Origin of the sequence: Candidatus Chloroploca mongolica (assembly GCF_004762035.2) — a bacterium.
In the GTDB taxonomy this organism is placed as follows: domain Bacteria; phylum Chloroflexota; class Chloroflexia; order Chloroflexales; family Chloroflexaceae; genus Chloroploca; species Chloroploca mongolica.
Genome location: NZ_SIJK02000033.1, coordinates 1 through 56477, shown reverse-complemented (window position 1 = coordinate 56477; position 56477 = coordinate 1). Strand labels below are relative to the sequence as shown.

Annotated in this window: 59 protein-coding genes (1 of these 59 running past the window's edge); 26 read left to right on the top strand and 33 right to left on the bottom strand. The window is 56.5% G+C overall.

The annotated features are described in order from the left end of the window. The 3 genes from pyrH to rpsB form a co-directional block, all read right to left on the bottom strand. Nucleotides 1-228, bottom strand: partial view of a UMP kinase gene (gene pyrH, locus EYB53_RS17090; RefSeq protein WP_135479625.1) — the beginning only. 504 nt of this gene lie to the left of the window's left edge; the window shows 228 of its 732 coding nt (coding positions 1-228); its start codon is at nt 226-228; the stop codon falls past the left edge of the window. Nucleotides 229-309: 81 nt separating this feature from the next. After that, the gene (gene tsf / locus EYB53_RS17085) at nt 310-837 is read right to left on the bottom strand and encodes a translation elongation factor Ts (RefSeq protein ID WP_371879126.1); all 528 of its coding nucleotides are present in this window, start codon (nt 835-837) and stop codon (nt 310-312) included. An 82-nt stretch (nt 838-919) separates the two neighbouring features. Further along, nucleotides 920-1639, bottom strand: coding sequence for a 30S ribosomal protein S2 (gene rpsB / locus EYB53_RS17080; protein WP_135479623.1), 720 nt, complete (start codon nt 1637-1639; stop codon nt 920-922). A gap of 366 nt (nt 1640-2005) precedes the next feature. Here rpsB and EYB53_RS17075 point away from each other — a divergent pair, with 366 nt between their 5' ends. The 7 genes from EYB53_RS17075 to EYB53_RS17045 all read left to right on the top strand — a co-directional run bounded on the left by EYB53_RS17075 (nt 2006) and on the right by EYB53_RS17045 (nt 9973). After that, nucleotides 2006-4429 (top strand): RelA/SpoT family protein, encoded by a 2424-nt coding sequence (locus tag EYB53_RS17075; protein WP_135479622.1) that lies wholly within the window; start codon nt 2006-2008, stop codon nt 4427-4429. Between the two features lie 9 nt (nt 4430-4438). Next, complete coding sequence (locus EYB53_RS17070; RefSeq protein WP_135479621.1) at nt 4439-5383, top strand: HhH-GPD family protein; 945 nt, start codon at nt 4439-4441, stop codon at nt 5381-5383. A 113-nt stretch (nt 5384-5496) separates the two neighbouring features. Beyond that, nucleotides 5497-6702: a class I SAM-dependent rRNA methyltransferase gene (locus EYB53_RS17065; protein WP_135479620.1), complete on the top strand. Its 1206-nt coding sequence runs from the start codon at nt 5497-5499 to the stop codon at nt 6700-6702. 14 nt (nt 6703-6716) lie between these two features. Next, nucleotides 6717-7913, top strand: coding sequence for a bifunctional ornithine acetyltransferase/N-acetylglutamate synthase (argJ, locus tag EYB53_RS17060; protein ID WP_135479619.1), 1197 nt, complete (start codon nt 6717-6719; stop codon nt 7911-7913). Nucleotides 7914-7979: 66 nt separating this feature from the next. Continuing rightward, the gene (locus tag EYB53_RS17055) at nt 7980-8642 is read left to right on the top strand and encodes an LON peptidase substrate-binding domain-containing protein (protein ID WP_135479618.1); all 663 of its coding nucleotides are present in this window, start codon (nt 7980-7982) and stop codon (nt 8640-8642) included. A 3-nt stretch (nt 8643-8645) separates the two neighbouring features. Next, the gene (locus EYB53_RS17050) at nt 8646-8930 is read left to right on the top strand and encodes a DUF503 domain-containing protein (protein ID WP_135479617.1); all 285 of its coding nucleotides are present in this window, start codon (nt 8646-8648) and stop codon (nt 8928-8930) included. After that, nucleotides 8930-9973 carry a magnesium chelatase ATPase subunit I gene (locus tag EYB53_RS17045; protein WP_135479616.1) on the top strand — a complete coding sequence of 348 codons (1044 nt, stop codon included), beginning with the start codon at nt 8930-8932 and terminating at the stop codon, nt 9971-9973. The genes EYB53_RS17050 and EYB53_RS17045 overlap by 1 nt, the downstream gene beginning before the upstream one ends. Here EYB53_RS17045 and EYB53_RS17040 read toward each other — a convergent pair. Next, entirely contained in the window at nt 9970-10920 is a 951-nt protein-coding gene (locus tag EYB53_RS17040) for a threonine ammonia-lyase (RefSeq protein WP_135479615.1), read from the bottom strand. The two genes, EYB53_RS17045 and EYB53_RS17040, sit on opposite strands and share 4 nt — an antisense overlap. Nucleotides 10921-11171: 251 nt before the next feature. On the opposite strand from EYB53_RS17040, the gene EYB53_RS17035 reads away from it, so the two are divergent. Next, nucleotides 11172-11921, top strand: a complete 750-nt coding sequence (locus EYB53_RS17035; protein ID WP_135479614.1) for a hypothetical protein — start codon at nt 11172-11174, stop codon at nt 11919-11921. A 44-nt stretch (nt 11922-11965) separates the two neighbouring features. On the opposite strand, the gene EYB53_RS17030 is transcribed toward EYB53_RS17035, so the two are convergent. The 5 genes from EYB53_RS17030 to EYB53_RS17010 form a co-directional block, all read right to left on the bottom strand. Next, entirely contained in the window at nt 11966-12880 is a 915-nt protein-coding gene (locus EYB53_RS17030; RefSeq protein ID WP_135479613.1) for a PH domain-containing protein, read from the bottom strand. After that, nucleotides 12880-14415 carry a peptidylprolyl isomerase gene (locus EYB53_RS17025; RefSeq protein WP_167857453.1) on the bottom strand — a complete coding sequence of 512 codons (1536 nt, stop codon included), beginning with the start codon at nt 14413-14415 and terminating at the stop codon, nt 12880-12882. The genes EYB53_RS17030 and EYB53_RS17025 overlap by 1 nt, the downstream gene beginning before the upstream one ends. Before the next feature lie 106 nt (nt 14416-14521). Next, nucleotides 14522-14983, bottom strand: coding sequence for a single-stranded DNA-binding protein (locus EYB53_RS17020; RefSeq protein WP_135479611.1), 462 nt, complete (start codon nt 14981-14983; stop codon nt 14522-14524). Between the two features lie 42 nt (nt 14984-15025). Then, on the bottom strand, nt 15026-15445 hold the full coding sequence (gene rpsF / locus EYB53_RS17015) for a 30S ribosomal protein S6 (protein WP_167857452.1): 420 nt from the start codon (nt 15443-15445) through the stop codon (nt 15026-15028). 252 nt (nt 15446-15697) lie between these two features. After that, nucleotides 15698-17848, bottom strand: coding sequence for a hypothetical protein (locus EYB53_RS17010; protein ID WP_135479609.1), 2151 nt, complete (start codon nt 17846-17848; stop codon nt 15698-15700). 330 nt (nt 17849-18178) lie between these two features. Between EYB53_RS17010 and hrcA the strand changes: the two genes are divergently transcribed. The 10 genes from hrcA (at nt 18179) to EYB53_RS16960 (ending at nt 27456) form a co-directional block, all read left to right on the top strand. Beyond that, nucleotides 18179-19288, top strand: coding sequence for a heat-inducible transcriptional repressor HrcA (gene hrcA / locus EYB53_RS17005; RefSeq protein WP_135479608.1), 1110 nt, complete (start codon nt 18179-18181; stop codon nt 19286-19288). 281 nt (nt 19289-19569) lie between these two features. Continuing rightward, a complete protein-coding gene (gene grpE / locus EYB53_RS17000; protein ID WP_254151109.1) occupies nt 19570-20097 on the top strand; it encodes a nucleotide exchange factor GrpE in 528 nt (175 codons plus the stop codon). 45 nt (nt 20098-20142) lie between these two features. Beyond that, nucleotides 20143-22014 (top strand): molecular chaperone DnaK, encoded by a 1872-nt coding sequence (gene dnaK / locus EYB53_RS16995; protein ID WP_135479606.1) that lies wholly within the window; start codon nt 20143-20145, stop codon nt 22012-22014. A gap of 113 nt (nt 22015-22127) precedes the next feature. After that, on the top strand, nt 22128-23255 hold the full coding sequence (dnaJ, locus tag EYB53_RS16990; protein WP_135479605.1) for a molecular chaperone DnaJ: 1128 nt from the start codon (nt 22128-22130) through the stop codon (nt 23253-23255). Nucleotides 23256-23261: 6 nt separating this feature from the next. Next, entirely contained in the window at nt 23262-24008 is a 747-nt protein-coding gene (gene rlmB / locus EYB53_RS16985; RefSeq protein ID WP_135479604.1) for a 23S rRNA (guanosine(2251)-2'-O)-methyltransferase RlmB, read from the top strand. Between the two features lie 138 nt (nt 24009-24146). Next, entirely contained in the window at nt 24147-24308 is a 162-nt protein-coding gene (locus EYB53_RS16980) for a hypothetical protein (RefSeq protein ID WP_167857451.1), read from the top strand. Further along, entirely contained in the window at nt 24305-24985 is a 681-nt protein-coding gene (locus EYB53_RS16975) for a GNAT family N-acetyltransferase (protein WP_254151108.1), read from the top strand. The genes EYB53_RS16980 and EYB53_RS16975 overlap by 4 nt, the downstream gene beginning before the upstream one ends. 33 nt (nt 24986-25018) lie before the next feature. Further along, the gene (locus tag EYB53_RS16970; RefSeq protein WP_135479603.1) at nt 25019-26281 is read left to right on the top strand and encodes a Glu/Leu/Phe/Val family dehydrogenase; all 1263 of its coding nucleotides are present in this window, start codon (nt 25019-25021) and stop codon (nt 26279-26281) included. Nucleotides 26282-26364: 83 nt separating this feature from the next. After that, complete coding sequence (locus EYB53_RS16965; RefSeq protein ID WP_135479602.1) at nt 26365-26763, top strand: response regulator; 399 nt, start codon at nt 26365-26367, stop codon at nt 26761-26763. Between the two features lie 6 nt (nt 26764-26769). Next, a complete protein-coding gene (locus tag EYB53_RS16960; protein WP_135479601.1) occupies nt 26770-27456 on the top strand; it encodes an HAD family hydrolase in 687 nt (228 codons plus the stop codon). Between the two features lie 86 nt (nt 27457-27542). Here the strand turns inward: EYB53_RS16960 and EYB53_RS16955 are convergent, their stop codons facing one another. From EYB53_RS16955 to EYB53_RS16935, 5 genes are all read right to left on the bottom strand, one after another. Then, a complete protein-coding gene (locus EYB53_RS16955; RefSeq protein WP_135479600.1) occupies nt 27543-28418 on the bottom strand; it encodes a sulfurtransferase in 876 nt (291 codons plus the stop codon). Nucleotides 28419-28442: 24 nt separating this feature from the next. Next, nucleotides 28443-30680, bottom strand: a complete 2238-nt coding sequence (locus tag EYB53_RS16950) for a 6-phosphofructokinase (RefSeq protein WP_135479599.1) — start codon at nt 30678-30680, stop codon at nt 28443-28445. A 167-nt stretch (nt 30681-30847) separates the two neighbouring features. Further along, nucleotides 30848-31297 carry an RpiB/LacA/LacB family sugar-phosphate isomerase gene (locus EYB53_RS16945; RefSeq protein ID WP_135479598.1) on the bottom strand — a complete coding sequence of 150 codons (450 nt, stop codon included), beginning with the start codon at nt 31295-31297 and terminating at the stop codon, nt 30848-30850. 11 nt (nt 31298-31308) lie between these two features. Next, on the bottom strand, nt 31309-32538 hold the full coding sequence (locus tag EYB53_RS16940; protein ID WP_135479597.1) for an MGDG synthase family glycosyltransferase: 1230 nt from the start codon (nt 32536-32538) through the stop codon (nt 31309-31311). Between the two features lie 12 nt (nt 32539-32550). After that, nucleotides 32551-33690 (bottom strand): MGDG synthase family glycosyltransferase, encoded by a 1140-nt coding sequence (locus tag EYB53_RS16935; protein ID WP_135479596.1) that lies wholly within the window; start codon nt 33688-33690, stop codon nt 32551-32553. Nucleotides 33691-34082: 392 nt separating this feature from the next. Here EYB53_RS16935 and EYB53_RS16930 point away from each other — a divergent pair, with 392 nt between their 5' ends. The 8 genes from EYB53_RS16930 (at nt 34083) to EYB53_RS16895 (ending at nt 43672) form a co-directional block, all read left to right on the top strand. Beyond that, a complete protein-coding gene (locus EYB53_RS16930) occupies nt 34083-35324 on the top strand; it encodes a glycosyltransferase (RefSeq protein WP_135479595.1) in 1242 nt (413 codons plus the stop codon). 422 nt (nt 35325-35746) lie between these two features. Beyond that, on the top strand, nt 35747-36283 hold the full coding sequence (pyrR, locus tag EYB53_RS16925) for a bifunctional pyr operon transcriptional regulator/uracil phosphoribosyltransferase PyrR (protein ID WP_135479642.1): 537 nt from the start codon (nt 35747-35749) through the stop codon (nt 36281-36283). A gap of 62 nt (nt 36284-36345) precedes the next feature. Next, nucleotides 36346-37272, top strand: coding sequence for an aspartate carbamoyltransferase catalytic subunit (locus EYB53_RS16920; protein WP_135479641.1), 927 nt, complete (start codon nt 36346-36348; stop codon nt 37270-37272). A gap of 12 nt (nt 37273-37284) precedes the next feature. Continuing rightward, nucleotides 37285-38778, top strand: coding sequence for a dihydroorotase (locus EYB53_RS16915; protein WP_135479594.1), 1494 nt, complete (start codon nt 37285-37287; stop codon nt 38776-38778). 571 nt (nt 38779-39349) lie between these two features. Next, complete coding sequence (locus EYB53_RS16910; protein WP_371879125.1) at nt 39350-41212, top strand: peptide ABC transporter substrate-binding protein; 1863 nt, start codon at nt 39350-39352, stop codon at nt 41210-41212. A gap of 66 nt (nt 41213-41278) precedes the next feature. Beyond that, nucleotides 41279-42238 (top strand): ABC transporter permease, encoded by a 960-nt coding sequence (locus EYB53_RS16905; protein ID WP_135479593.1) that lies wholly within the window; start codon nt 41279-41281, stop codon nt 42236-42238. Nucleotides 42239-42248: 10 nt separating this feature from the next. Then, nucleotides 42249-43214, top strand: a complete 966-nt coding sequence (locus EYB53_RS16900; RefSeq protein ID WP_135479592.1) for an ABC transporter permease — start codon at nt 42249-42251, stop codon at nt 43212-43214. Nucleotides 43215-43318: 104 nt separating this feature from the next. Further along, nucleotides 43319-43672 (top strand): hypothetical protein, encoded by a 354-nt coding sequence (locus tag EYB53_RS16895; RefSeq protein ID WP_135479591.1) that lies wholly within the window; start codon nt 43319-43321, stop codon nt 43670-43672. Nucleotides 43673-43817: 145 nt separating this feature from the next. Here the strand turns inward: EYB53_RS16895 and EYB53_RS16890 are convergent, their stop codons facing one another. The 19 genes from EYB53_RS16890 to EYB53_RS16800 all read right to left on the bottom strand — a co-directional run bounded on the left by EYB53_RS16890 (nt 43818) and on the right by EYB53_RS16800 (nt 56400). Beyond that, on the bottom strand, nt 43818-45725 hold the full coding sequence (locus EYB53_RS16890; RefSeq protein WP_135479590.1) for an alkyl/aryl-sulfatase: 1908 nt from the start codon (nt 45723-45725) through the stop codon (nt 43818-43820). 173 nt (nt 45726-45898) lie between these two features. Then, on the bottom strand, nt 45899-46168 hold the full coding sequence (locus EYB53_RS16885) for a ParE family toxin-like protein (RefSeq protein WP_135479589.1): 270 nt from the start codon (nt 46166-46168) through the stop codon (nt 45899-45901). Then, nucleotides 46165-46404, bottom strand: coding sequence for a hypothetical protein (locus EYB53_RS16880; protein ID WP_135479588.1), 240 nt, complete (start codon nt 46402-46404; stop codon nt 46165-46167). Before EYB53_RS16880 ends, EYB53_RS16885 begins: the two co-directional genes overlap by 4 nt. Nucleotides 46405-46920: 516 nt before the next feature. Next, nucleotides 46921-47274 carry a type II toxin-antitoxin system RelE/ParE family toxin gene (locus EYB53_RS16875; RefSeq protein ID WP_135479587.1) on the bottom strand — a complete coding sequence of 118 codons (354 nt, stop codon included), beginning with the start codon at nt 47272-47274 and terminating at the stop codon, nt 46921-46923. Beyond that, entirely contained in the window at nt 47267-47488 is a 222-nt protein-coding gene (locus tag EYB53_RS16870) for a hypothetical protein (protein WP_135479586.1), read from the bottom strand. Before EYB53_RS16870 ends, EYB53_RS16875 begins: the two co-directional genes overlap by 8 nt. 381 nt (nt 47489-47869) lie before the next feature. After that, nucleotides 47870-48223: a DUF5615 family PIN-like protein gene (locus EYB53_RS16865; RefSeq protein ID WP_135479585.1), complete on the bottom strand. Its 354-nt coding sequence runs from the start codon at nt 48221-48223 to the stop codon at nt 47870-47872. Beyond that, nucleotides 48220-48456 carry a DUF433 domain-containing protein gene (locus EYB53_RS16860; RefSeq protein ID WP_135479584.1) on the bottom strand — a complete coding sequence of 79 codons (237 nt, stop codon included), beginning with the start codon at nt 48454-48456 and terminating at the stop codon, nt 48220-48222. The genes EYB53_RS16865 and EYB53_RS16860 overlap by 4 nt, the downstream gene beginning before the upstream one ends. A 52-nt stretch (nt 48457-48508) precedes the next feature. Beyond that, entirely contained in the window at nt 48509-48691 is a 183-nt protein-coding gene (locus EYB53_RS16855; protein ID WP_135479583.1) for a hypothetical protein, read from the bottom strand. A gap of 360 nt (nt 48692-49051) precedes the next feature. Continuing rightward, nucleotides 49052-49405, bottom strand: a complete 354-nt coding sequence (locus EYB53_RS16850) for a DUF5615 family PIN-like protein (RefSeq protein ID WP_135479582.1) — start codon at nt 49403-49405, stop codon at nt 49052-49054. After that, nucleotides 49402-49638, bottom strand: coding sequence for a DUF433 domain-containing protein (locus EYB53_RS16845; RefSeq protein WP_135479581.1), 237 nt, complete (start codon nt 49636-49638; stop codon nt 49402-49404). The genes EYB53_RS16850 and EYB53_RS16845 overlap by 4 nt, the downstream gene beginning before the upstream one ends. A gap of 194 nt (nt 49639-49832) precedes the next feature. After that, a complete protein-coding gene (locus EYB53_RS16840) occupies nt 49833-50315 on the bottom strand; it encodes an ASCH domain-containing protein (RefSeq protein WP_135479580.1) in 483 nt (160 codons plus the stop codon). Between the two features lie 555 nt (nt 50316-50870). After that, nucleotides 50871-51215: a type II toxin-antitoxin system PemK/MazF family toxin gene (locus EYB53_RS16835; RefSeq protein WP_097650956.1), complete on the bottom strand. Its 345-nt coding sequence runs from the start codon at nt 51213-51215 to the stop codon at nt 50871-50873. Continuing rightward, nucleotides 51208-51438 carry a hypothetical protein gene (locus tag EYB53_RS16830; protein ID WP_135479579.1) on the bottom strand — a complete coding sequence of 77 codons (231 nt, stop codon included), beginning with the start codon at nt 51436-51438 and terminating at the stop codon, nt 51208-51210. The genes EYB53_RS16835 and EYB53_RS16830 overlap by 8 nt, the downstream gene beginning before the upstream one ends. Nucleotides 51439-51984: 546 nt before the next feature. Beyond that, complete coding sequence (locus EYB53_RS16825) at nt 51985-52257, bottom strand: hypothetical protein (RefSeq protein WP_097650952.1); 273 nt, start codon at nt 52255-52257, stop codon at nt 51985-51987. Further along, nucleotides 52254-52550: a type II toxin-antitoxin system RelE family toxin gene (locus EYB53_RS16820; RefSeq protein WP_135479578.1), complete on the bottom strand. Its 297-nt coding sequence runs from the start codon at nt 52548-52550 to the stop codon at nt 52254-52256. The genes EYB53_RS16825 and EYB53_RS16820 overlap by 4 nt, the downstream gene beginning before the upstream one ends. A gap of 187 nt (nt 52551-52737) precedes the next feature. After that, the gene (locus EYB53_RS16815) at nt 52738-53751 is read right to left on the bottom strand and encodes an alpha/beta hydrolase (RefSeq protein ID WP_135479577.1); all 1014 of its coding nucleotides are present in this window, start codon (nt 53749-53751) and stop codon (nt 52738-52740) included. 341 nt (nt 53752-54092) lie between these two features. Beyond that, on the bottom strand, nt 54093-54353 hold the full coding sequence (locus EYB53_RS16810; protein WP_135479576.1) for a ParE family toxin-like protein: 261 nt from the start codon (nt 54351-54353) through the stop codon (nt 54093-54095). Beyond that, nucleotides 54350-54568: a hypothetical protein gene (locus tag EYB53_RS16805; RefSeq protein ID WP_135479575.1), complete on the bottom strand. Its 219-nt coding sequence runs from the start codon at nt 54566-54568 to the stop codon at nt 54350-54352. Before EYB53_RS16805 ends, EYB53_RS16810 begins: the two co-directional genes overlap by 4 nt. Before the next feature lie 299 nt (nt 54569-54867). Beyond that, nucleotides 54868-56400, bottom strand: coding sequence for a tetratricopeptide repeat protein (locus tag EYB53_RS16800; RefSeq protein WP_135479574.1), 1533 nt, complete (start codon nt 56398-56400; stop codon nt 54868-54870). Nucleotides 56401-56477 lie beyond the last annotated feature (77 nt).

Genomic DNA, 56477 nt, shown 5'->3' with positions numbered 1-56477 from the left:
ACCCATATAATGCGACTGTGCAGCGTCCATCCCACGGGCAATGGACTGATTACCTCGCCAGATATTGCCCCCACCAATAACAACGGCTACATCGACCTTGTACTGATGCAGCACGCCGATTTCACGGGCCAGGTAGTCAAGCATATCATAGCTTACTACCTCATCTGTCCCTTTGATCTGCTCACCGCTGAGCTTGATCAAGACCCGGCGATACTTTGGCTGTTGCATAGAGCCTCTATCCCAACGGGATATGAAACCCAGGTGTGTGACTGGCGGTACCTGTCGCCCACCCGGGTTTCACGGCCCTGACTAGGCACCAATCTCATAACGGACAAACCGGCGCACGACAATATTTTCACCAAGCTTAGCGATTGCTTCGGTCAGCATCTCCTGGATCGTCCGCGACGGATCTTTGACGAAGGGCTGAGCCAGCAGCACCTGCTCTTCAATCAGTTTCTCGCGGGGCAAACCACTCTCATGGACAATCGCATCGGTGATTTCGGCTTCACTCAGATAGAGCGGATTGAGCGCGACGACGTGCTGGGCAAGGCTATTGGCGAGGGTCACAAACGCCTCGGTACGCGCAACAAAATCGGTCTCACAATTCAACTCAATCATTGCGGCAACCCGCGAGCCATAGTGGACATAGACCCCCACAAGACCTTCGAGGGCCTCGCGGCTCGTCTTCTTGGCGGCGGCCTCGATACCACGCTCGCGCAGAATATCGATAGCCTTGTTTATATCGCCGTTGACCTGCTCCAGAATATCTTTGCACTCTTTGATGCCGGCACCGGTGCGCTCACGGAGCTCTTTCACCAGTTCAATCGAAACAGCCACAGATTCGCTCCTTGTATCGCTACGCCTGCGCGGAGCACACCCCTGCGCAGGATACTTGCTGATCAATCGCAACCACCCCAACCTAGCCCTGGTGAGCGGACTCACGCCGATGGATGCCCTCAAGGGCCGCATCAGCGATTTTGCTCGTCAACAAACGAATGCTACGAATGGCATCGTCGTTGCACGGAATCACATACTCAATCGGATCGGGATTGCAGTTCGTATCAACCATTGCTACAACTGGTACGCCTACAACGGCAGCCTCTTTGATCGCCAGATCTTCCTTATGGGGATCGACCACAAAGATCGCAGCTGGCAGACGTTCCATTGTCTTAATGCCACCAAAGACGCGGTTGAGTTTTCCAATCTCTTCTTCGAGTTTCAGCCCTTCGGCTTTGGTCAACTTATTGAAATCACCGCGATCGCGTTGGGCTTCAAGATCGGCGAGCCGTTTGAGGCGACCTTTGATCGTCGCAAAGTTCGTCAGCGTACCACCGAGCCAGCGCTGCGTAATATAGTACTGACCAGAGCGGGTTGCTTCTTCGGCAATTGCTTCCTGGGCCTGCTTTTTGGTGCCAACAAACAGGATCTTTTCGCCCCTGGCTGTCATATCAGCTACAAAACGATACGCCATCGTCAGGCTATGAACCGTCTTTTGCAGGTCAATGATATGAATCCCATTGCGCGCCGTAAAGATATACGGACGCATCTTCGGGTTCCAACGGTTGGTCTGGTGACCAAAGTGTGCACCAGCCTCTAACAAGGCCTTGATCGAGACAACACGTGGGGTTGTCTGGGTCATTTCTCCATCCTCCTTGAACATCCTGGAATTTCCAGCCGCCACCCCAGGCCTCTTGCGATCTGAACCAGCCTGAGCTGGCAGGAGATGATCGCAACGCTGGGATGTGTGTATTGGCGCTTGCACGCGCCGCCGATCAGTATAGCATAAGCATTACAGTGGGGCAAATTTTTCTTGACAACGCTATAAGCCGGTGTTATCCTAGTGGATACTACTACAAAAGCATAGTTTTGATCGCAGACGATCGAAGGAGATAGAGGCGCGGTCAGGCGAAAGTCGCCGACCGCGTTTGTGTTCTACGACACCTGGTCTGCGATCACCTGGCAGTTGCCTATAGTGCCACGCAGCCGTGAGAGGATACGGTGACCAATGGATACTCCTGTTGCTGTTGGTGATCATACGGCTAGTGAGGCCCGTGTAAAACCCGCGCTGCCGGGCAAGGCTGTGGCTCTGAGTCGTAGCCAGCAACCTCCTGCGCTGTACCTCCAACCAGATCACCTCTCTCCCCATCCTATCCTCCAGTTGCCTATGATTCAATCTATCGCTGAACAACTCACGAAAAAAGAGCAGGCCGAGATTACAGCGGAGATGATTCGGGCTCGTTATCTCGATGCCTACCGTAGCCCTACGGTTGAGGCGTTGATTGCCCGCCTGGGGGAGTATCTGCCCGATGCCGACACCGAATTGCTCCGGCGGGCTTATGCGCTGGCCTTAATTGCCCACGCTGGTCAGTATCGCCAGAGCGGTGAGCCATATATTGATCATCCTGTTGCGGTGGCCTCTATCTTGCTCGAATTGCGGCTTGATGCCGAGTCGGTCGCCGCCGCGCTCTTGCACGATGTGGTCGAAGATACCGGGGTTGATCTCGAGGTCATTAAAACCTATTTTAGCTCGACCCTTGCGCATCTTGTTGATGGGGTGACCAAGCTTTCAGGCCTTGAACATAAGACGAAAGAAGAGATGCAGGCTGGCTCGTATCGCAAGATGTTCATTGCGACGGCTGATGATCCACGCGTGATCTTGATCAAGCTCGCTGACCGCCTGCACAATATGCGTACCCTTGGCTCAACCTCGCCTGAAAAACAACGTCGCGTTGCGCGTGAAACTCTCGATATCTATGCCCCGCTCGCCCATCGCCTCGGGATGTGGCAGGTCAAGTCTGAACTCGAGGATCTGGCGTTTAAGGCGATCCACCCCGAACATTATCACGAGATTGAAAATGGCTTGAGTCTCCGTGAAGATGCTCGTCAGCGCATTATTCAGCGCGTGATTAAAAAGATGCGCGAAGCTCTCGATAAAGAGGGGATTCGTGCCCAGGTGAATGGGCGCCCGAAGCATATCTATTCGATCTGGCGCAAGATGGAGCGCAAGGGTGTCCCGCTTGAGCAGATCTACGACCAGCTCGCGATCCGGATTATTGTCCAAGAGAGTGACATGAATCAGTCCAAGGGCCTCTGTTATCGGGTGCTTGGTCTTGTGCATAGTATGTGGACACCGGTGCTCAGCGAGTTTGATGATTATATCGCGGTTCCCAAAGAGAGTAGCTATCAGTCGCTCCATACGACGGTAATTATCGGCGGTGGGCATCCCTGCGAGATCCAGATTCGCACTGAGGGTATGCATACGGTGGCTGAACACGGTATTGCCGCACACTGGCGCTATAAAGAGGGCTTTGCTAATCGGAGCGATCAGAATTACGAGGCGAAGATCAAGTGGCTGCGCGAATTGATTTCGTGGCGGATCGAGTTGACTGATGCTCGTGAATTTGTCGAGAGCCTCAAGCCCGAACTGGAAGAGATGGTCTATGTCTTTACCCCGCGTGGCAAGATCATCGATCTCCCCGAAGGTAGTACGCCGATTGATTTCGCCTATCATATTCACTCAGAGGTTGGCAATCGGTGCATTGGTGCCCGGGTTAATGGGCGCATGGTGCCGCTTGACTATCATCTGCAGAATGGCGAGATTGTTGATATTATGACCGCCAAGGCGAATCGTGGTCCGAGCCGCGATTGGCTTAATTTTGTGAAGACGCCGAGTGCCCGCAACCATATTCGACGTTACTTCCGCCGTGCTGAACGCGAAGAAAATATTTCAGCAGGCCGTGATCTCCTGGAGAAGGAGCTCAAGCGGCTGGGTTTGACCATCAGTTTTGATTCTCTGGTCGATCTGGTTGGCGCTCGGTCAAACGATGATCTTTTCAATCAGGTTGGTTCAGGTGAATTGACGGCCCGTACCGTTGCCCAGAAGGCCCTGGCTCAGCAGGTTGAGCAACAGCAACCGTCTGAAACCCTCCCCATGGTGTTACCCAAAGGCACACCAGCCAATCTGAATCAGTCGGTTGGCGTACAGGTCATTGGTGTTGGTGCCATCCATAATCGCCTGGCTCGTTGTTGCAATCCGGTTGTCGGTGAGCCAGTCGTTGGTTTTGTGACCCGTGGGCGTGGGGTAACGGTTCATCGGGCTGATTGTCGTACGATTCTGAATGAATCCGACCGTGCTCGCTTGATCGAGCTAAGTTGGGTCGGCCAATCTCCTAAGGGCTATTCGGTGCCGATCCGGATCGAGTCGTGGGATCGGGTTGGTCTCTGGCGTGATATTTCGATTGTGGTTGCTGATGCGGGGATCAATATCGAGAAGGTTGAACAAGGGCATACGCGTCATGCCGGGCGTGCCGTGTTGCATCTGCTCGTGACGGTGCAGACAATTACCCAGCTTTCCAGTTTGCTTGATAAGTTGAACCGTATCGCCGATGTGATCGAGGCCCGTCGCGAAAGCGGCACAGGTAAAGGGTGACCACCAGCAATGCAGACGGCTCTGCTTGATTGGTTTGCCCAGCATGCTCGTGATTTGCCCTGGCGGCATACTCGCGATCCGTATCGCATTCTCGTGGCCGAGTTGATGCTCCAGCAGACTCAGGTGGTACGGGTGTTGCCAAAGTACGAGGCGTTTCTGGCGGCCTTCCCCGATCTTGCCACGCTGGCTGCGGCCCCCACTGCCGAGGTGATTCGTCGCTGGGCAGGCCTTGGTTATAATCGTCGTGCGGTGAATCTGCAGCGTGCAGTCCAGATGGTTTTGCAAGAGCACGGCGGGGTCTTTCCCCGTGATGTGGTGCTGCTGCGCCAGTTGCCCGGTGTTGGTCCGTATACGGCGGGGGCTGTGGCCTGTTTTGCCTTTGAGCAGGATGTTGCCTTTATGGATACGAACATCCGCCGGGTGTTGCTGCGAACACACTATGGGGCCGCGCAAGTTGATGTGCCCGGCGAGCGTGCGTTGCTAGCGGTGGCCGAGCGGTTGGTGCCTGCTGGTCAAGGATGGACATGGAACCAGGCCCTGATGGAGCTTGGGGCGCTCATCTGTACTGCTGCGACTCCGGCGTGCCAGCGTTGCCCTGTGCGGCCTATGTGCCGGGCCTATGGTGAGTGGCAGGTGACTGATGCCGCGACCATCTTGGCGATGGGCGCGCCCCTGCGTACGCAGGCTGCACAACCCCGACAGCGGGCCGCCGAGCGGCGAGCGGATTACCGGTCTGAAACATCCTTTGTCGGTTCACGGCGCTGGTATCGTGGACGAATTGTTGACCTCCTGCGCCCCCTGCCCCCCGAGCGCTCGCTTCCGCTTGCCGAACTTGGCTCGCAACTCAAACCAGATTTCACGCCTGATGAGATGGCATGGCTTGATGAACTGGTGCAAGGTCTCATTCGTGATGGGTTGGTGGTGATGGAGGATGGGGCCGTTCGGCTGCCGTGAGCAGCCGAACGGCCCCATCCTCTAGCCTAAAACTTCGTCCGTAGGCAGGAGGCTTGACCTCTCTCTATCGCTCTGCTACACTATGCATCCACAGAGATACGATCAGGACGCTGATGCCAAGCATACTTTTACGTTCAGGGCGCGAGCGCTCGTTACAACAGCGGCACCCATGGGTCTTCTCAGGGGCAATTGCGGCTGTGCGTGGCAACGCGAACAATGGGCAACCCATTGATGTGTATGCCGCCAACGGTGAATGGCTGGCACGCGGGTTCTACAGTGCCAACTCACAGATCCAGGTACGTCTTGCAACCTGGGAGGCCGAGCAACCCCTTGATGAAGCCTGGCTGCGGTCACGCCTAACCAGGGCTCTTGCCGGTCGTGCCCACCTTGCCTCACAGCCCAACCATGCGTGTCGCCTCGTGTTTAGCGAAGCCGACGGATTGCCAGGGCTTATTGTTGATCGTTATGGTCAATATCTGAGCATCCAGTGCTTGATTCCGGCGATGGTCGAGCGCCGTGATGCGCTCATCGCGTTGCTGGTCGAGATGCTGGCACCCGAGGGTATCTATGAGCATAGTGATGCGGATATATGCGCCAGAGAGGGCCTGACACCGCACGAGGGCTTGCTGTGGGGGCGAAGGCCAGAGGGACATGTGCTGGTCGAGCCACTTACTCGGGCGCCAGAGCAGGGTTCGCCCACGGTGCTGCGGGTTGATCTGGCGGGTGGACAGAAGACCGGGCACTATCTCGATCAGGCGTATAACCATGAACGGGTTGCCGTATATTGCCAACAAGCTGAGGTGCTCGACGGTTTCTGTTATAGTGGGGGCTTCAGTGTCGCTGCGGCGCGAGCGGGGGCCAGCCGGATGACCTTGATTGACAGTTCAGCGGCAGCGCTGGAACTGGCGCGTACGAATGTGTGGGCCAATGCTCCCGGAGTTGACGTAGAGCTGGTTGACGGTGATATGTTTCATGTTTTGCGCCAGTATCGCGAGCAGGCGCACCGCTTTGATGTCGTGATCCTTGATCCACCAAAATTCGCCCATAGTCAGCGTCACCTTGAACGGGCAGCCCGTGGCTACAAGGATATTAACTTGCTGGCGATGCAGTTGCTGCGGCCAGGCGGCATCCTGGCAACCTTCAGTTGCTCGGGGCTGGTTGCGCCGGATCTCTTCCAGAAAATAGTTGCCGGAGCGGCGCGTGATGCCCGGCGCGAGGTGCAACTGATCGAACGTCTCACGCAGAGTCCTGATCATCCGGTGTTGCTGACTTTTCCCGAGAGCGAATACCTCAAAGGGTTGATCTGTCGCGTCTGGTAACCTGCGGTCTGCTTATGAGTTACACCATTTTTGAAGATGGACATATTGCCAGTCCACTCGGTTTTCGTGCAACGGGCGTCTCGTGTGGCCTAAAAGAGGGGAGCAAAGCGCGGGATCTGGCGCTTGTCGCTTCGAACCGACCGGCGCGGGTGGCAGCGATGTTCACCACTAGCCTTACCAAAGCGGCCCCGATCTTTTTGAGTCAGGCGATCTTTGCGCGGAATCGCGAAGCGATTCAGGCAATCTTGATCAATTCGGGTCAGGCGAATGCAGGCACAGGGCAACCTGGCTTGAATGATGCCGTCGAGTGCGCCAAAATCCTGGCTGATGAACTGGAAGTTTCGCGGGATGCGGTTTTGCTGCTCTCAACCGGGCTGATCGGGATACCGTTGCCGATGCCGCGCATGCGTGAGGGGATCAAGCGGGCGGTGAGCGAACTGGATAGCGGCGGTGGGCGACGGGCAGCGGTGGCGATGTTGACGACTGATACGCGGCCCAAAGAACGCGTCTATCGGTTGCAGATCCGTGAAGGGCAACGCGGCATTCTGGCTGGGATGGCCAAAGGTACGCGGCAGATCAATCCACGCCTGGCCACGATGCTTGTCGTCATTACGACCGATTTGCCGATAGAGCAGCGTCTGATGCAACAGGCACTGCAACAGAGCGTACGGCACAACTTCCATCGGCTGAATCTTGATGGCGAGATGAGCCCTAACGATGCGGTGATCATGATAGCCAATGGTGCTGCCGAGGGGCCGCCAATTACCAATAGCAACTCGCGAGAATTTGCCACGTTCCAGACGGCCCTCGATGCACTTTGTGGGGATCTGGCCCAGCAGATCGTGCGCGATGCAGCAGGTAGTGGTAAGATCATGCATATACGTGTGCGCGGGGCGTCGAGTGAAGAGACGGCCCGGTCAGTTGCCGAGCGTATCGCGGCTTCCCGTTCGCTCCGTGACGCACTGAGGCGCGGCCTGCCCAACTGGGGGCCAGTCCTTGCCGCTGTTGGCTCCAGTCCTAGCCGACTGCGGCCCGAGTTGCTTGATCTGCGTATTGGCGGCGTGCTCGTTCTGCATGCTGGCATGGTGGCAAGGTATGATCCAGCCGCGTTGATCCAGGCTTTCTCTAGCCCTGAACTTGAGTTGATTATTGATCTCCATATGGGATCGGTTGACGTAACCATGACGTCGTGTACGTGGCATGAAGACTAGACCTCGCGCTCTGCACCTGAAGGCGGGTATCCGCCGCCAGAGACGCACCAGCATGGCAAGGAACTTATGAGTCGTCAGTTACCTCTCTTTCCTCTTGGAACAATACTCTTTCCGGGGATGACAATCAACCTTCATATCTTTGAAGAACGCTATCGTTCGATGATCGGTAAATGCATCGAACAACGAACGCCCTTTGGGATTGTGCTCATTCGTGAGGGTAATGAAGTCGAAGAAGGGCGTCTGGGTGCTGCTCCGGCGGAACCACATCTGGTCGGAACAACGGCCGAGATCAGTGCAAACGTACGGCTTGAGGATGGGCGCTTTCTGTTGACGGCGGTCGGGCGCGAGCGTTTTGCTATCCGTCAGATCACGCAACGGCATCCTTATCTTGTTGCGTCGGTGCAAGTGCTCGAAGAGGATGTTGCCCCCGGAGTGACGAAGGCTGCCGAAGAGCTACGGGCCATGTATCTGCGCTACTGGAAGGCTGTCGAGGTTGCGACGGGTGTACCGGTCGAACCTGACGAATTGCCGAGCGATCCTGCAACGATGGCCTATCAGCTTGCGGATCGTTTGCAGGTTCCCCTCGCTCGCAAACAGCACTGGCTTGAAGCGCCGCTCCTGGCGCGACTGTACGAAATGGCGTCTGATCTTCGTGCTGAGCTTGCTCTGATGCCGGGGAGCCAGGATGGCTCAGGACAAGGGTTTGCTGGTTTTGGTAGCCTGAATTAAGCTATGATTATTGGTGTCTGTACCCTGCAAATTTCAATTCCGATGGCCTTGTCGCTCAAAGAGAAGCGCCAGGTGGTCAAATCGCTCTTGACTCGTGTGCGCAACGAGTTCAATGTCTCGATTGCTGAGGTTGATGATCAGGATATCTGGCAGAGTGCGGTCTTTGGCATTGCGTGTGTGTCGACGTCACAGACGTATGCGCATGGTCAACTCGAAGCGGTGATCCGTTTTCTTGATCGCCAGCGCCCCGATTGTCCGATCGGGGCATACGAGATTGAGATGCTTTGATGGAAGCAATCCTGCCCTTCCCCTTCATTGCGCTGGTTGGTCAGGTCGAATTAAAGACGGCGTTGGTGCTTGGCCTGATCAACCCTGGCATTGGGGGTGTCTTGCTCAGCGGTCCGTATGGTGTGGGCAAAACAACGGCGGTGCGCGGTTTGCTTGATGTGATGCCGATCGTTGCGCACACCTCAGCAGCGGGCGAAGAGCAACCGAGCCCTGAGCGGATGCGACTGGTTGAATTACCGCTCAATGCGCGGATCGAAGATGTCGTCGGGGGCATCAACGAGCGGGTGGCGTTGGAACAGGGCCAGGTTTTGCTTGAGCCGGGCGTGCTTGCGCGAGCGCATGGCAACCTGCTCTATGTTGATGAAATCAACCTACTCGATGCACATGTGGTTGATGCCATCCTTGATGCGGCAGCGCAGGGGCGCACCCTGGTGCGGCGCGGGCCAATGACGCGCCTCTTTCCAACGCGCTTTGTCATGGTTGGTTCGATGAATCCGGAAGAGGGGAGCCTCCGCCCACAGATCCTGGATCGGTTTGGCTTGCGGGTCTGGGTGGGGCCACTCGATGATCGGCAGCAGCGCCTAGAGGTTTACCGACGGGCTCAGGCGTTTCGGCTTGATCCCGAAGCTTTTCGGGTTGCCTATGCCACGCAGACGACGGCGCTTGCTGCGGAGATCGAGGCAGCGAGGGCAATTCTGCCGCATGTGGTGGTGCCACCTCAACTCGAAGAGCAAGCGCTCGCGCTGGTGCAGGCGCTGAAGGTTCCATCGCATCGGGCCGAGATCGCCCTGCTTGAAGGTGCACGGGCACGGGCGGCCGCTGATTTTCGTAGCCTTGTCACAACCGAAGACCTGCGTCGGGTTGCCCCACTTGCCCTGCATCAACGCCAGAGTCTGCAACTCGAAGCGCATGCGCGTTGGCAGCATGCCGAGCGCACCCTGATCGAACAAGCGCTCGACGTAATCATGCCATCGGATGAAGCGCTACCACGTGAGGCAGAAAAGCAGACGACGCTGAGCCAGTTTGAACAAGAGAGCAGCTAACTATGCATCACGGCACACACGGTCTCGGTGGTCACATTGCGCCCGCAGAGCAGCGCGACCACGCGCTGACGCGCTAGTCCGGGAATCATGCCTTCGAGCAGGGCGGCGATGGTCACAGCGGCACTTCCTTCGACGAGCAGGTGATGTTCATCGAGCAGCCAGCGCATCGCAGCAGCGATTTGCGGCTCGCTCACCAACACAATGCGTTCGACCAGTTGCTGGACGAGGGGAAACGTCATCGCGCCAGCTTCGAGATTGCCCGCGAGGCTATCGGCAAGCGTGGGACGATGCTGGATCTGCACAAGTTGTCCCGCTTGCAACGACGCATGCATCGCTGCGGAATGTTCAGCCTGCACCCCGATAATACGTAGCTTGGGATTGATGGCCTTGGCCCAGATCCCGATGCCACTGATCAAGCCACCGCCGCCAACACTGACGACCAGCACCTCGGCATTGGGCAACTGGTCCAGGATCTCGCGACCAAGGGTTCCCTGGCCGGCAATCACATCGGGGTGATTATAGGGTGAAATGAACCGCTGGCCTTCTTCGTGGGCGAGGCGCATCGCTGCGGCCTCGGCCTCATCATAATCTTTGCCAAGGAAGAGCAGGTTTACGGGATATCGTTGCAAGGCCTGGATTTTGGCGGGCGACGCATTTTCAGGCAAGACGAGGGTCGCGTCAATCCCGGCGTGGGCGGCAGCATAGGCGATCCCAAGGGCGTGGTTGCCGGCGGAGCAGGCGACGACGGGCCAGCGGCCTTCCCCTGAAAGGAGGGCGCTAGCGGCCCCCCGGATTTTGAAGCTACCGGTGACCTGCGCACACTCGAGTTTGAGAAAGACCTCGGCCCCGGCCACATTCGCCAACGGTCGACTAAATTCGAGGGGGGTTGGATAGACGATCCCAGCCATCCGGCGGTGCGCCATGAGGATATCAGCAGGCCTAAGCATACGGTTAATCTTTCTGGAAGGGTATCAAAGCGAATACGATGATGACACCCCGTGTCCACTTCTATAATACACGGTGCTGGATACACTTACCAACCTTGCGGTTGGTGGATCTGACTGGTTTGCAACCTGCGAAGGCTTGACACAGGTGACAACCGTCTCATCATAATGTTCAGGTTTTCGTTATGTACGATTGCTGCACATCAGTGTATAATGGAAAATCAAAGATCTTTACGAGCGAGCGAGGCTGAAGAATGAAAGTGTGCCCATATCCCTGCCCCAACATTGCGCGTGATCGCAATGACATTACTGCATTACGGCAACATTTGCTTGAAGGCCATCAATGCCTGGATACCTGGTTGTCGTTGAGTCGCCTCGTGGGTGATCCGCGTCAGCGACGTGACTGCCTGGAACGAGCGGCAGTTCTTGCGCCGGAAGATCAGACGATCCGTGAAGAATGGTTGAAAGCAGTGCTGGTGGTCGAACCAGACAATGCGAGTGCTCAGGCGCTTCTCCGTGAGATCGAAACACTCCGCTTGCTTTCTGATGTAAAAACGAACTACTTTCACGAACAACCCCGTGCCCGACTGCTTGGCGACATTCTGCTTGATATGCAAGCAATCACACCTTCAGAACTGCAAGAAGTGCTGAAGATGCAGAGTGATGGCATGGCTATTATCACGGATCGTCGTCTGGGACAGATCTTGCTGCGGCAGAAACTCATCACGCCGAGCAAACTAGCCCGTGCGCTGATTATTCAGCAGCAAGAGCGCAGTAGTCTGCGGATTGCACCTCAGGTGCTCGGCGAATATTTAGTTGAACAACAACTGATTACCCCTGAACAACTCGAAAAAGCCCTGATCGAGCAGATCCGGCTTGATCAAAAGGGCCAGCGCCTCAGCCTTGGTCAGATCCTTATTCGTCTGCGTATTTTGCCGCCAAAAGTAATCGAGAAGGCTGTAACGGATCATCAACGCGCCTTCTGGGCCAAGCTTGACAAGTGAGAGCAAATAGGCTGGGCGCAGTGACGCAGCGCGGGTGCAGAGTTCTATAGAAGAATGGTTGCAGCCGCGATCAGAAAAAGGATCTGCAAACCTACCGTTGTAAGCTGGAGCAACCTTGCGCCGACGGATGTGCGTCGGTAGAGGGCAAGCCCGAGTCCAAGGTTGAGCAAGCCAAGCAACGCGCCGGCGAGCGGCAAAAAGAGGATCTGGTAACGAGGGGCACTGCCGAGGGCCTGGCCACTGGGATCGGCTTGCATGTCGATCAGAGCGGGTAAGGATGGATAGAGCGCCATCAGCGTCCCGAGCAGCACGAGATGAAGCATCACGGCAAGCATCAGCGCGCGTTGCACCACCGTATCAGCCCAGAAGGCATAGAAAAAGATTGGGCCAGCCTCGATGCCAGGCGTGAGTTGCTGGATCGGGCCAATCCGCCGCCGCTGTTCCAACTCCTGGATAAAGGCAGCACTCTCGCGGGGCGAAATAATATAGATCTCGGTAGCTGTTTGAATGCCAAGGGCGCGCCGTGGGTTCACCGTGCTGAAACGTTGCACAGCCTGACCATTGGCGAGACGTCCACGGCCATAGAAATAGCCAATTTGCTGCAACAGATGGCCATGTGCGCCGCGCTCGGTTACGCCACTATCAACACGTTCAATCATTTGCATTGGCACGACCATACGATGGCCGAGCCAGTAAATATAGAGGCCATCGCGATCGAGGCCATACCAGAGTGTCGTCGTGGCAACGATCTGATAGCCAAAAGATCCAGCCAGGCCCAGCAGCGACAGGCCCAGCAACCCCTGTGCAAAAAGTTCAGCAGTGATCGGCCACGCTTCCGGTGGCAGAGCGAGGGCTCTGCCAACCGGAATGAGCGTATAGATTGCTGCTGCTGCGATGAGCATAAAGAGCGCACTTGCGGCCCAGAGACGCCATGAAGGCTGTGGTTTCCAGCGTCGCATTAGGGTGCTACAGGCGTAAGCGTGGGAAGTGCCCCAGGCGCTTCGCCCGCATCCTCATCTAGCTCTTCGGGTTCCAATGGCACCTCGGTGGGAAGCGCCGTTGGCGGGCCAGGCTGGAAATCGGGCACAACCGTTGGAACCGGGAGTGCTGGTTCAGCGGTCGGCGTTGGCGTTTGAGGTGGCACGCGGGTGGAGCCAAGGGCCTCACGTTGCTCAATCACCCAGGCATCAAGTGCCGCAGTGCGTGCCTCACGCAACTGAGTTTCGGGATCAGGGATCTCGAGGAACGTCACCTCAAGCACATGCCAGCCGAACTCCGTTCGAATCGGATCGCTAATCACCCCAACATCGAGGGCAAAGGCCTGGGCGACCAATTCTGGGGGATAGGTGACCCCAGTATCAGCCAGACCATTGCGATCGAAGCGACCGAGGCTTCCTTCACGCTCACGTGAACCAAGGTCAGTGGAGTATGCAGCGACGAGGGAGGTAAAATCGGCCCCGGCCTGCAACTCGGCAAGCAGCGCATCAACTTCTGGGCGTTTCTCGGCAAAAGCTGCTTCAACCTCAGTTGGCGAAGCCCCATCGGGGACGGTAACGCCGATCAAAATCTGGCGAGCCTCGACGCGGTCAGGTTCTTCCCGAAAAGCAAACGTAGCTTCGGGGACGAGATAGGCCTGCAGTTGCTGATTGAGCACCCGCTCGGTGTACTGTTGATCAAGGGCGGCGCGGAAATCAGCAGGCGACAACTCGGGCGAACGTCCTACGGCTGACAACTCGAGCTCATAGCGACGAAAAATCTCGGCGACAATCTGGTCTTGCTGCTCAGCGGCGACTGCTGGAGGCAACGGAGTAGGACTGAGCGCCGGGTCATCAGTTGGTTGAGGGGCAGGGGCAGACTCATCAGCAGGTTCTTCTTCAGCCGGATCGAGAGGAGGCGAAGCGGGAGGCAAGAAGGCAAAGCCCAGTTCTTGCACCATCGTTTGCTGCACCTCATCAGGATCAACGACGATCCCGAGGGGCGTGGAACCCTGGAGTTTGACCTGACGATCCTGCCATCCAGCCACGACGGCATCATCCACAGGCGCATTCGGAATCGCCGCAATCTGCTGGTCGATCTGCGGGCTCTGACCTTCAAACTGCTGGGTAAACTGAGGATTACCAGCAAAGAGGGCGAGCAACTGAAAATTCTGGATAACCTGCTGCGTATAGCCAAGCCTGAGCTCTTGCCAGTAGTCGCTTCGCGAGAGGGTCACATCACCGACGCGGGCGACGGGGCGACTCGGCAACCAGAGGCGATCATAGAGCAGGCCACCGAGCACCGCCACAAGGGCGAGGCCAAGGGCAATGCTGGTCACAAGAATCACCATGCGTTGCTGGCGTTGCTCACGCAACTTATGTGCGGCAACGCGGCGTGATGGTGGGCGTTCTGGCGATGGTTGGGCGGTTTGTTGGTCAGGCGGTTGCTGCCTGGATACAGGTTTGCCCTGTGCTTGCGGTTTTTTTGGTGTCTCTGCCATGGTAGAGGTGGGGGGCATCTGGCTCATGTGGTTGCTACGCAAGACTACAAGAGCAAGGAACTCGTTTGAGCGAGCAGCCTTCTACGTGCATCTGCCATACGTAGCAACCGGAGTGGACCAGTGCTTAGAAGGGAATATCCTCGTCACCGATATCAGGCGATGGCGGCGGCGGCGGCGGGCCCGAGCGACCGCTTCGCGGGAGATCACGGGGAGGGTGATACTCATCACTTTCGCGATGGGTGCGACCCTCACGGCTATCGAGCATGATCATATCATTGGCAATCAACTCGGTCTTATAACGAGTCTGACCGCTCTGCTGATCTTCCCATGAACGCGTCTGAAGGCGTCCTTCCAGATAGACACGGGCACCTTTATTGAGATACTGGTTACAGGTCTCAGCCAGTTTATTCCAGGCAACAACGCTAAACCACTCAGTCTCTTCGTGGGTCTCGCCATTGCTATCGCGCCACTGACGCCCGACGGCAACCCGAAAGGTTGTCACAGGGCTACCTGACGGAGTAAAACGCATTTCTGGATCGCCGCCCAGCCGACCAATAATCATCACTTTATTGAGGTCACGTGCCATTACTGCTACTCCGCTCGCACGCCATCAAGGTTTATCCAGGGCTCAGGCTTCTGTCTCTTCAACAACCTCATCGCTACCCTCATCGCTCGCATCAGGACTATCAGGCACGGGTTTGACACCCTTCGGCTCAATGACGGTCATGAGATGGCGCAGGATCGCATCGGTGAGCTTGATTGTACGCTCGAGTTCAATCACTTTGGAAGCACTGAGCGTCAGATTGATCAAGACGTAGTAGCCCTCACTAAAATTGCGTCGGCTCGCTTCACCGCTGACATACTCACGAATCGTATAGGCGAGCTTGCGACGGCCCCAGGGGGGCGACTGATTAATGCCAGTGATTTCACCACCGGCGGTTTGAATGGTGTCGCGCAAGCGATCAAGGGTTGCATTCACCCCTTCTTCGTTTGCACTCAGCGGACTAATCACAATCATAAGTTCATATTCACGACGACGTTCGCGCACACCTTCCTCCTCTGGTGATGTCCCACTCGTCTGTTCTCTGGGGTTGCGCGACCCGGAGGTGCGGTGGAACCGAAAGATAGTGAGCAGTAGTAATGCACCATACATTCCAGAAAACTGCTCATACCAACGGTGGATTATAGCATGGCTACCACGACAACGCAATGTGCGTTGTCGTGGTAGCCATGGCTGATGCAAAGTCGGCCTCCGGCGGTGGGGTTTGGGGCGCAACCCCCACGATTCCAATTGGTATTACTAGGGCGACAGGCCTACCTCAATCCTGGTGAGCACGATGCTGAGGGGGCCATTGTAACGGGGATCATCGTCAGCCGGGGCACGCAGATAAAGGTTATGTTCACCTGGGGGGACGACAAGCCTCAATGTAGTCGCAGCATGAGCTGGTTGCGCGGGAACCTGCCATGTGCCAAGAGCTTGTGCATTGAGCAAGAGTTGGACCTGGCGTGCAACCTGATAACTTTCGGCCTGCATCTGCACCTGGATCATGGCAGGTTCGCTGGAGGGATTCACGAGCGCAAGCACCCCTTCCTCGCTCATCCAGCGCCAACTTCGCTCGCCGACCTGTTCTTCGGGGTACCATCCTTCGGCGAAATAACCAAAGGGTTGCTGTTGGGTCACAGGAATATGGTAGAGGCTATACGTGGTTGTGGTTAGCGCGGGTTCCAGGCCAGGCAGGGCTTGGTTCAGGGCGGCTGCAACGGTCGTATGCGCTTGTGGGGGCACTTGATCCCAGTGGACGAGCACCTGACGAATGCCATAGATATCCAGGATCATAGGGCCTTGATCGCCGGACGCAAGCAAGCGATCTGGTTCTGGTTCCATCCGCCAGAGTTGACGGATCGCGGGGCGGCGTTCGGCCCAGCGATTCGGAGGATTGCGTGCGAGATACCCACCGAGAATCGGACGTTGATGGACGAGTTGGGCGCGGAGCGAAAAACTATCCTGGCGGACAGGCAGGACCAACAAGGCTCCTGGTTGCGTGGCGAGATCCTGATAGACAGGCGGCACATCAGAGCGTTGCAGTGGCAGAGGTGGCGTGACATACTCAACGGCCACCAAGGCGGTCACCAGGAAGAGCGACGCATAGGCAGCGCGGGGGCCATGGCGCACCGTCAGCAACGTTGTGAGCCAGGTAAGCCCGTAGGCGGTCAAGGGAATCAGGGCCAGACTAGTGATGATCACAAAATGGCCGGGGCGCTGGGCAATGCCAAGACCAGGGATATTGAGCAAGAGCAGATAGGGCATCGGGAGACCCGTAGCGAACTCGCCCACGGTCAAGACCGGGCCAAAAGCAAACAGGAGGCCCAGCACGGCAAGGCAGAACCAGCGCCAGGCTGTGCGCCAGGCAACGAACGTACCAAGGCTTGCCAGGGCAAGGGTGGTATACCCAAGCGCAACATTCCAGGCGGCAATATCGGGATGCCAGCGTTGCCCGAGTGCCTGTACGGTTGGCCCCCAGATTGGATGGAGATTGCTAGGCAGGAACGGATCAAGCAAGTTTGCCGAGCGGCTCACGAGAAACGCATCACGCTGAATTTGTCCGGCGCTCTCGCGGGGGCCATCGAGCATTGGCGCAAGGACAGGCCAGAGCAGCGGGAAGAGCAAGGCGAGCGCGAGAGCACCAACGAGCAGCATACGACCGGTTAGGATTGCACGCCCGAAAAGTTGGGGATGTTGTACCGGCATCGTTGGCCCACGGCCAGCCCGTGCCGCCGCGAGCTGTGCCCCGTCAAGCATCAAACCACCCGGAGCCACCAATGCAAGCAGGGCAAAAGCAAGGCTATAGATCGCGATAAAAAGCAGATAATAGAGACTCGTATAGCCAATGAGCGCAAGAAAAAGCGCGGCGAGCAGCGGATCGCGATACCCAGGGCGGGTCACGGTGCGCAAGAGAAAGAGGGCATAGAGAGGGAGCCATTGAACAGCGATCAATTCTAGCTGCCCGTCCCAGACCTTGGTCATATGGTATGGTGACCAGGTAAAAATCAGGCCTGCCACAAAAGCCACCCCTGGTTGGGCACCGAGTTGACGGGCAAACCAGAACGCAGCGAGGCCAGCAAGCGTGAGCGCCAGCAGAACGGCCGCATTGAAGCCAGCCAGTGGACCGGCAAGCGCCGTCACAGGCCAGACGAGCAACCCATTGCTCAGGTTCAACGGATGCAGGGCAAGGTCAACCCCCTCAGGATAGTAGAGGAGGGGCGTAAAAAGAGGATGCATGCCCTGGGCGAAGGCATAGTGAACCCACCACACGTGCCAGACATGCTGCCACCCATCGATCGCGGCCACAGCACCGCCTGGGATAGCCTGATCGACATAGGGCAACACAGGAGCCATGAGGATCAAGCCAAAGAGCGAATAGGCAAGAATTACGAGGATATGTTTACGCAAGGCCATGCTTCTTAACCGCGAGCGTTTTATGGTTGTGGAACCCATACGCTGCGCTCGACTACGTCGAACGGATTCATCAGATCCAAGTATACCATTTTGATGATCCTGCGGTTTCTGGTGAAAACGGCCAGCACATAGAGAGGATTAGCGTGACTTTTTTGCCACAGCAGCGAAGATCGTGGTAAAATATGCCATGGCGTGCATTCCATGCACGCCAATCCTTTAACTTCTGACTTTAGCACTCTTGAAAAGAGAGTGCCAGACCTGGGATCAAACAGAGGGTCAGCAGGCGCGGCGGATCTCCACGCGACCCTGATAGGGTAGATGGCTATGTCGTCGGGGCTTACTGAACGTAGACAGACGATCTTAAAGCTCGTCATCCAAGAATTTGTTGAAACGGCGCAGCCAGTTGCCTCAGAGACATTGGTACGCAAATACCGATTAAACGTCTCACCTGCGACCGTGCGGAACGAACTCGCTGCGCTTGAGGAGTTGGGGTATCTGACGCATCTCCACACATCGGCGGGGCGGGTTCCAACCGATATAGGGTACCGGTTTTTTGTCGAGAATCTCATGGATCGCACGAGCCTTTCGCTACCTGAGCAGCGGATGATCCGGCATCAGTTTTACCAGGTACGCGGCGAGCTGGATCAATGGATTCAGCTTGCTGGTTCAGTGCTGGCGCGCACTGCCCAGAATGCCTCGGTGGTAACGCCCCCGCGTTCGGCGGATCGGCTGCGCTTTCGCCAGGTTGAACTCGTAGCAATTCATGATACGATGGCACTTGCGGTGCTCGTCTTTCATGGCGGCGTCGTTAAGCAGCAGACCCTGGCGCTTGATGCGGTGCGTTCACCAGACGATCTGCGGCGTTGTGCGGCGCGGATCAGCAGTGTGCTTGCCGATCTTGAATTGGGTGATGTTGAAGATCTGTTGACACGGGATCAGCAGCAAGAAGGGTCGGCGGAATTTGGTGACTTCGAACGTCAGGTGCTTGATCTGGTTGCCAGGGCGATGGATGCATTTGAAGCGCAGGCTCAGGAGCAGATCTATAGCGACGGCTTGATCGAAATGCTCAGCCAACCCGAATTCATCCCTGCGCTGGCGCGGGAGGATGCCGAACGAGCGGTTGAGCGGATGCGTCGAGCACTTGACATTTTGAAGAGCGGTCGTGGCCTCGGGTTATTGATACCGCAGGCACTTGCCTCTGATGGAGTGCAAGTGATTATTGGTGGCGAAAACAGCGCCGACGAGATGCGAGAGTACAGTGTTATTTTAGCACGGTATGGAGTTGAACGGGCCGTGACAGGCGTGCTGGGGGTCATCGGGCCTACCCGGATGGCCTATCCACGTTCAATTTCGAGCGTGCGGTATATTTCATCACTGATGAGTGATCTCCTGGCCGAACTCTATCAGGCCGATCAACGTTTACCTGAAAGCTAATGGTTTTTACGCATGGTTTCAGAAGGGCCAGATCAGCGTTACACTCGACGGTAGTGCCGACTTCAGTCGGCTTCCGGCTCAGCCGACTGAAGTCGGCACTACGATGAGCGTACACTGGAAAGCTCCCTGAAACCTTGTCTTAGGGATGAAACCAGGTGGCACCGACTTTTGTCGGTTGAGGAAGAAGCCGACGGAAGTCGGCAGGAGCATATGTCCGCGGTCATACTAGATGTTCATCAGCTTGCATACAAGTAGTGGAGATGCAAGAAGTGAGGAGGATCATGAGCGAGAATCAACATATTGTGGAACCAGCGGCTGAAGCGAGTGAAGAGCAGGCGCAGAAATCGCAGGAGGATCTGGAAGCTCGTCTGGCTGATATGCAAGAACAGGCTACCGAATTTCGTGATCAGTGGTTGCGAGCGGCAGCTGATTATAAAAATTTCAAGCGACGAACTGAAATTGAGCGTTCCGAATTGATCCGGAGCGCCAGTTCGGCGTTGTTGCTCAAATTGTTGCCGATAATGGACGACTTTGAGCGAGCGATTGAGAATATTCCGCCTGAGATTGCCGAGACGCCCTGGTGGAGTGGGACTCAGTTGATTGCCCAAAAACTGCGTACGGTACTCGAGAGTGAAGGGGTCAAAGTGATTGACGCCGTTGGTCAGGATTTTGACCCTAATCTGCACGAAGCTGTCATTTATGAGGATGCCGAAGGGCAAGATGGCAAAGTGACTAGTGAGTTGCAAAAAGGGTATAAATTAGGTGACCGTGTCCTTCGTGCTAGTATGGTCAAAGTAGGCCGTGGCTAGGCGAAGTACGAGCTACGATCTTTGTAAGGAGCAACAGACAAGCATATGCCCAAAGTCATCGGCATTGATCTTGGAACAACCAACTCGGTGATCGCCGTCGTGGAAGCAGGCGAAGCCGTCGTGATCCCGAACGCTGAAGGTGCCCGTTTGACCCCTTCAGTTGTTTCAATGAATAAAGTTGGCGAGCGTCTCGTCGGCCAGGTAGCGCGACGCCAGGCGGTCACGAATCCTGAGAATACGATCTTCTCGGTCAAGCGGTTCATCGGGCGTAAATTCAGCGAGCCCGTCGTCCAGAAGGATACGGTGCTCGTGCCCTATAAATTGAGTGCCGCATCCAATGGTGATGTACGGGTGACGATGAATGGCAAAGAGTACGCGCCACCCGAAGTCTCGGCCATGGTTTTACAGAAACTGAAGGCTGATGCTGAAGCGTACCTTGGCGAGTCGGTGACCCAGGCGGTGATTACCGTGCCAGCCTACTTCAACGATAGTCAACGCCAGGCGACGAAAGATGCCGGCAAGATTGCCGGGTTGGAAGTGCTGCGTATCGTCAATGAGCCGACGGCCTCGGCGTTGGCCTATGGCCTCGATAAAAAAGGCCACGACGAGGTCGTGGTGGTCTATGATATGGGTGGTGGAACCTTCGACGTCTCGATCCTTGAATTGAGCGATGGGGTAGTTGAGGTCAAAGCGACCAGTGGTGATACGCACCTGGGGGGCGACGACTTTGACCAGCGCATTATTGACTGGCTTGCCAGCGAGTTCCAGAAAGATCAGGGTGTTGATCTCCGTCAGGATCGAATGGCGTTGCAACGGCTCAAAGAGGCCGCCGAGAAGGCCAAGATGGAACTGTCGAGCGTAGGGCAGTCCGAGATCAATCTGCCGTTCATTACGGCTGATGCGAATGGACCCAAGCATCTGAGTCAGACCATGACGCGGGCGCGCCTCGAGCAATTGACGAGCGATCTCATCGAACGCAGCATGGCCCCGGTACGGCAGTCCCTGAATGATGCCGGATTGAAGCCGGCGCAGATCGACGAGGTCATTCTGGTTGGTGGGCAGACGCGGATGCCTGCGATTCAAGAAGCCGTGCGCAAGTTTTTTGGCAAAGAACCGAACAAGACGGTCAACCCTGATGAGGTCGTTGCCATCGGCGCTGCCATTCAGGCGGGTGTGCTTGGCGGTGAAGTCAAAGATGTCTTGCTGCTTGACGTTACGCCATTGACGCTGGGGATCGAGACGGTAGGGAAGGTCATGACGCCGCTGATCGCGCGCAATACCACCATCCCGACCCGCAAGAGTCAGATCTTCTCAACGGCCAGTGACCATCAAAATAGCGTCGAAATTCATGTTTTGCAGGGCGAGCGAGCCGAGGCGCGGTACAACAAGAGTCTCGGCAAATTTGAACTAGCTGGCATCCCACCGGCACCGCGTGGGGTACCGCAGATCGAAGTCACGTTTGATATTGATGCCAACGGCATTGTCAATGTGACTGCCCGTGATAAAATGACAGGCACCGAACAACGCATCACCATTACGGCGTCGTCGGGGTTGAGCGACAGCGAGATTGATCAGATGGTGCAAGAAGCTGAATTGCACGCTGAAGAAGATCGTCTGCGCCTTTTGTTAATTGAGGCACGCAATGCGGGTGATAGCATGATCTACACCGCCGAGCGTACGCTCCGCGAGGCGGGTGACAAGGTCGATGGCCCGACTCGTACCGAGGTCGAGGACAAGATCCGTGTGTTGCGTGAGACGCTGGCGATGGAAGACGAACAGGCTATTCGCAACCGAACCGCTGAACTTAGCGTCATTATCCAGCGCGTTGGCCAGGCGATGTATGCTGGTGATGCGACAGGCGCAGAGGGCAAACCTGAACGTGACGACGTTGTTGATGGCGAATATAAAGTAGATTGAGCGTACGGATGCGAGGAAGAGAGCGGTTTACTGGTACACTTTTGTTGACAAAGGCGCACCAGTGAACCGCGCTGCCAGGGCAAGCAAAGCATACGCATCAAGTGAGGAAGAGTATGACTACGGGTGCAAAGCGTGACTATTACGAAGTTCTTGGGGTCAGCCGCACCGCTGAACCAGACGAAATAAAAAAAGCCTTTCGTCGCCTGGCACGCCAGTATCACCCTGATGTCAGCAAAGAACCAGATGCCGAGGCTAAATTCAAAGAGATCAACGAAGCCTATGAAGTGCTCTCGGATGAGCAGAAACGGGCCATGTATGATCGCTTTGGGCATAATGTTCAGGGCGGGCCTGGTGGTGGTTATGGTGACCCCTTTGGGAATGGCGACCCATTCAGTACTATTTTTGACGCCTTTTTTGGTGGTGCAGCCGCAGGGCAACGCACGCAGCGAGGGCCACAACGCGGGGCCGATCTACGTTACAGCTTGCGGTTAACTTTTGAAGAAGCCATCTTTGGGGTTGAGAGAGAGATCGAATATCGTCGTCTCGAGACGTGCCCGAGTTGCAAAGGCAATGGCGCGGAACCAGGAACTGATCCTGTGCGTTGTCCGAAATGCAATGGCACCGGTGAGATGCGTCAGCGTGCCCCCTTCATCAACATGGTCACAGTGAGTACATGTGACAACTGCAATGGCACGGGCACAGTGATCCCGATTCCCTGTCGTGAGTGTCGTGGCGAAGGCCGGATGCGTCAGAATCGGCGCCTCACCGTCAAAGTGCCTGCCGGGGTTGATGGTAACCAGCAAATCCGCATCAGCGGCGAAGGTGAAGCAGGGCCGCGGGGCGGTTCATTTGGCAACCTCTATGTCGCCCTGGATGTGCAACCGCACCCCCTCTTTTTGCGCGAAGGCAACGATATCATCCTGGAACTGAAGCTCAATGTTGCTCAGGCCGCCCTGGGTGAAGAGCTGAACGTGCCAACGATTGACGGCACCGAACGCCTGCGTATTCCGGCGGGGACTCAGACTGGTCAGACCTTTCGGATGCGTAGCAAAGGCGTACCCTTCTTGCGTCAGCAAGGGCGAGGGGATCAGATCGTGGTGACTCGGGTGGTCGTCCCCCAGAAACTGAATGACCAGCAACGGCGTCTCTTTCAGGAACTGGCCCGGACGTTTGATCCGGAAGACCAGAGTGATCATGATGAGGGCTTCTTCGGGCGCATTAAAGATGCGTTCCGTCGCTAAAAAAGTATGACAGAACAGCTTTATGGGCGGAATGCGGTACGGGAAGCCTTGCGTGCCCGCCGACGAACGTTGCACCGGCTTTATGTTTCGAGTGGTGTGCAAGAGACCGGCGTCATGGCCGAGATCGTCCGGCTAGCCGGCGAGGCGAAGGTCAACGTTGAACGGGTCGAACGCCAGGTGTTGGATCGTCAACTTCGTGAGGTCAACCACCAGGGCGTCATGCTTCAGGCCGACGCCTACCCATATGTTGAGCTTGAGGCATGTTTCGAGCTTGCGGCGCGACGTCAGGAGCCAGTGATGCTCTTGCTGCTCGATCATCTGCAAGATCCGCAAAATGCGGGTACATTGCTGCGGACCGCCGAGGTTATCGGGGTGCATGGGGTCTGCTTGCCTGGGCGAAGAGCGGTGGAGATTACGCCGGCGGTCGTGAATGCTTCAAGCGGGGCCACCGAGCATCTGAATATTGCCATGATTGGCAATCTGGCTCAGACGATCGTTGAACTGCAGAAGGGCGGGGTGTGGATTGTTGGGTTGGAAGATGATGCGGACGCACAGGATCTCGACCGCGCTGATCTGAACATGCCGCTCGGTCTGGTGGTCGGGGCCGAAGGTGCCGGGCTCGCACGACTGACCCGTGAGCGGTGTGACTTTCTGGTACGGCTGCCCATGCGCGGCCAGATCGCCTCGCTGAATGCAGCGGTAGCAGGGAGCATTGCTTTGTATAGTGCCTGGCGTCAACGAGTTGAACGCTGAAAAGCGCCAGATCCGTGCCATTCAAGTACGATGGATAGGGCTTTGCCCTATCCATCGTACTTGAAGAGTATGCCTTGCTGCGCTAAAATAGGGTAGGACGAGCAAATCGGTTCGTAGTATAGGCTCAAAGAGGTACGCATGAAACTGAACGTCATTCTTTTGATCGCCATTGCCGGTGCGGCGGCATATATTTTCACCTTGCGGCGTCAACTACAAGCTGCGCAGATGCGTGGCGACATGTACCGTGATATTTCGGCACGACTTGATCGTCGTGTTGCGGAGTTGACGACGAAAGCATGACGGCTTCTTCGCACGCGCTTGGTTCATCACGTTTGCAGGCCCCGACAAGGGTTATGCCTGCGCTTGATGGTGTCACCGTGCGGCCTGCCCGGATGCCTGATGCCAGTGCCATTCTTGGGCTGCATCGTGAGGCCTTCGCGGACAAGTTTGGTGGTGCCTTCGGGGTTGATGCAACGGAACGGGGTGTAGCCGCGCTGGCGGCCACCTGGGAGCACCAGGGCGCCGTGGCGATGCGGGGTATGTTTGTTGCGGAGTACCAGGGTCAGATTGTTGGAACCACCACGATCCGTACCTGGGAGATGATCAGCGATCAGAGTGCTTCGATTGAGGTTGTGTTCCACGAGGAACTTGGCTTCTGGCGAACCATTCGGTCGCTGTTTGTTTTATCGCTGCTCGATCATCAAATTGGCCGTCGTGAAGGCTTTATTACCGATGTGGCCGTCTTGCCCACGTATCGGCGCAGCGGGATTGCGCAGATGCTGCTCGCACGCGCCGAGCAAGAGGCCTTGCTGCGTGGCAAGCATCACCTCGGTCTCTATGTCAGCCAGCGCAACGAAGCCGCCCGAGCCCTTTACCAGCGGCTCGGTTTTTATCAGCACCGTTTGCGGCGCTCACTGCTCACCTGGTTCTTCTTTGGGCAGGGGCACTGGCTCTATTTGCGCAAAAATCTTGTGTAAGCCCCTTTGTAATTGAGAAGGTAAAAGACAACGATGTCTGATCAGGCTAATCCCTTTCTGATCGCCCAGCAGCAATTCGACACTGCCGCCGAATTGCTCAACCTCCATCCCGATATTCGGGCTGTCTTGCGCGTGCCCCAGCGTGAACTGACGGTCAATTTCCCGGTGCGGCTTGATGATGGTAGCGTGCAGATGTTTACGGGCTACCGTGTGCAACACAACCTGGGCCGTGGGCCAGTCAAAGGCGGAATTCGTTATCATCCCAGCGTTGATCTGGATGAAGTACGGGCTCTGGCGATGTGGATGACGTGGAAGTGTGCCCTCGTCAATATTCCGTACGGTGGGGCTAAAGGTGGGGTCATTGTTGATCCACGTCAACTTTCGCTGGCCGAACTGGAACGCCTGACGCGTCGATTTGCCTCGGATGTGAGCATTTTGCTTGGCCCTGAGAAGGATATTCCGGCCCCGGATGTGAACACGAATGCACAGATCATGGCGTGGATTATGGATACGATTTCGATGCACCGCGGGTATACGGTACCTGCGGTCATTACGGGCAAACCGATCCAGGTTGGGGGGTCACTAGGGCGGATCGAGGCAACCGGGCGCGGGGTGAGCCTGATGGTCCGTGAGGCGGTGCATAAACAGGGGCGATCGCTTAAAGGGTTGAGGGTGGTCGTGCAGGGTTTTGGCAATGTGGGGAGCACAGCGGCGCTGCTGTTGCACGAAATGGGCTGTCAGGTGATTGGTGTGGCTGATGCTGCCGGGGCCTATTACTGTGCCAGCGGGCTTGATATTCCCGCGATGCGTACCTACAGCGAACGGCATACGTTTCGGTTGCTGCAAGGGTATGAGGCCCCCAATATGGTGCCGATCACCGGATCCGAGTTGCTTGAGTTGGAGTGTGACGTATTGATCCCGGCGGCACTGGAAAATCAGTTAACGGGCGAGAATGCCGCACGGGTACGGGCGGGCATGATTGTCGAAGGGGCGAATGGCCCGACAACGCCCGGTGCCGATGCGATCCTGACGGCACGGGGCATTCCAGTGGTGCCTGATATTCTCGCCAATGCGGGCGGGGTGATTGTCAGCTATTTCGAGTGGGTGCAGGGTCTGCAGGAATTTTTCTGGGATGAGCACGATATCAATAGCAAACTCGAACGCATCCTGGTGAACGCTTTTGAAGAGGTATGGCAACTGGCGGCAAGCCGCGCCTTACCGTTACGCACAGCGGCCTATCTGCTCGCCGTCCAGCGGGTTGCCGAAGCAAATGCGACCCGTGGCGTTTATCCATAGGTGAGTAGGCAAAGATGCCAGCATAAGGTATAATCCAAGTTAAAGAGGGCCTGTTGCGTTGAGACAGCGAGAAAGGGTCGCGGATGCAGATCTTGCTGGTAGATGATAACCCGCTAATGCAGCAGGTGATCAACAGTTTTCTCGTCAGTCACGGCTACAGTGTGGCGATTGCCGCGACCGGTCAGGATGCGCTTGCTGCCGTCAGTGATGAAGTGTGTCGTCTCTTGATGATCGACATGCGCCTACCTGACCAGGATGGGCCAGATCTGCTGGTCATCTTGCGTCAGTTGCCAGGGATGGCTCATTGTCCAGCGATTGCGGTGAGTGGCCTGGGCGAAGAGGATCGCGAACGGACGGTGGCTGCGGGGTTTGATATGTTTCTGGCGAAACCCATTGATCTTGATGAATTGCTTGCGACAGTGCAACGCTATGTAGACCAGCAGGCCAGCCATACGAATGGGACGCAGGATTGCATACGGTAAGAGGATATGGATCGTCTGGTTTTGTGGGATGTTGATGGAACCTTGTTGAGCACCGATGGTATTGCGGCTGAGGCGATGCGGGCCACCATGCGTGAGGTTGTTGGGCCAACGGCACCAATGGCGCGCACGGCTTATGCAGGTAAAACCGACTGGCAGATCATGCGCGAGAGTTTCCCGACGCTTGCGCCCGAGGCGATTGCCGAGCGTTTGCATGCCTTTACCGTGAGCTATGCGCGTCGGCTAGAGGCGCAGCGTGACGAACTGGCGCGGCGTTCGCGGCTCTTTCCGGGGGTGCAGGCGGCCCTGGAAGCCCTGGCGGGCAGGGTGCGCCAGGCACCGTTGACCGGCAATATTGCTGCGGTGGCACGCATCAAGCTGGCTGCGGTTGGCCTGGTGGCGCACCTTGATCTGGCTGCGGGGGCTTATGGTGATGATCATCACCACAGGCCTGAGCTTGTCCCGATTGCGGCGGCACGGGCGGCGGCTCGGTACGGACGACTTTTTGTTGGGAATGAGATTGTCATTGTCGGCGACACGCCGCATGACATTGCCTGTGGCAAGGCCAATGGGACACGCACGGTGGCGGTTGCTACTGGCCCGTACCCCTTTGATGAACTCGTGCGGTGTGAGCCGGATGTTGCGCTAACCGACCTGCGTGATACTGAGGCTGTCGTACGTGCGGTGTTTGGGTGACAGGGGGCGTGGCCTTCGATGCTCGTGTGAAAACGACCAGCGAAGCTGGTCGTTTTCACACGAGCATGGGTTTTGAGGGTAATAGCTTATTGGGCGAGTGGTTTGGTCAAATCGTTGCCCCATTCGTTCCAGGAGCCATCATAGATCGCGGCGCGGCGCCCGGTGATCAGTTCATAGGCGAGGGCGGTAGGTGTCGCGGAGACACCACCGTTGCAATAGGCAACTACCTCGCGATCCTCGGGTGTTTCAAGGTCGATGCCAGCGGCGGTAAAACGCTCGCGCAGGACTTCAGGCGCGTTATAGGTATGATCCTCGGCACTGAGGAGGCTCTGATAGAAGAGATTGGCGGCTCCGGGGATATGTCCGCCGCGTACAGCGCGTGACTCGTGGCCTTGATACTCGGCGAGGCTACGGGCATCAATGAGCAACGTCGCATCGGAGCCAAGGCTGGCGAGGATCTGGTCAGCGGTTTTACGCAGGGCGGGCTGGGGATGTGGGGTGAAGGTTGCGGGCGGATAGTGTGGTACGACCGTAGTCAGCGGGCGGCCTTCAGCCTGCCACTTGAGCAACCCGCCGTTGAGAATGCGCGCCTGTTCAAAGCCATAGTAGCGCAGCACCCAGAGCATGCGCCCGGCAAACATCGAAAACCAGTCATCGTAGATAACGACGATGCTATCGTCGCCAATGCCACGCTCGCCGAGCACACGAGCAAGCTTGTCGGGCGGGGCAATCTGGGTTGGCACCGGATCATCCAGATCCACAATATCTTCAAGCCAGTTGAGATAGAGCGCGCCGGGGATGTGTCCGGCGGCATAATCGTCGTGGCGGGCAAAATAGTGTGGTTTCGGATCGGTGGGGGGCAACACCTTGCCCCGCGCATCAACAATGCGCAGGGTTGGCTCGTCCAGATGATCGGCCAGCCAGCCAGTGCTGACCAGTGGCCCAGCGGGCAACTCGAACATGACACTTCTCCTCTTGCTCACAGATCAATCACGTAGCTCACGTGGAGGCTGGTTCAAGACCCGCGTCAGATTGCGGAGGTCCATCCACCACTGTTGTTTGGGGCGGGCGTGTTCAGCATCAACACGACGGGGAAACTCTTCGAGATCGATAATCTGGACACGGCCATCCTGATAGCCAATAAAGGCACTATCAGCCGAGCCTTGCAGGGCGCGGTCGATCAGGAAATCGACACATCTGACAGCCAGGCGCGTGGCCTGAATGCGGTCAAAGGGCGAAGGCGAACCGCCCTGTTGAAGGTGCCCAAGGATTGACTGGCGCACCTCAAAGAGATCGGCGCCTTCCTCTTCAAAGAGCGAGCACATAAAGCTCGTAGTATAGATCGGATTAGACTTCTCATTGCGAATCACGAGGCTCAAGCGCTTACCGTGCTGGAACCAATAGATCATCTCATCGATATCTTTTTGCATATCGCCGAGTGTAATGCCTTCTTCGGGCAAATAGACTCGTTCAGCACCAGAGGCGAGGCCACTCATCAAGGCGAGGTAGCCGCAGCCACGGCCCATGACTTCGACCACAAAACAGCGGCGCGAGGCGACGGCTGACTGTTTGATGCGATCGATGGCATCAACAATATTATTGAGCGCCGTATCAGAGCCAATGCTCAACTCTGAGCCAGGGAGATTATTATTAATCGTCGCGGGCAAGCAGATCATCGGAATATTAAAAGCCGGATAATTATAGCGTTCGCTATGGAGTTTATAGCAAATATCATAGCCCGTCCAGCCACCGATCATCAAGATACCATTGATATCAAACTCTTCGAGGCGGCGGGCGAGTTGATAGATCTCGGGGCCACGGGGGATCTTGCGATTGGTACCGAGTTCAGCGCCACCGGTTGTAGCCCAGCCACTGACGCTCATCCAATCCATTTCGTGGACATCGCCATCGATGAGCCCCTGGAACCCGTGGCGAACACCGAGCATCGTATGGCCGTGGTCAATGCCGAGGCGGACGGCCACACGAACAGCGGTATTCATCCCGGGGGCGGGGCCGCCGGCGTGAAGGATCGCAAGGCGCAGGGGGCGCGGGGCACTCCCGGCCTGGGGTGGGCGCGACTGGACGAGGGTACGGAGGGTACGGAAGGCCTCGGTAAAACTACCGCCACGGAGACCCATCGCACGTTCATACTCTTGGGCCTTAATTGCCTCGGCAACGGTGCGTGTTTCGGCGACACACTGCATGAGAGGGGTAATTGTCACGCGGTTCTCACGAATCCCGATCACCTGCGAATCGCGTTCAGGCTTTGCATGGATCAACTCGCGTGCTGCGGTATAGCCCATCAACGTACTCATCCAGCGATCGAAGGCACTGGGGGCACCGCCACGTTGCACATGGCCAAGGATGGTCACACGAGTATCTTCGCCGAGGCGTTCTTCGATCAACTGCTTGATAACATCAGCCGTAATCGCATTGCCTGCGCGGTCACGGGAGCCTTCGGCGAGAACGATAAGGCTATCGCGGCGGCCACTAGCGCGCCCAGCGCGCATGGCCTCACACATACGGGTGGGCCAATCATCGTCCTCGGGCGGATTCTCAGGAATAAAGACCCAGTCAGCACTCCCGGCAATTGCCCCCATCAACGCAAGGTAGCCACAATGACGGCCCATGACCTCGATGACAAACGTTCGCTGATGGCTAGCCGCAGTTGAGGTAATCGCATCAAGGGCCTCGGTAATGCGATGGAGCGCCGTATCGGCTCCGATGGTCATATCGGTGCCCGAGAAATCATTATCAATCGAACCGACGAGGCCCACGATGCCGAGGTAGGGATGGCGTGCAGCGACAGCTTTGCTCAATTGACCAGCCTCAACGAGCTCTTTCAGGAGCCCGGGCCACTCCTCGCGAAACTCTTGTGCGCCACGGAGGCTACCATCGCCACCAATCACGACGAGGCGATCAATGCCGTGGGCGAGCAAATTGGCGACACTCTGGCGGAGGCCTTCGCGGGTACGAAAGCCGGGGCTACGGGCGGTGCCGATGGCCGTGCCACCGCGATGAAGAATGCCCCCGACGCTATCCCAATCCATCTTGCGAATGAAATCGCCACCCCTGATCAGCCCCTCATAGCCTTCATAGATGGCGTAGACGTCACAGCCTTCAGTGATTCCGGTACGAACGATGGCGCGCACAGCAGCATTCATGCCCTGGGCGTCACCGCCGCTTGTCAAGACGCCAATCTTGATCTTTTTGGCGGCAGACATGGTGTTCTCCTTCTCCAGTTTGCCGATCGATCTTTTTTGTGGTGAATTGGTGACTTTGCCGCCAACCCACAACAAAAAAGGACGCGGGTAACGTCTAATCCACACGTGTACACTTTAAAGCACCCCTCTGTGACTATAGTATAGCACGCTACGTTGGGATGGCTGGTTCAGGTTGAGGTGCGATAGTCTAGATCGATGGCGTGTACAGCGGCAATGGCCTCGTGTTCAGATGGAGGGCATGCGGTAGCAAACCAGGCATCTAAGATTTCGCGGGCGAGTTCGGGGGTCGTTGTACGCAGGCTCAAGGCGAGTACATTGGCATCATTCCATGTGCGGGCACCGGCGGCGGTTTGGGCATCGTGGCACAGGGCGGCACGAATACCAGGAACCTTATTGGCCGCAATGCTGACGCCGGTACCGGTGTAACAGCAGACGATGCCCTGGTCGGCGCGGCCTGAGGCGACCGTTTCACCGACGGCCCGACCGACATCAGGCCAGATCGCCTGGGTTCCCGCGAGGGGTCCGACGAGGATCAGGTCGTGACCACGCCGGGTCAATTCTTCCTGCAGGACATCAGTGAGGTAGGTTTGCTCATCGCTTCCGAGCACAATGTTCATGGGTGACCTCCTTAGCGGGAACGTCGCCCGCGCAGCAGTGAGCGACCTGCGCGGGGAAAGCCGAGCAAGCCCGCTCGGCGGCGGGTAGCAGGCATCCCCGATGTTTCATTCACGAGCGTAAGTTGTTCCATCATGATGCGGGCGATCTGGGCGGAACCATCGCGTGGTACGGCCCCAGCGAGGCGTGCGACGGTCGCAGCGTGGCGCGGTGGATCGCGGAGTTCGCTGACGGCGTTGACGATGCGTTCGGTGGTAGGGCAGAAGAGGCCGAGTTCGTAGTTGAGGACAAAATCAATATTGCCCTGCTCTTGCATACCGACGGCTTCGGTAACGATGACCGGCTTTCGCATGACCAGGGCCTCCATGAGAGTGCCGGGGCCGGCTTTCGTCACCACCAGATCACTCGCGGCCATCAGCGCCTCCATGTTATCAACAAAGCCATAGATATGGCTCAAGGGAGGGCGTTGGCGGGCGTGCAATTCCTGATAGACGGCGCGGTTTTTGCCAGTAATGACGAGCAACTGGGTTGAGGGAAAGGCCTGTTCGAGCGCGAACACGAGTTCAGCGAGGCGTCCCGAGCCGACGCCACCGGCGGTAACGAGCAGGGTAAAGGCATCGGGATCGAGGCCGAGGGCCTGGCGCGACTGACGTTCATCGAGCGTATAGGCCACAAATTTGGGATGCACGGGAAAGCCGGTGCGTTTGAGTTGTGACGGGTACATCCCCCGGCGATACATAATCTGGAAGGCTTCGTCGGTCGGTACGACCGCGAGGTCAACCCCTGGATAGGTCCATGAGGCGTGCAAACTGACGAGGTCAGTGACACAGGTAATGACACGAAAGGGCATCCGGCGAGCGCCACGTGCCCAGACGACGAGGCGATTGACGAGGGGATGGGTTGAGACGACGAGGCGGGGTTGGCGTGCTTCGATGGCCCTGATCAGATTGCGGCGCGCACTCAGAAAGACCAGGCGTGAGAGCATATCCACGGTACGGGTTGCATTGGTCAATTGAAAGGTCAGATCGTAGAGGCGCAGCCAGCGGGTCGAGAGCTTATCGTAGTGTTCGGGGGCACCACGCACGCCGGGCAAATCGGTGAGGCGGAGAATATCTTCGATGGCCCAGGTAAGCGACGTATTGCTGATCTGATCGAGGGCAGCGCTAATAGCGACGGCAGCACTGCGATGGCCGCCGCCAGTATCAGAGATTGCAAAGAGGACGTCAACTGGCCCTGAAGTCATAGATGCTACCCTTCATTTATGGCGTCGGTTCAAAAAATCAGCAAGCACCCGTTTCGCAATATCGAGCGCAGCGCGCGGTCGCCCGGCTGATGCGGCGGCCGAGCGCATAAGGGCGAGGGTGTCGGGATGCTGCAACATAGAGATGGCCGTGCGAGCGACTGAAGCGGGAATGCGAAGTTGCACCCCAGCGCCGCAACTCACCACATAATCGGCATTCCACTCTTCGTGACCAGGGATTGGTTCAATCACAATCAGCGGCACCGAGCGAGCGAGCACCTCACTGACGATCAAGCCGCCGGCTTTGGTGATGACCAGATCAGTGGCAGCGATCAGATCATCAACATAGTCAACGAACCCGAGGATGCGCAACTGCACATGCGTTGAAGCCGTGAGATCACTGAGGCTCTCGACGAGGGTCGGATTGCGTCCGGCGACCACAACAAGAGTCATGTCAAGGGAACTTTGCAAGAAATGCTCAACCATCAAGCGGATATGCTCATCGTCTAACCCACCACCAAAGAGCGTTATGAGCGGGCACGTTGTTGACAGGCCATGACGGAGACGGATCGCCTCCACTTCTTTCGGCTCGTTCACCACGGGATCAACCGGAATGCCGCTGACACTAATTTGATTGGCGGCGACACCGCGGGCAATCAACTGATCGCGGGTCTGTTCATCGCCGACAAAATAACCATCAATCTCGGTATAGGTCCAGAAGGTATGGGCGACATAGTCAGTAACCACACAATAGACGGGCTGACTGAGCATCGCATTGCGCTTGTAACGAACGAGCAACTCCATGGGCAGGAAATGGGTACAGATAATAATTTCGGGCTGAAAGGCACGCAGCAGATCTTTGAGCCCGGTTGTGCCGATGCTCTCGACAAGCTTACGGAGGTTATTGGTAAACTCAGAGAGGGTCGGATCGGCATTTGTCTGAGTATAGAAATAGCCCCAGACCATCGGGGCGCGGTCGGTTAATTCGAGATATGAGCGTGCATAGGCAACCCGAAAGAGGCGGGTTGTATGATCGAGCACATCTTCGATCCGAACCTCACCAGGTTGGCGTTGTAAAAAAGCGGTGGCAAGGGCCTCAGCTGCACGTTTATGTCCAGCCCCAACCGAGGCATAGAGCAGCAACACTCGCGGCATGGTTGCTCCCGAGATGAACATGATCATTTGGCAGGCGCAAGATCTGCCTGTTATGGGGTATCCTACCACAAACACAGGTTCCTGGGGGCCTGCGGCGTCAAACCTGTAGGGCTGATGCAAAGTCCCAGTATGGTTTAGATAGTGTCCGCAGATTACGCAGATTACGCAGATTACAGCTTCCGCATCTGCGTAATCTGCGGACATGGTCAAACCTGCCAGGTGTGCGCCGGGCGATGGCTGCGGGTTCCGATGGATCGCGGCGGCGCACACCTGGCAGGTTTCCCGAACCCATCGCCGCGTATGTGAAGATGGGGGGGGTGGATGGATCGGCGCTTTTCTTTTACACTACACTGTGCGACGGAATAACGTGGTTGGGATGGGTAGGACTTGAGATGAAACAACGCAAGATCAACATACTTACGGTGGGTTCGCGGGGGGATGTAGAGCCGTATGTGGCGCTGGGGGTGGGTTTGCAGCAGGCGGGCTATGCGGTGACGCTGGCGACTGAGGCTGGTTTTGAGGGTCTGGTGCGAGCGCATGGGCTTGCTTTTGCGCCGTTGCGGGCCGAATTTATTCGTCTGGCGCAGAGTAGCGAAGGCAAAGCGGCGCTGGCGGGCAAGAATCCTTTTGGGTTGATGCAGCGGATCAAGCCAATGCTGCGCAACATCCTTGATGATGCATGGGCGGCAAGTCAGCAGGCCGAGGCAATTATCTACCATCCCAAGGCACTGGCGGGGTACCATCTCGCCGAGAAACTGCAGGTGCCCGGATTTTTGACGATGATGCTTCCGGCATATTCGCCCACACGGATCTTTTCTAATCCTGCGCTGGGAGGGCAAAATTATGGTGACTGGGTCAACTGGTTTACCTATACGCTCTTCCTGCGAGGCGCAACCTTGCCATACCGCAGCCTGATCAATGGGTGGCGCAAAGAGCGGTTGGGGTTGCCGCCTTTTCGTGATGATACGATCTTGCGTGGCAAACCTGTGCCCAAAATCTACGCCTATAGCCAGCATGTGGTGCCAAATCCACCTGACTGGGACGCCTCTACCTTTGTATCGGGCTACTGGTTTCTCCCGTCTTCACCCTCGTGGCAGCCTCTGCCGGCATTGGAGGCCTTTCTTGCGCAGGGGCCACCGCCGGTCTATGTTGGGTTTGGCAGCATGGCCTCGCAGGATGCGTTGCGCACAACGAAGCTTGTGCTAGAGGCGGCAGCGCAGGCGGGGCAACGGGTGATTCTTGCGAGCGGATGGGGAGGACTGGGCGCGGCAGATCTCCCGGCGACCGCGTTTGCGCTGGAAGCAGCCCCGCATGCGTGGCTCTTTCCGCGCTGTGCGGCGGTGGTGCATCATGGAGGGGCCGGAACGACGGGGGCCGGGCTACGGGCGGGTAAGCCGGCGGTGATCTGTCCGTTTTTTGGGGATCAACCCTTCTGGGGGCAACGGGTTTTTGAGCTTGGGGTAGGGCCGTGGCCGGTGCCGCAGAAGAAACTGACGGCAGAGCGGCTAGCCCGGGCGATCGAGGTAGCGGTGAGCGACCAGGCGATGCGACAGCGAGCCGAGGCACTGGGGGCGAAAATCCGGGCCGAAGACGGAGTTGCCAAGGCGATTGAGTTTATGCGTACAACGCTGTGATGAAGGCAGATAAGGCAGGTTTTTTTGACGCAAAGGCGCGAAGGCGCAAAGGTTTGATGAAGCGGCACCAGGGCACCCGCAAGGGGGGCCCCTACAGGGGCGGGCCCGGTGTAGGGGCACCCCTTGCGGGTGCCCTTGCGGGTGCCCTTGCGGGTGCCTACACGGAAGATGCAATCGCCCTGGACGGCAGAAGATGACGGATTGACAAGAGCCGTCCCGTGTGCTACCTTTAGCCAGCCTTTAACGCAGCCCCGTGAGGTTGTAAAGGAGTGCTTATGAGCGACTATTGCGCGTCATTATGGCGCGAAGCGAGCCTGACCCGTGTACCCTGACCCCAGGGTGGGTCAGGTTTTTTTGTGTTTTCGGGCATCTGATGGGCGGGCGGTACACCGATACTGTGACCGGTCTAAGCGAGGCGAATGATGAGCGAGCAAAAGCAGATCCTGACCCCTGACGACATTCGGCGGGCGCTGGTACGCATTGCGCACGAAATTGATGAGCGGAATGGAGGGTTGCAGGAGGTCATCCTGGTAGGGATTCGGCAACGCGGGGTGCCGCTCGCCGAGCGGATTGCGACATCGATTGCTGATTTTGAGGGTATTCGTGTCCCGGTTGGTCAACTTGACATTACCCTCTATCGTGATGATTTGCGGATGCGCGGGCCAACTCCGCTGGTACGCAAGACCGAGATTCAGCATGATCTGACCGACAAGGTGGTTGTGCTCGTTGATGATGTGCTGTATACGGGGCGAACGGTACGGGCTGCACTTGACGCGATTGCGGATCTTGGGCGACCGGCGTGCATTCAACTGGCCGTCCTGATTGACCGGGGGCATCGTGAATTGCCTATTCGGGCTGATTTTGTCGGCAAGAATGTGCCAACTTCGCGGAGTGAACGAGTAGCGGTGCATTTGCGTGAGACTGATGGGCGGGATGAGGTGGTTATTTCGCGTGCGTAGTGAGGCGCGGAGGGATGTAACGCAGAGGCGCAGAGGCGCAGAGGGAAGTGAAGATGGAGATGGTGAGCAGGCGGCGGCGGCATGTCATTGATCTTGATGAGATGACGGCGGAGGAGATCGAGGAGATCCTTGAGCTTACCGAGAGCATGAAGGAAGTGCTTGCGCGTGAGATCAAGCAAGTACCGACCTTGCGTGGGCGAACGGTCGTCAATATGTTTTTTGAGGATAGTACGCGGACACGGATCAGCTTCGAGCTGGCGGCGAAAGCGCTCTCGGCGAATGTCGTCTCGTTTAGTGCGAGGGGCAGCAGTGTTGAAAAGGGTGAGTCACTGATTGACACCGTGCGCACGTTGCAAGCGCTGGGGGCTGATATGGTGGTCATTCGGCACAGCCAATCGGGGGCACCGTATCTGGTAGCGCAGCATTTCGCGGGGGCGGTCATCAATGCGGGAGACGGACGGCATGCGCACCCGACGCAAGCATTGCTTGACCTCTTTACGATCCGGGAGCGACTGGATCGCATACGCGGGTTGAAGGTCGTGATTGTGGGAGACATCCTGCACAGTCGGGTCGCCCGTTCGGACCTGTGGGGATTGACCCGGCTGGGAGCGCATGTCACGCTCTGTGCGCCGCCAACGTTACTGGGGCCGGCCCACTTCTGGACAGCGACATGGCCGCAGATCAGCATCAGCCATCGGCTGGACGAAGCGCTTGAAGGAGCCGACGTCGTGATGGTGTTGCGTCTGCAGAAAGAGCGGATGCAGGCGGGCTTATTACCTTCGTTGCGCGAGTATAGTCGGGCATATGCGCTAACCCCTGAGCGGCTCGAGCGGCTTGAGCCAACGGCACTGATCATGCATCCAGGGCCGATGAACGAAGGGGTCGAGATCTGGCCCGAGGCGGCGACGGCCCCCAACTCGGTGATTGAAGCCCAGGTAACCAATGGTGTAGCGGTACGGATGGCGTTACTCTACTGGCTGGCAGGATAGATGAGGGAAGCAATGCGCTATATTATCAAACACGGGTCAATTATTGATCCTGCCCGTCGGGTCGCAACGGTGGGCGACGTCGTTATTTGCGATGGTGTGGTCGAGCAAGTGAGCGACCTTGCCGATTTGCATGCCGATACCGAAAGCGTGGGGGATGATATCGAAATCATCAACGCACGCGGAGCGGTCGTCGCCCCAGGTTTTACCGACCTACACACGCATTTGCGGGAGCCTGGAGAAGAGCAGAAAGAGACGATAGCAACGGGCACCCTAGCGGCAGCGCGGGGGGGCTTCACGACCGTTTGTGCCATGCCAACGACCCAGCCAACACCTGATACAGCAGCGGTCGTGCGCCATGTGCAGGCACTGGCGCGACGCGAGGGGCATGTGCGGGTTGACGTGATTGGTGCGTTGACCCAGGGATGTGCAGGCAAAGCGCTGGCCGATATGATCGAACTAAGCGAAGCGGGGTGCATTGCCTTTAGTGATGGTGGACGGCCAGTGGCTGATGCTGGTTTAATGCGCCAGGCAATGACCTATGCCGCAGCGCTTGGCGTTCCGGTGATGACCCATTGTGAAGAGCCGGGTCTGACGCGAGGATGGGCGATGCACGAAGGGGTTGTCAGCACCCGTCTGGGTCTGGCAGGCTTTCCTGCGGCAGCGGAAGAGGCGATGCTCGCGCGTGATATTGCGTTGGCCGAGTTGACCGGGGTACATCTGCATGTCTGCAATGTGAGCACCGCGGGTGCGGTTGCGCTGCTGCGTGCGGCACGGGCACGAGGGGCACGGATCACTGCTGAAGTCACGCCACATCATCTGACCCTCACTGATCGCTGGGTTCTGGGCAAACTTGTCCCCCACGAAACAGTGGCGGTTCCTAATGGACCACCGCCACCGCCATCATCATCGCGCAAAGGGCGGCGAAGTGCGCCGCCGGAACAGATCATCCCCTCGTGGCTTGATCCAGCCCTGCTGGAACCGTATGACACGCGCACACGGGTGAGCCCACCCTTGCGTACGCAGGCTGATGTTGATGCGCTGGTTGCAGGGTTACGAGACGGCACGATTGACGCGATTGCCACCGGGCATGCGCCGCAGGCGCGGGTGGATAAAGAGTGCGAATATGGGGTTGCCGCGCCGGGGATCAGCGGGCTCGAAACAGCGCTAGCGCTGGTACTCACGCTGGTACATCGTGGCGAAATGGATCTGGTCAACCTGGTCGCGAAACTGACAGAAGGCCCGGCGCAAGTACTTGGGCGCTCGCCGGCGACACTGCATCCTGGAGCGCGAGCGGACATCGTCATTTTTCAGCCTGATCAAGCCTGGACCGTTGACGCAAGCCAGTTTGCCTCGCGGGGGCGCAACACACCGTTGCATGGACAGCACCTGAAGGGCCAGGTCATGCTCACGATGGCGGCGGGCGAGATCGTCTTTCGGCGGGATCATTTTGGGCGAAGCGGGGAGCCTCGGCGGGCAACATCACGCCTGGACGGGTTCCTGGACTAGGCCCAATACCTTGCCCATAAGGCGGTTTGTTTGACGCAAAGGCGCAAAGGTTTTCGCGGAGGTGCGCTCACCCTTCGCAACTTGGCGGCTTGGCGTGAGCTTCTTTGCATGGTATTGGGACGAGGCCGGATTTAGTTGTTAAGTCCAATAAACGGCTTACACGTATTGTGCCGGAACAGAGCCTGGGCGAGCCAGCGGGCGAGGAGAAAGGCAGCGCATATTGTGCGGTGATAGGGCTTCTTGATGGGCTAAACAGGCGCAGTTTATCGCCCTGACGGGTGAAGATGATCGGGGCAGAGACTTGACAGCAGAATAACTTGTGTGTTACCTTTAACCAACCCTTAAACTAAGATTAATTGATTGGCCTTGCATGCCGACAAAAGAAAGAACGTGTAGGCAACGCTGCAACCACTCTGGTAGAGACCAGGGTTTTGTGTGCATGGAGTGAGACTCACTCTAATACTTTGGGATGATGAGGATGGGGGCGGTCTTCACACCCTCCTTCACCTCTTCCAGCATAGCTGGTAGACATCTACATGGCTGATCGCTGTCTTGTCTACAGGAGGTACTCGTGGATCGCAAACGGCTCTTGACCTGGCTACTCGCCACGCTCGTGCTCACAATGGTGCTCGCGGCGTGTGGCGGTGCCCCGCCCGCACAGGCTCCCACGTCTGAGCCACCCGCTGCTCAGGCAACTACTCCACCTTCGACCGAGGCCACCACGGCCCCACCGGCGGAGACGCCGACCGAAGCACCGACCGAAGCGCCGACTGAAGCACCCGCTGCGACCGGGCGTGGTGCAGGTGATCTGCTGCGCATTCTCTACTGGCAGGCACCCACGATTCTGAACACGCACCTTGCGGTTGGCACCAAGGACTGGGACGCATCGCGCCTGATTCTTGAGCCACTGGCCTCGATCGGGCCTGACGGCCAGCTCGTAGCCGAGCTTGTGACCGAGATTCCCACGCTGGAGAACGGGGGGATCGCCGAGGATCTGACCTCGATCACCTGGACACTGCGTGACGACATCAAGTGGTCGGATGGCAGTGATTTCACGGCGGCGGACGTCGTCTTCACCTATGAATACTGTGCCGACGAAGCGACGGCCTGTACGACGGCCAGCGCCTTTGACGGCATTGCATCAGTTGAGGCGGTTGATGACTACACGGTCACGATCACCTGGGAAGCACCGAACGCCAACCCGTACAAGACCTTTACCAGCAACAGTGGGCGCATCATTCAGCAGGCTCAGTTTGGGAGCTGCATGGGTGCTGCCGCTTCAACCGACGCGGCGTGTCAGGCAGCCAACCTGGCCCCGATTGGAACCGGCCCGTACAAGCTGGTTGATTTCCGGGTTGGTGACACGGTTCAGTATGACATCAACGAATTCTACCGTGACCCTGACAAGCCCTTCTTCCAGCGGGTCGAAATCAAGGGTGGTGGCGATGCTCCTTCGGCTGCGCGTGCAGTCTTCCAGACGGGCGAAACCGACTGGGCCTGGAACCTGCAGGTTGAGGCTGCCGTCTTGCAGCAGCTGATCAACCAGGGTGGCCAGGGCGTGCTAGTGCCGTACAATACGGCAAACGTCGAGCGGTTGCTGATCAACTTCACCAATGTTGACGCGACGCTTGGTGACGAGCGTGGTCAGTTGAGCCAGCCGCACCCCTTCCTGACCGATCTGGCAGTGCGCCAGGCTCTCGCGCTGTCGATTGATCGTCGGGCTATCTCGGAGCAGCTCTATGGGCCGACCGGCTTCCCGACCTGTTCATTGCTCTGGTACGAGCCATTTGCTTCAGGGCCAGATGATTTCTATGGTGATTGTGAGCAGGATCTTGACGCGGCCAACGCCCTGCTGGACGAAGCTGGCTGGGAACGTGGCGCAGATGGCATCCGCGTCAAGGATGGAGTGCGCTTGAGCGTGCTCTTCCAGACGAGTGTGAACTCACTGCGCCAGAAGACGCAGGAACTAATCAAGGCCAACTGGGAAGAGATTGGCGTTGAGACCGAGCTGAAGAGCGTTGATGCCGGTGTCTTCTTTGGCAGTGATGTCGGCAACCCGGACAACATCGGGCACTTCTTTGCCGATATCCAGATGTACACCACCGGGGCGAGCGAGCCCGATCCAACAGCCCACCTTTGCCAGTGGATCTCGGAGCAGGCCTCGCAGAGCGAGAACGAGTGGCGTGGGCAGAACAACATGCGCTGGCAGAACGCCGAGTATGATGCCCTCTGCGAAGAGTTGCGGGCCGAGACCGACGCTGATCGGCGGGTCGAAATCGCGCTAGCGATGGATGCCCTGATCAGTTCGGATGTGGCGATGGTTCCGCTGGTAGCACGCCCGCGTGTTGCCGGTGCGAGCAATGATCTCCGTGGTTACAACCCCTCGGGGTGGGACTCGGAGTTGTGGGACGTAGCGAACTGGTATAAAGAGTAAAAAGCTTTTGTTTGGCCCCCATCGGTCAGGATCCCTGACCGATGGGGGCCAAAGCAAGTGGTGCATATGGGTCGTTATATCATTCGGCGGATTTTGTTTGCCATCCCGACGCTTCTAGGAATCAGCCTGGTGATCTTTGCGGTACTGGCGCTGGCACCGGGCGATCCACTCGCGCAGTTTGCCGCCGATCCATCGGTACCGCCCGAGGTACGAGAGCAGATTCGCGCCTCGCTCGGGCTGAATGATCCGTGGTACATCCGCTATTTCAAATGGCTCGGGGCTTTGATGCGCGGCGACTGGGGCTTTTCGTTTGCGGCGCGTGTGCCGGTGATTGATCTGATTGGGCAACGGTTGCCGCAGACCCTGCAAGTGATTGGTCTGGCATATATCATTTCGATTTGTCTGGCGATCCCGATTGGGATCATTTCGGCAGTGAAACCCTATTCAGCCTTTGATAATATTGCAACAACCTTTGCCTTTATTGGTTTTTCTGTTCCCACTTTTTTTACTGGTCTTTTACTTATCCTGATCTTCTCGGTCAACCTCCGCTGGCTGCCCTTTATCTACAACTCGACGCTGGAAGTCACCGACTGGAACAGCTTCTGGCAGCAGGTGAAGCAGATGATCATGCCGGTGACGGTGCTGGCACTCTATCAAACGGGCACGCTGACACGTTTTGTGCGGGCTTCGATGATGGAGAACCTACCGATGGATTACACGCGGACGGCGCGGGCCAAAGGGTTGAACGAACGAAGTGTGATTTTGTGGCACGTCTTGCGCAACAGCATGATTCCGGTCGCAACCCTGATCGCGCTTGGTGTCCCAACGATCTTCACGGGGGCGATTGTCACCGAACAGATCTTTCGGATCAACGGCATTGGTGAATTGCTGATCCGCTCGATCCAGAACTCAGATACCCCAGTGGTGATGGCGATCACCTTCATTTTTGCGGTGCTGGTGGTCAGTTTTAACTTGATTGTTGATGTCTTATATGGGGTTCTCGACCCGAGAATCCGGTATGAGTAAAGGAAGTGGCATGTCAGAAGCCAATCCACCACTCGAAACAACGCCAGCAGCGCCGAATCTGACCCTTCAGCAACTGTCACGTCTCCAACCAACGAAAGCACCACGGACGCTGTGGGGTGATGCATGGCGGCGTTTCCGGCGGCACCGGATGGCCGTTGTTGGTGCGGTGATCTTTTGCTTGCTTGTGATCATGGTGGCAGTTGGGCCACTGCTGTATGGGGGCGACCCGCGCAAAATTGATTTTAGCAAGAGCATGTTGCCGCCGAGTCTTGAGCACCCGATGGGCACCGATGATCTGGGGCGCGACATGCTGGCCCGCGTTATGCTTGGAGGGCGGGTATCGCTCTCGGTTGGCGTCGCGGCGATGTTGATCTCGATTACGGTTGGCACATTGATCGGAGCTGTAGCTGGCTTTTTTGGTGGACGCATCGATAGTATTTTAATGCGTATTACCGATCTTTTTCTTGCTTTGCCGGTTGTGCCGTTGCTCTTGCTTTTGATCTTTCTCTTTCGTGACACCTTACGTCGTGCGCTTGGCCCCGAGACAGGCATTTTTGTCTTGATCGTCTTTGTGATCGGCATCTTGAACTGGATGACGGTTGCGCGGCTGGTACGGAGTTCTTTTCTTTCGTTGAAAGAGAAGGAATTTGTGGAAGCAGCGCGGGCATTGGGTGTGACTGAGCCCAAGATCATGTTCAAGCATATTTTGCCGAACGCGCTGGGGCCGATCATTGTCGCGGCAACGATTGGCGTTGGGGCGGCGATCATCACCGAGTCGGTGCTCTCATTCCTGGGGCTCGGGTTTCCGCCTGACGTACCAACCTGGGGGCGGTTGCTCTATGATGGGCAGAACTTTCTTGATTTTGCGGCGTGGATGGTCTTGTTTCCCGGCTTTTTGATCTTTCTGGCGGTGCTGTGCATTAACTATGTGGGGGATGGGTTGCGCGACGCGCTTGATCCGCGTTCGCGGTTGTGAGTGGGGATTTGTGACTCGAGGAAGCTTGCTAAAAAAACGCCAGCATTGCTGGCGTTTTTTTAATTCAATACCTTGCACATAAGAGTGAGCCGAGGGGAGTTTGTATGGGCGAGAAATTGACGCCGCGCCAGGAGATGGCGGCTGAGCGATTGATGGAGGATGAGGGGTTGACGGGTGATTTGCTTGATGAGCAGGCGGCCCCGTTGATCCGATGGGCGACTGAGGCGGCGGTGAAGGTCGCGGCACCCGAAGTTTCTGAAGAGGAGGAGGAGGCCGGGTTGCGGGCGATTGCCCAGGCGGTGCGTCAGGTGGCGCGGAGCGCGGGTGCTGAACGTGACCCTGCGCGGCTGGTTGCGCTAGCCGAGGCGGCGCTGGCGGCGTTGCGCCCTGAGCGACGTGTGCGACGTGTGCGTGGGGCACCGGCGCGTTTTCGTGCGCCGAGGGGGAGGTGGGGGTAGGGGTCTTAACTATGATTTTTGTGATGGTGTGATGGGCTGTGATTTTGGGGCAGGATGGTGGTGCTTGATGACCTGATGGGTCTTGGCCGCGCTGTCACCCGCCACACCTGCGCGTGCGCAGCGCAGATGTGGCGGGTGTGCGCGGTCACGGCGTGACGATGTTGAACCAGAACTCGAAGGTGTCCAACAACGACAGGAACTCCACCAGCTTCTCTGGGTTGCCGTCGATCCTGGCTTCGCCGGTCGCCAGCTTCTCCGCGAGCTTGGCTTCGCCCAGCACGATCTCGTTCAGCGCCGTCCGGCTCATCGTCAGCGAGGCGTCGGCCTCGGCGCTCTGCTTGCCCCTGGCATAGTTCAGGACGCAGTTCTCGACCATTAAGAGATATTGCTCGCCCGTGTCGGTGAAAGTAGCGTTGAAGACCAGCTTCTTGCCCGCCGCTTTGGGGCCGATCATACGCACGGCCAACAGGTCGAAGAACATGTCCAGCGACATAGCTTTGATCACATCTGGGCTAGCGGTCTTGGGCGCGCCCAGGTCGATCACGCCGTTGCGTAGCTCTTTGGCGGCGCTGAGGTAGAAGTTGCGCCAGGGGCCGGACTCAGCCTGGTAGCCCAGTTGCTCGAGCGCGTCGGCTTGCAGCGCGCGTGCGGCCTGGTTGTCCGGGTCGGCGAAGACCAGATGGTTGACCACCTGCGCCACCCAGCGGTACTCGCCCTTCTCGAACGATGCCCGTGCTTGCGTCAGCAGATTGTCTGCGCCGCCCATAAACTCGACATATTTCTTGCCGGCATCCTCCGGCGGCAGCGGGTGCAAGTTAGCCGGGTTGCCGTCGAAGAAGCCCAGATAGTGCTGGTAGACCGCTTTGACGTTGTGGTTGACCGTGCCGTAGTAGCCGCGGTTGTACCAGGCGTTGAAGAGTTCAGCCGGAAGCTGGCTCTCGACGATCTCGGGGATTTCGAGCAGAGTGTAGCCCTGATTGGCCAGGCGCATGGTCTCGTCGTGGAGATACTTGTACATGTCACGCTGCTTCTTCAGGTAATCCAGACCCGCTTCCGCGCCCCAGGTAGGCCAGTGGTGCGAGGAGAAGACCACATCGTAGCGGCCATCGAACAGATCGATCGCCTCGTCGATGTAGTGCGCCCATACTTTGGGATTGCGCACGATCGCCCCGCGCAAGGTATAGAGGTTGTGCATGTTGTGCGAGACATTCTCTGCCATGCACAAGGCACGACGTTGGGGGAAGAGGAAGTTCATCTCCGCCGGCGCTTCCGTGCCTGGCGTGAGTTGGAACTCGATTTCCACGCCGTCGATCACCATCGTCTGACCGGTGTGGGTAATGGTGTCGGTCGGCTCGATCAGGGTCGGAACGCCGGACGACGTCGTCTGCCCCAAACCGGCACCCACCTGTCCGGTCGTGTCTTGGGGCAGCAGGTTGCCGTACATATAGCTGGCGCGCCGGCTCATCACATTGCCGGCGATGACGTTCTCGCTGATAGCGAATTCCATGAACCGCTCCGGGGCGATGATCTTGACCTGGCCAGCCGTGACGTCGGCCTGGGAAATCACCCCTTTCACGCCGCCCCAATGGTCGATGTGGCTGTGCGTGTAGATGACGGCGACGATGGGCTTGCGACCGATGTGTTGATAGACCAGCGCCATGCCTGCCTCGGCGGTCGGCGGGGTCACCAGCGGGTCGATCACGATATAACTGGCACCGGTGTCGATGATAGTCATGACCGACAGATCGAAGTCGCGGATCTGGTAGATGCCATCGGTCACCTGGAAGAGCCCCTGATAGAGGGCGTTCAGGCGAGACTGCCGCCACAGGCTGGGATTGACGCTAGCTGGGGCCGTCTCTGCTTCGAGAAACGCGAAGGCGCTGAGATTCCAGGCCGGACGGCCGGTCTCGTCGCGGATGACCGGATCATTCAGCGTGGCGATGAAGCCGCGACTGGCTAGTTCGTAGTCCTGGGTGTCGCTCCAGTTCAACTGCTGAAGCAGCGCCGCATTGGCCGCTTCGGTAAAGCTTGTTGCGTCTTTGGACTGTGGCATGGTTTTATCCTTCTTTCCTGTGCTGCATACGCTCTGGAATGCTCGGTTAACCGTTATGATTGCTCCTGATTCGCCGGTTCGTTGATGCCGGAGCTGGTGGGACGTTGCCACACCGGCAGCGGCTCTTGGTGCGCTTCACCCGTTACCACCCGACGGATCTGTTGGCTTTCTGTCTACAGACGTTTGAGTAACTCGTCGTACGCACTATGCGAACCAATCCAAAACCAGTAGATGTCCTCCCCTTCCCGGAGGCCCAAGGCGCGATAGCTGATCCCGATGCGCACGGAGTAAATGGGTTGCCGTTGGCTCACCCGCTTAAATTCCAGGCTCGGATGGTATGGATCAGCACGCCAGAGGGTATACGCCCGGGCCGCCTGGTCTTGCACCGTCGTCGGCAGGCTTTCCAGGTGTTGGCGGAACGTCTTCGTGATGCTGGACTTCATGGTCTGGAATCAGGCGGCGGAAACACGCTTTCCAACGTCTCGGTCGCACCGGTGGCAATCGCGTGGCGAACCTGGGCCGTGAGGTGATCCCACTGCGCATCGGTTGTTGCCGCAAAGCGGGCTTCCCAGGCAGCATCATCGGCGAGTTCGAGGAGGAGCCGACGCGCAATCGCATCTTGCTGCGCCCCTGGTAACTTTGTGATAGCCGCAATTGCTTGTTGCAGTAATGCCGTCATATTCCTGTTCCTCCTGCTATGCGGGTGGCTCCCATACGGCGTGCCACGCTCGAGCGGTGGTCACAATGCGTGAGCCATGCCACCCATACATGCAGTGACGGCGAATCGCCACCTGCTGGAACGAAGGCTCACCTGATCTGACCACCGCTCTAGTATAGCAGATGGAGCGACGGGGGGTGTGCAGAACGTCACCCAACCTCATTTCGCCTGCACCGATCCGTGCTGGCCCGCCCAACGCTCAGCGTCAGGAGCGCCGCGGGCGAGCCGTCGTGATCGGTTCGTGCGCCGGCACGGGACACCCACCAAAAATCGCGCCCAGGTCAGGGGCCGCGCCCGCGGCGTCAGTGTGCAAATGGTCCGATAGTTGCATGAATGATTTGGTATAAACGCTATCGGGAGGCCGAACGCCTAGCCTTCAGCCGCGCCGCTGGCTGCTTTGATAGAGCGAGACGAGCGATGGCACGAGATGACGCTGAAAACAAAACCCAGGTTGCGGGCCGCGCCAGCGGCGTCGCGCTACAGCGCGTTGTTGGGCCGGGGATTGTCGGAGCGACGGGCCTGCGCCCGCGTACGCCGACGCTGACGGGGTGGCGGGCGCAGGCTCCTGCTTTTATCTGGCTTTTTTTGGTAAATAATCCGATAACCACCGCTTTTCCCACGCGCGCTATTCGTATTGCGAGCGCGCACTTTAAAAACGAGGACATCCAATCCCTGAATCTGATCTCCTGGTACGTTGCCTGCCTCCAACTCATTCAGCAGGGGCTGGATATCCGTTCGTATGCGCCGATATTTCTTGGCAAGTTGACGAAGATTGCGCTTAAATTCGCTGGTAAAGAAGACGGGGAACGGCGATACTCGGTCATCACTCATCGTCGTCAATCCCGTCCCACAGGTCGGCTACAGGTGTGATATCCCCAGTTTGCGCTTCGTGCCATCCCTGCGCGAAGCTCGCCGATGCTGGCTTCAGCATCACGCTTTCACGGAAGGTTTGAATCAGCTGGAGAAGGTACGGCAAATACTCTTCAGGAAGTGTTTGCACTTCGCGAAGAACTTTGTCACGATAGACCGTTGCAGGTGTAGGCATGGCCGGCTCCTTTCGAGATACACACATACTATAGCACAGGCACAACCGCAGCGACGGTATCTCGTGGAGCAGGGGCATTACAGGCTGAGAGTGGCCGAACGCCCTGCTTCAGCGGCGCCGCTGGTGGCTTCAATAGATGGCACCACGCGATGGCACGCGACGAGGCTGGCAGACTCGCCCCGGTTCAGGGCCGCGCCAGCGGCGTCAGGTGCGAGCGATGTTGGGCGGGCGGGCTCAGAATACTTTATAGCTATATGAGATATTCCCTTTTGCTGTAAGCCATTTCTTATTTGGTTGTATTGACTTTAAGACTGTGCTAATCGTTTTTCGTTACGGTGCCATTATTCTTATTAGGCTACTTATTTCTCTATTTGCCTTTATTTACGTTCTTCTTCGTATTCGTATGTTCCCTCGGCTAATAACAGTAAATGCACCGAGCATCTCTGCTCCATGTTCAGTAATGGAAGCTGATACGATACTTGCTTTGGTGTCAGGATGTAATCCGTCTAGCCGAACTAAAATCACACCTTGCGTTACCCGATTCAGCCGATACACCAATTCTCCAAAGTCTTTATCGCGTGTTGCCAGGATGGCGTCTTGCTGGTTCGCCAACGCCAGGATCACCTCGTCCGTGATACCTGGCAATTCCTCGGCAATATACATGACCATATGACCATCTTGCCGCAGGCGGTCCACAATGGGCTTATCAATCCCCTCGTCAGCCAGCAGATTCATGCCGCTTTATCCGAGATAGGATAAATGATATCCGAGCGAAGCGTGTCCGCCGCAAAGGCAAAGGCGGCAAAGATCGCTTCTTTGGTCAGGCGGGGATGGGCTTCCAGCATCTGGTCGATCGTCTCGCCCGCCGCAAAGCGGTCTAGAAGCGATTCCACCGTAATACGAGTCCCGGTAATGACCGGCTTTCCCATCATAATCGCTGGATCTACGGTGATAAGTCTATTATTCATCGTTATTATCCTGTCTGTATGGTAGCCATGATGCTCCATCCGAGCATTTCGATCACCGTAACGTATGACGCTTCGATGAATATGCTCGCCTCAATCCATCATCTACCAGTGCCAACACGCCAAGGACGATAATACTCTCCCCAGGGCCAAAACCAAGCATACCAAGTGTTCCAATGACGGCAATTGCGACCCCGAGACCGATGAGCAGGATGTGAACGATCGATGGGATGTTCATTGAACGCGCTCCTTGTGTGCCGACGCCTGTTTGGTACGATTGTATCATACGCATCGCTGATGTGGGCTGTCGGGAGTGAGGCGCTCTTGGCCGCCCAACACCGGGCTTCAGCGGCGCCGCTGGCAGGTTCGCTAGATCGGCACGGGCGATGGCACGCGACGGCCTTGAAGAAAACGCCAGGTCACGGGACGCGCCAGCGGCGTCCGCTGCGAGCCGATGTTGGGCCGGGGATTGAATAGGTGACGAATCGGTAATCGTATGTATATATACTAACGAATAATTAAGCGCAAAAACGTGTCTTTTTCAGCACAAATAACAATCCAATTTGCCTCACGTACGGTACCGGCTGGATGCGTGCGGCTATGTGTGAATGATCAGCGCCTGCCGCGTCAATTCAAGATACCTATGGGTGGTGAAAGCTGCTGTAATAGCGGGCAATGCGGCAAGCAGCAGCGATTCTAATGCCGCGTTGCGAATATTTCCCGTCGCAATCACCAAAAGTCTCGGCGGGCGGCGTGACAAGATGAAGCTTTCTACAAAATCGGCATCTTTTGTAACCACAATGCGTGTTTCTTGTATTGCGATATTCGTAATGTCGCTGTCCGACGTGGTGTTCTGCTGGGGAAGATCGAGGGTATGGATCGCGTCGTATCCCGCATTCCGAAACACAAAGACGAGTCTTCGTGGAAGTTGTGCATCAATAAGAAACTTCATGCGGATGGGAGCAGTTCAATGCGCTTTACTTGGCTCAGGCGCATCGCATACTCTAATACTGCCAGAAGATCCTCGTGATCGAGATCTTCATAATCGGCAAGAATATCCGGAATCGACATACCAGAACTCAGGAGTTCGAGCATGGACTCAACCGGGTAGCGTAATCCTCGAATAACCGGTTTGCCATGGCAAATATCAGGATGTATCGTGATACGATTCAGTAATGACGGCATACCGCCTCCTTTCGTCTCGTCCGTAGCAGGATTATAGCACGAATGCGCGCTTGATGCTTCGCCGTATCAGCACATGATAGTGTCCGTATGGGGGTTACGGGTTGAGGACGGCCCAACGTTCGAGCTAAGCTGCCCGCGGAGGCGGGCTTTGTAAGCCCGGACTGAGACGATAGTACGACTGGCTCGGGCCGGGCTTAGGCCTCGCTCGGCAGTGGTAGAACATGGAGTACTTCAAAGACATTGCAGATAACCGGCATAGTTTCCGTTGGTTCCCTTCCGATTCTCCGGCACTCGCGCGAGAAGAAGTTCCAATGGCCTTTGCGCCAGTACTCCAGTGATCCATCGCCTTCTCCTTCGATGGCCGCGTACTCGGCGTTGACTTCATTGAAGGCGACGATCTCAGACGTCACGATTCTTGTAATCAACGCAGGCTGGTTGCGATGATCAACGACGATCTCAATGTCGCCAGTAGCGGCAATAGGTTCACGGTCGTGTTCGTAGGCCCAGAGCAGGCCGGTACCAGCGCGCTTGCGGCCTGACTTGATGAGGTTCAGTAGCTCCGTGGAAAGCTCAGCTGTGTTCCCGTAGCCATCTACGCGAACGGGACCCTGCGGGAGCTTGATGCCGTGAACAGCGAGCCGAGCGATCAGAGTTTCGATGGAGGGCAGGGGCTGCATTTGCGAGGCCTAACGGCGGCGTCAGCCGCGCTGCTGCGACCGTCATAGATGGCACTGTTGATGGCACGCGCCGGCGCTGGCAGACTCGCCCAGGTTTGGGGCCGTGCAGCGGCGTCGGCTACAGTGCGATGTTGGGCCGGAGATGGGATGGACGACGGGCGTGTACGTGATTGCAGTGCGCAAAACGGATACACAATCAGGCATCTTTCGACACACCCGGCGATCGGGATCGCTACGCGTACGCTACGGTCTGGGTGCGTGCGGCTATACGGCGTTCGCGTGACGCATTGGCTTTTCTCACGCTGGCTGCAAATGATAGCATACGTCGTTCAGGCGTTCTTCACTCGACAGACACGATATGCGACCTTGGAGCGAACGGCGTACGGGTTGAGGGTGGCCTAACGCCTGGCCTTCAGCCGCGCCGCTGGCAGTGTTCATAGATGGCACAGCTGGCAGCACGCGACACGTATGAAAACGTATGAAAAACGCGCCAGGTTCGCGGACGCCCCAGCGGCGTCGTGCTACAGCGCCATGTTGGGCGGGCGAGCAGTGCTGTTATTGCTCTATCTGTGTTGCTTTATTCAGCAGTTCTTTTATTCTCTCTAGCGTCTCTATTTTCACCCTTCCGAAAACACGCACGGCGATACTCTGGGATAGCGTATAGATTTTATCTGTCCGTACTTGTCCGGGCCGATTAAGCGAGCCTTCCACAAGATCCTGGTTCGTTATCGTGAAGCTGTATGGTGTTTGGGCTGGGTTTGATGTCATCGCCACCACAATCATATCCGATGTCGTCTGATTATACGTTGCACTGGAGATGACGATCACCGGCCGACGTTTTGTTGATGAAAGGTCGGTAAACGGCACTGGGATGAGGACAATTGCCCCTTGGTCAAGCATTATTCCAATCCTCATCATCAAAAGGATGATCCCAGAATTCCAGGCTGCTTGTGGCAGCATGGGTAAGATCGACGAACATATCTTGTTCTTCTTGTTCTTGAAGCACAAAGACAACGACCCGCTTTCCTGGCGCGAACGGAACGCGTAGTTCAATATGCCCGTTTTCCTGTACGATTGCCTCGTACTTAACTGCGGGCATACTTTGTGTGGTCGTTATGTCCATAATATTCTCCCACGATGAATGTTAATCGCTTTTTCGAAAGCGATGGTACGTTATTTTATTATAGCAGAGAGGTAAAAACAAGGAGGATAGGCGTTCTTTCCAACCGCTGCGCGTGAAAACTGCCAGCCACAAGCTTGCGCTACCGACGTTTTGTTGATACGGCCTTCAACTGGAAATAGCTTTGATAGACCGCCCAACGCCGGGCTTCAGCGGCGCCGCTGGCAGGTTCGCTAGATCGGCACGGGCGATGGCACGCGACGGCCTTGAAGAAAACGCCAGGTCACGGGACGCGCCAGCGGCGTCACCTGCGAGCCATGTTGGGCGGCGTGGCTGACACCAGAGGCGCATTTACCGCAGAACAACGGCATATATTTGTGTTTACTGTCAATGATTGATCGCTCCCCGCAACGATTATGGCGCGGAATCGTACCCGTGCGGTTGACGATAATTACCACAATGATCGACGATATGCAGCTTTACTTACTAACACTTTAATCTGTTTTATATGCTAAAATAATATATATTTTTGTATATGCCTTCAATCGTTTAGGTATCTAATCCAAGGCGACGCCGTGCTTCTTCCGCCGGGATGCGTGCCTGCTCCTGCGACCGTGCCTCAAGCAACGCCATCAGCGCACTATTCTGGCGTGTTCGCGCAATTTCATCGGCGAAATCGTCATGCTCCTCATCGTCTTCCACTACTGAGCGAAGCAAAAAGACTTTCCCATTGGGCAGTCGAAGCAAGACACCATCGTCAGTTGCAAGATCGAGCAGTTCTTCCACCGCATCGACGACACGCGTAAGGTCTACGGTTTTCATAAGATATACTCCTTGCCACGAATGGAGAGCCGATGATGCTCTTTCCAGCCCACCGCTTTGACCAGAACCACACGGTCACTGACTTCCACATCATAGAAGATCCGGTACTTCCCGACACGGACTTCCCAGCGGGCCAGCGCATTGGGTTCCATTGGCTTCCGATTCCGCACCTCGCGGAGCGGTTCGTGGGTGAGTTGCGTTTCAATCGCGGTGACGATCAATCCCCGTTCGTATTTGGTAAAATAGGCGATATCTTCGATCGCGCTATCCGTGTACTCGATAGAGTATGCCACAGGTCGTACCTTCGCATGCATGGTCGCCAACGAAAGTATACCATAGAGCCGAGCACACTACGGCGCGTCCAGCCTCAGGGAGTGCGCGAAGAGGGTATATTGTTTACTCTTATCCTGATATTTTATCTCTAGGGTAAGGTATTTCCGGATGGAGTGTATATGGTTTATGATAACCTCATACACGTTGTCAGCACCGAGCCGTATGTTGAATATAATGCCCACTGCCGGGAACGACCCGATATGTACCTTGTGCTGATTGACGAGCAATATCTTGCTGTAATTGTTGCATGATAGGTTCGACCTCTCTGAAAACCGCCTGCATGTCCGCTGGAATCGTCGCGGGCAGCACAAAGGCGGGATCATGGGCAAGCACCACGAGTGGCAGGTTGCCAAACGAGCGACGAGATTGGCGCATTTCCTGTTCGATAGCGGGGCGTTGTTGCGCTTCTTCAATACTGGTCGTCACGACCGCAAGATCCTGCGCCCACGCTTTTGCCGCTGCCCGTGCGTCCGGTGGCAGCTTATCACTTGCTTCGGGAAACAAGGGAGTGATGATTCGCCCTATCCCCGTAAGCACCAACCCTTGCCCGACCGTGTATACGATTGGCGGTGGCGAACTGACTACCTGATAGGCAGGCGCACGGAGTGGAAGATCTTCCATCGCACTGTCTACTAATACCAATCCTGCAACTTGGTCAGGATACATATGGGTATAGGACTGCGCAATATAGCCGCCAAAAGAATGCCCGACCAAAACATAGGGCGCCGGTACCTGCGCGGTGTGCAGCAGCGTATGTAACTCATGCGTCATGGCCGCAAGCGTGCGCGGGAATAGCCCGCGCTCACTCCAACCTAATCCGGCACGGTCATAGCTACACACCCGTGTGGTCTTGGCAAGCGTAGGCTGCACGCGCGCCCACATTTCGAGTGAGTCGCCCCCGCCTGCCTCCAATACCACCGTGGGGGTGCCTGTCCCCAGACACAAAAGGTGCAGATGATAGCCACCCACGTCAATCAATTCGCCCGCCGGGGGATAACGATAGCGGTCTATGCGCGTGACTACCCATTGGAGCACCATTCCGCCAATCAGAAGCAGCACTAAACATCCAAGCACGCGCACCAAGGCAATCCGGAGGCGAGTGAGTAAACCCCGCCGTGGGCGGCGTTGTCCAGGGATCGATAATGGCGATGGCGGAACCATACACACTTTCTCCTGAACACATAAGTACCACTGGGGCAGTAGGATAGCATCATATATCAAGGCAGAGTATATTGTATGTGATATATAATGCGCTGTTACTGTTTTATGTTAAATTAGGACTGTACATTCTCAGTATATCACATGCGGTTGCCGTGATAAAATCGCCCAACGTGTAAGTCAGTGGACGGAACACGGCGTTTCGGGCAAATCGTGTTTTTCGCATCAGGACGCGACGCGCGTGGAGATAGTCAGCACGCTGTCCGTCTATATCCGCCTCTGCCTGACATGCATTACGGACGACTGCGCGGAATTAGGCGGATGTACTCGGCTGAGGCCTACATCTAAATCAGTCGATCATACTCCGCGTGTGAACCGATCCAGAACCAAGTGATGCTTGTAGCGTCCATCACGCCGAGCGCACGCCATCCCCGCCCCACCCGCACCGAGTAGATGGGTTCCGTTGGATGTACCCGCTTAAATTGCAGACTCGGGTGACCCGAGTTTGCTTTCCACAAGCGGTAATTCTTGCGGGCGACATCCTTCACGTTCGCAGGTAAGGCCCGAAAGGCGGTGACAAAGTCGTCGGTGAGGTACGAATTCACAGGTCATCAAACCCCATCAGTTTCGCTTTGCCTGCCTGCTGCTCGGCACGCGCTTTCTGGGCTAAGCGTGCAAGTGCGTCACTGGATTGCGCAAACGCCTGATCCCAGCGCGCATCATCCGCTAATTCTTCCAAAATGAGCGCCGCAATCGCATCCTGCTGCACAGGCGACAGGCGCTGCATTTCGGCAAGAGCTTGTTCAAGCAGAGCGGTCATACAGTTCTCCTTTGGACGAACACTCCATCTGCCTCCTAGTATACCGCATCCTTCCGGCAGCTGCACTTCGGGTTGAGGACGGCCCAACGCTGGGCTTCAGCGGCGGCGCTGGCGGGTTCGATAAAGGACACTGCGCGACGGCACGGAACGCGCATGAAAAACGCACCAGGTTTGAGGCCGCGCCAGCGGCGTCAGGTGCGAGCGATGTTGGGCCGCATAGCTCATGCAAATACTATATCAGAAAGCCATGCTGGCTGAAGAACGGGTGTTTTACTCCGGGAAATCCTGGAGAGCCAATTTTAGGAATCATTATACGCATCATCCAGCTCATGTAATCTCCCAGCTAGGTGTGCGAATTTTCTTGCATTCTCAAGAGCTACTTGCACTGTTTTTTTTGCTAAATTATACTGTCCTGATTTTCGAAGATTAATAATCTTCGATTTATAGGCGATAATAAGTGTATCAGAAGGATATATACGAGAAAGTTGATCTTTAATTAAATCATCGAAAATCCCATCTGCTTCTTGGAATTTTCCAAGCCTGCTTGTTACTACACCAAGTTGATGGCGAGCAATAAAGTTTTCGGGCTGATATTCTAATGCCTTGCGCAAACAACGTTCTACTTGCTCACGGTTGCGGATTTCATCGTACACTTTTCCTAGGTTATAGTACACAAAGAATCCTGTGTCTTTATTACAACGATTTGACGCCTCTTCCATTAATCTAATAGATTCACCTACCTGTCCTGTTTTTTGTTTAAATAATCCATAATTAACTAAGACATACACAGATCTAGGATCAATATCCATTGCCTCTTTAAAAAATCTCTCCGCTTCCTCATAGTTCAGTGAAGCGGCTTGATCTTCTGCTTTTCTAGCAAGAATAACAGCCCGCTTCTCAGTATCTCGTTCAACTTTGAAACGGACAAATAAACTACTGAACCTTTCTGTTTCAGCTGCGACTAATTCCATTTCTTGAACATGCCGTTGATGCCGCGTTCTTGCAGTTAATTCTAAGTCGTCCATCTTAGCTAGTTCATTGCGTGCAAAGGCAAGAGTAATAGGAAGAGCATGATAAGTTTTTTGTCCAGTCTTTGGATCTACTTTTTCTGACACGAAGGTTGCTTCGATTAACTTGGAGGTGGCTTTTTCTACAGCTTCTGTTGACCAACCAAGGGCTGTCGCCCAAAGGCGCATTGTAGGGGACTCATCAAAAATTGAAAGGATTGCTAATGCAGTTTGAGCCTCACTTGGAAGTACAGCCCAGGAATTACGAAAACTGAACTCAAGCAAAGGTGAATCGGGGCTTCGTACTTGGTTTGTCACTTTAGAAAGGTTACCTGTAATAGAATATTGGCCAAGCATCCACTGAATGGCAAGTGGTAGCCCACCTGATGCAATATGGACTTGCTTTAGTGTATTTTCAAAATCAGGTAATATACCAAGCCGCATCTCACCGGATTTAATATGAAGAAACTCTTTTACTTCTGGAAAGCTCAGTTCATTCACAGGGATTGGAAGTTCCCAACTAGTTGTTCTTAAACGACTAGTCATTAGTACCTTGGCTTTTGTAAGGGGAGGTAGTGATCTAACAAATTCCATTATTCTGCCATCCTTCACTGTCTCCATATTATCAAGAATTAGCAACATTGAGTAGTCTGAGAGTAAAGTTGTTGCGATTTCCTTACGCTGATCAAGCGAACTCTCAGTAATTTCACCGAAGTTAAATAGAAGCAGTATACTGTCTATTAGGTTTTCAAGCGAAAATAGTGTAGGATGTAGCCGAACAATTCCTGATGAAGTAAGCTGTGTATCCTTAGCTGATAATTGCAATATACTATCAAATCTCTTGTTTCAATACCCTCGCCAAAATCATACCGCGATCGACTCCGTTTCAGCCGGATGAATCC

What these genes read in the sequence shown, in the direction of transcription:
- rpsB (WP_135479623.1), bottom strand. Translation starts at nt 1,639, where the DNA reads ATGACCCAGACAACCCCACGTGTTGTCTCGATCAAGGCCTTGTTAGAG.
- EYB53_RS17075 (WP_135479622.1), top strand. Translation starts at nt 2,006, where the DNA reads ATGGATACTCCTGTTGCTGTTGGTGATCATACGGCTAGTGAGGCCCGT.
- EYB53_RS17070 (WP_135479621.1), top strand. Translation starts at nt 4,439, where the DNA reads ATGCAGACGGCTCTGCTTGATTGGTTTGCCCAGCATGCTCGTGATTTG.
- EYB53_RS17065 (WP_135479620.1), top strand. Translation starts at nt 5,497, where the DNA reads ATGCCAAGCATACTTTTACGTTCAGGGCGCGAGCGCTCGTTACAACAG.
- argJ (WP_135479619.1), top strand. Translation starts at nt 6,717, where the DNA reads ATGAGTTACACCATTTTTGAAGATGGACATATTGCCAGTCCACTCGGT.
- EYB53_RS17055 (WP_135479618.1), top strand. Translation starts at nt 7,980, where the DNA reads ATGAGTCGTCAGTTACCTCTCTTTCCTCTTGGAACAATACTCTTTCCG.
- EYB53_RS17050 (WP_135479617.1), top strand. Translation starts at nt 8,646, where the DNA reads ATGATTATTGGTGTCTGTACCCTGCAAATTTCAATTCCGATGGCCTTG.
- EYB53_RS17045 (WP_135479616.1), top strand. Translation starts at nt 8,930, where the DNA reads ATGGAAGCAATCCTGCCCTTCCCCTTCATTGCGCTGGTTGGTCAGGTC.
- EYB53_RS17040 (WP_135479615.1), bottom strand. Translation starts at nt 10,920, where the DNA reads ATGCTTAGGCCTGCTGATATCCTCATGGCGCACCGCCGGATGGCTGGG.
- EYB53_RS17035 (WP_135479614.1), top strand. Translation starts at nt 11,172, where the DNA reads ATGAAAGTGTGCCCATATCCCTGCCCCAACATTGCGCGTGATCGCAAT.
- EYB53_RS17030 (WP_135479613.1), bottom strand. Translation starts at nt 12,880, where the DNA reads ATGCGACGCTGGAAACCACAGCCTTCATGGCGTCTCTGGGCCGCAAGT.
- EYB53_RS17025 (WP_167857453.1), bottom strand. Translation starts at nt 14,415, where the DNA reads ATGCCCCCCACCTCTACCATGGCAGAGACACCAAAAAAACCGCAAGCA.
- EYB53_RS17020 (WP_135479611.1), bottom strand. Translation starts at nt 14,983, where the DNA reads ATGGCACGTGACCTCAATAAAGTGATGATTATTGGTCGGCTGGGCGGC.
- hrcA (WP_135479608.1), top strand. Translation starts at nt 18,179, where the DNA reads ATGTCGTCGGGGCTTACTGAACGTAGACAGACGATCTTAAAGCTCGTC.
- grpE (WP_254151109.1), top strand. Translation starts at nt 19,570, where the DNA reads ATGAGCGAGAATCAACATATTGTGGAACCAGCGGCTGAAGCGAGTGAA.
- dnaK (WP_135479606.1), top strand. Translation starts at nt 20,143, where the DNA reads ATGCCCAAAGTCATCGGCATTGATCTTGGAACAACCAACTCGGTGATC.
- dnaJ (WP_135479605.1), top strand. Translation starts at nt 22,128, where the DNA reads ATGACTACGGGTGCAAAGCGTGACTATTACGAAGTTCTTGGGGTCAGC.
- rlmB (WP_135479604.1), top strand. Translation starts at nt 23,262, where the DNA reads ATGACAGAACAGCTTTATGGGCGGAATGCGGTACGGGAAGCCTTGCGT.
- EYB53_RS16980 (WP_167857451.1), top strand. Translation starts at nt 24,147, where the DNA reads ATGAAACTGAACGTCATTCTTTTGATCGCCATTGCCGGTGCGGCGGCA.
- EYB53_RS16975 (WP_254151108.1), top strand. Translation starts at nt 24,305, where the DNA reads ATGACGGCTTCTTCGCACGCGCTTGGTTCATCACGTTTGCAGGCCCCG.
- EYB53_RS16970 (WP_135479603.1), top strand. Translation starts at nt 25,019, where the DNA reads ATGTCTGATCAGGCTAATCCCTTTCTGATCGCCCAGCAGCAATTCGAC.
- EYB53_RS16965 (WP_135479602.1), top strand. Translation starts at nt 26,365, where the DNA reads ATGCAGATCTTGCTGGTAGATGATAACCCGCTAATGCAGCAGGTGATC.
- EYB53_RS16960 (WP_135479601.1), top strand. Translation starts at nt 26,770, where the DNA reads ATGGATCGTCTGGTTTTGTGGGATGTTGATGGAACCTTGTTGAGCACC.
- EYB53_RS16955 (WP_135479600.1), bottom strand. Translation starts at nt 28,418, where the DNA reads ATGTTCGAGTTGCCCGCTGGGCCACTGGTCAGCACTGGCTGGCTGGCC.
- EYB53_RS16950 (WP_135479599.1), bottom strand. Translation starts at nt 30,680, where the DNA reads ATGTCTGCCGCCAAAAAGATCAAGATTGGCGTCTTGACAAGCGGCGGT.
- EYB53_RS16945 (WP_135479598.1), bottom strand. Translation starts at nt 31,297, where the DNA reads ATGAACATTGTGCTCGGAAGCGATGAGCAAACCTACCTCACTGATGTC.
- EYB53_RS16940 (WP_135479597.1), bottom strand. Translation starts at nt 32,538, where the DNA reads ATGACTTCAGGGCCAGTTGACGTCCTCTTTGCAATCTCTGATACTGGC.
- EYB53_RS16935 (WP_135479596.1), bottom strand. Translation starts at nt 33,690, where the DNA reads ATGCCGCGAGTGTTGCTGCTCTATGCCTCGGTTGGGGCTGGACATAAA.
- EYB53_RS16930 (WP_135479595.1), top strand. Translation starts at nt 34,083, where the DNA reads ATGAAACAACGCAAGATCAACATACTTACGGTGGGTTCGCGGGGGGAT.
- pyrR (WP_135479642.1), top strand. Translation starts at nt 35,747, where the DNA reads ATGAGCGAGCAAAAGCAGATCCTGACCCCTGACGACATTCGGCGGGCG.
- EYB53_RS16915 (WP_135479594.1), top strand. Translation starts at nt 37,285, where the DNA reads ATGCGCTATATTATCAAACACGGGTCAATTATTGATCCTGCCCGTCGG.
- EYB53_RS16905 (WP_135479593.1), top strand. Translation starts at nt 41,279, where the DNA reads ATGGGTCGTTATATCATTCGGCGGATTTTGTTTGCCATCCCGACGCTT.
- EYB53_RS16900 (WP_135479592.1), top strand. Translation starts at nt 42,249, where the DNA reads ATGTCAGAAGCCAATCCACCACTCGAAACAACGCCAGCAGCGCCGAAT.
- EYB53_RS16895 (WP_135479591.1), top strand. Translation starts at nt 43,319, where the DNA reads ATGGGCGAGAAATTGACGCCGCGCCAGGAGATGGCGGCTGAGCGATTG.
- EYB53_RS16890 (WP_135479590.1), bottom strand. Translation starts at nt 45,725, where the DNA reads ATGCCACAGTCCAAAGACGCAACAAGCTTTACCGAAGCGGCCAATGCG.
- EYB53_RS16885 (WP_135479589.1), bottom strand. Translation starts at nt 46,168, where the DNA reads ATGAAGTCCAGCATCACGAAGACGTTCCGCCAACACCTGGAAAGCCTG.
- EYB53_RS16880 (WP_135479588.1), bottom strand. Translation starts at nt 46,404, where the DNA reads ATGACGGCATTACTGCAACAAGCAATTGCGGCTATCACAAAGTTACCA.
- EYB53_RS16875 (WP_135479587.1), bottom strand. Translation starts at nt 47,274, where the DNA reads ATGAGTGATGACCGAGTATCGCCGTTCCCCGTCTTCTTTACCAGCGAA.
- EYB53_RS16870 (WP_135479586.1), bottom strand. Translation starts at nt 47,488, where the DNA reads ATGCCTACACCTGCAACGGTCTATCGTGACAAAGTTCTTCGCGAAGTG.
- EYB53_RS16865 (WP_135479585.1), bottom strand. Translation starts at nt 48,223, where the DNA reads ATGAATCTGCTGGCTGACGAGGGGATTGATAAGCCCATTGTGGACCGC.
- EYB53_RS16860 (WP_135479584.1), bottom strand. Translation starts at nt 48,456, where the DNA reads ATGAATAATAGACTTATCACCGTAGATCCAGCGATTATGATGGGAAAG.
- EYB53_RS16855 (WP_135479583.1), bottom strand. Translation starts at nt 48,691, where the DNA reads ATGAACATCCCATCGATCGTTCACATCCTGCTCATCGGTCTCGGGGTC.
- EYB53_RS16850 (WP_135479582.1), bottom strand. Translation starts at nt 49,405, where the DNA reads ATGAAGTTTCTTATTGATGCACAACTTCCACGAAGACTCGTCTTTGTG.
- EYB53_RS16845 (WP_135479581.1), bottom strand. Translation starts at nt 49,638, where the DNA reads ATGCCGTCATTACTGAATCGTATCACGATACATCCTGATATTTGCCAT.
- EYB53_RS16840 (WP_135479580.1), bottom strand. Translation starts at nt 50,315, where the DNA reads ATGCAGCCCCTGCCCTCCATCGAAACTCTGATCGCTCGGCTCGCTGTT.
- EYB53_RS16835 (WP_097650956.1), bottom strand. Translation starts at nt 51,215, where the DNA reads ATGCTTGACCAAGGGGCAATTGTCCTCATCCCAGTGCCGTTTACCGAC.
- EYB53_RS16830 (WP_135479579.1), bottom strand. Translation starts at nt 51,438, where the DNA reads ATGGACATAACGACCACACAAAGTATGCCCGCAGTTAAGTACGAGGCA.
- EYB53_RS16825 (WP_097650952.1), bottom strand. Translation starts at nt 52,257, where the DNA reads ATGAAAACCGTAGACCTTACGCGTGTCGTCGATGCGGTGGAAGAACTG.
- EYB53_RS16815 (WP_135479577.1), bottom strand. Translation starts at nt 53,751, where the DNA reads ATGGTTCCGCCATCGCCATTATCGATCCCTGGACAACGCCGCCCACGG.
- EYB53_RS16805 (WP_135479575.1), bottom strand. Translation starts at nt 54,568, where the DNA reads ATGACCGCTCTGCTTGAACAAGCTCTTGCCGAAATGCAGCGCCTGTCG.